At 53.1% G+C, this 54,571-nt stretch carries 45 protein-coding genes, 2 tRNA genes, 1 other RNA gene and 5 pseudogenes; 25 read left to right on the forward strand and 28 right to left on the reverse strand.

Features of this window, described 5'->3' with window-relative positions:
• Positions 1-641: 641 nt before the first annotated feature.
• Together BUA28_RS14125 and BUA28_RS14130 are read right to left on the reverse strand one after the other, a co-directional pair.
• Positions 642-4,529, reverse strand: a complete 3,888-nt coding sequence (locus BUA28_RS14125) for a translocation/assembly module TamB domain-containing protein (RefSeq protein ID WP_072768762.1) — start codon at positions 4,527-4,529, stop codon at positions 642-644.
• 51 nt (positions 4,530-4,580) lie between these two features.
• Positions 4,581-6,320, reverse strand: a complete 1,740-nt coding sequence (locus tag BUA28_RS14130) for an autotransporter assembly complex protein TamA (protein WP_256598340.1) — start codon at positions 6,318-6,320, stop codon at positions 4,581-4,583.
• 518 nt (positions 6,321-6,838) lie between these two features.
• On the opposite strand from BUA28_RS14130, the gene ftsH reads away from it, so the two are divergent.
• Positions 6,839-8,674 carry an ATP-dependent zinc metalloprotease FtsH gene (gene ftsH / locus BUA28_RS14135; RefSeq protein ID WP_218124783.1) on the forward strand — a complete coding sequence of 612 codons (1,836 nt, stop codon included), beginning with the start codon at positions 6,839-6,841 and terminating at the stop codon, positions 8,672-8,674.
• 471 nt (positions 8,675-9,145) lie between these two features.
• The gene (locus BUA28_RS14145; RefSeq protein WP_072768765.1) at positions 9,146-10,510 is read left to right on the forward strand and encodes a DEAD/DEAH box helicase; all 1,365 of its coding nucleotides are present in this window, start codon (positions 9,146-9,148) and stop codon (positions 10,508-10,510) included.
• A 139-nt stretch (positions 10,511-10,649) separates the two neighbouring features.
• Here the strand turns inward: BUA28_RS14145 and BUA28_RS14150 are convergent, their stop codons facing one another.
• The 3 genes from BUA28_RS14150 to radA all read right to left on the reverse strand — a co-directional run bounded on the left by BUA28_RS14150 (position 10,650) and on the right by radA (position 13,309).
• Positions 10,650-11,009, reverse strand: a complete 360-nt coding sequence (locus tag BUA28_RS14150) for a group II truncated hemoglobin (RefSeq protein WP_072768805.1) — start codon at positions 11,007-11,009, stop codon at positions 10,650-10,652.
• Between the two features lie 73 nt (positions 11,010-11,082).
• Positions 11,083-11,913, reverse strand: a complete 831-nt coding sequence (locus BUA28_RS14155) for an alkaline phytoceramidase (protein WP_072768806.1) — start codon at positions 11,911-11,913, stop codon at positions 11,083-11,085.
• 34 nt (positions 11,914-11,947) lie between these two features.
• Positions 11,948-13,309, reverse strand: coding sequence for a DNA repair protein RadA (radA, locus tag BUA28_RS14160; protein WP_072768766.1), 1,362 nt, complete (start codon positions 13,307-13,309; stop codon positions 11,948-11,950).
• 334 nt (positions 13,310-13,643) lie between these two features.
• Here radA and BUA28_RS14165 point away from each other — a divergent pair, with 334 nt between their 5' ends.
• Positions 13,644-15,293, forward strand: a complete 1,650-nt coding sequence (locus tag BUA28_RS14165) for an MFS transporter (RefSeq protein ID WP_072768807.1) — start codon at positions 13,644-13,646, stop codon at positions 15,291-15,293.
• A gap of 289 nt (positions 15,294-15,582) precedes the next feature.
• Positions 15,583-16,281 (forward strand): pirin family protein, encoded by a 699-nt coding sequence (locus BUA28_RS14170; protein ID WP_072768767.1) that lies wholly within the window; start codon positions 15,583-15,585, stop codon positions 16,279-16,281.
• A 150-nt stretch (positions 16,282-16,431) separates the two neighbouring features.
• On the opposite strand, the gene tilS is transcribed toward BUA28_RS14170, so the two are convergent.
• Positions 16,432-17,808 (reverse strand): tRNA lysidine(34) synthetase TilS, encoded by a 1,377-nt coding sequence (gene tilS, locus BUA28_RS14175; protein ID WP_256598341.1) that lies wholly within the window; start codon positions 17,806-17,808, stop codon positions 16,432-16,434.
• 22 nt (positions 17,809-17,830) lie between these two features.
• Positions 17,831-18,799 carry an acetyl-CoA carboxylase carboxyltransferase subunit alpha gene (locus BUA28_RS14180; protein WP_072768769.1) on the reverse strand — a complete coding sequence of 323 codons (969 nt, stop codon included), beginning with the start codon at positions 18,797-18,799 and terminating at the stop codon, positions 17,831-17,833.
• A 327-nt stretch (positions 18,800-19,126) separates the two neighbouring features.
• Here BUA28_RS14180 and BUA28_RS14190 point away from each other — a divergent pair, with 327 nt between their 5' ends.
• The gene (locus BUA28_RS14190; protein WP_072768771.1) at positions 19,127-20,449 is read left to right on the forward strand and encodes a porin; all 1,323 of its coding nucleotides are present in this window, start codon (positions 19,127-19,129) and stop codon (positions 20,447-20,449) included.
• Between the two features lie 111 nt (positions 20,450-20,560).
• On the forward strand, positions 20,561-22,234 hold the full coding sequence (locus tag BUA28_RS14195; protein WP_072768772.1) for an ABC-F family ATPase: 1,674 nt from the start codon (positions 20,561-20,563) through the stop codon (positions 22,232-22,234).
• Here BUA28_RS14195 and ampD read toward each other — a convergent pair.
• On the reverse strand, positions 22,223-22,783 hold the full coding sequence (ampD, locus tag BUA28_RS14200) for a 1,6-anhydro-N-acetylmuramyl-L-alanine amidase AmpD (protein ID WP_072768773.1): 561 nt from the start codon (positions 22,781-22,783) through the stop codon (positions 22,223-22,225). The two genes, BUA28_RS14195 and ampD, sit on opposite strands and share 12 nt — an antisense overlap.
• 71 nt (positions 22,784-22,854) lie before the next feature.
• Complete coding sequence (locus BUA28_RS16335) at positions 22,855-23,094, reverse strand: PP0621 family protein (RefSeq protein ID WP_072768774.1); 240 nt, start codon at positions 23,092-23,094, stop codon at positions 22,855-22,857.
• A 109-nt stretch (positions 23,095-23,203) separates the two neighbouring features.
• On the opposite strand from BUA28_RS16335, the gene BUA28_RS14210 reads away from it, so the two are divergent.
• The gene (locus BUA28_RS14210) at positions 23,204-23,563 is read left to right on the forward strand and encodes a hypothetical protein (RefSeq protein ID WP_072768775.1); all 360 of its coding nucleotides are present in this window, start codon (positions 23,204-23,206) and stop codon (positions 23,561-23,563) included.
• Here the strand turns inward: BUA28_RS14210 and BUA28_RS14215 are convergent.
• Positions 23,552-23,628 (reverse strand) — tRNA-Pro (locus BUA28_RS14215). The two genes, BUA28_RS14210 and BUA28_RS14215, sit on opposite strands and share 12 nt — an antisense overlap.
• Before the next feature lie 168 nt (positions 23,629-23,796).
• The gene (gene ispB / locus BUA28_RS14220; protein ID WP_072768776.1) at positions 23,797-24,765 is read right to left on the reverse strand and encodes an octaprenyl diphosphate synthase; all 969 of its coding nucleotides are present in this window, start codon (positions 24,763-24,765) and stop codon (positions 23,797-23,799) included.
• 190 nt (positions 24,766-24,955) lie between these two features.
• Between ispB and rplU the strand changes: the two genes are divergently transcribed.
• The 5 genes from rplU (at position 24,956) to BUA28_RS14245 (ending at position 28,290) form a co-directional block, all read left to right on the forward strand.
• The gene (gene rplU, locus BUA28_RS14225) at positions 24,956-25,267 is read left to right on the forward strand and encodes a 50S ribosomal protein L21 (RefSeq protein ID WP_072768777.1); all 312 of its coding nucleotides are present in this window, start codon (positions 24,956-24,958) and stop codon (positions 25,265-25,267) included.
• A gap of 11 nt (positions 25,268-25,278) precedes the next feature.
• Positions 25,279-25,536: a 50S ribosomal protein L27 gene (gene rpmA, locus BUA28_RS14230; protein WP_072768778.1), complete on the forward strand. Its 258-nt coding sequence runs from the start codon at positions 25,279-25,281 to the stop codon at positions 25,534-25,536.
• Positions 25,537-25,620: 84 nt separating this feature from the next.
• Positions 25,621-26,685: an Obg family GTPase CgtA gene (cgtA, locus tag BUA28_RS14235; protein WP_072768779.1), complete on the forward strand. Its 1,065-nt coding sequence runs from the start codon at positions 25,621-25,623 to the stop codon at positions 26,683-26,685.
• Between the two features lie 112 nt (positions 26,686-26,797).
• Complete coding sequence (gene proB, locus BUA28_RS14240; protein ID WP_072768780.1) at positions 26,798-27,916, forward strand: glutamate 5-kinase; 1,119 nt, start codon at positions 26,798-26,800, stop codon at positions 27,914-27,916.
• Between the two features lie 44 nt (positions 27,917-27,960).
• Entirely contained in the window at positions 27,961-28,290 is a 330-nt protein-coding gene (locus BUA28_RS14245; RefSeq protein WP_072768781.1) for a protein tyrosine phosphatase family protein, read from the forward strand.
• A gap of 65 nt (positions 28,291-28,355) precedes the next feature.
• Here the strand turns inward: BUA28_RS14245 and BUA28_RS14250 are convergent, their stop codons facing one another.
• From BUA28_RS14250 to BUA28_RS14275, 6 genes are all read right to left on the reverse strand, one after another.
• Entirely contained in the window at positions 28,356-28,874 is a 519-nt protein-coding gene (locus BUA28_RS14250) for a CNP1-like family protein (RefSeq protein ID WP_072768782.1), read from the reverse strand.
• On the reverse strand, positions 28,874-29,461 hold the full coding sequence (locus tag BUA28_RS14255; protein ID WP_072768783.1) for a DUF3501 family protein: 588 nt from the start codon (positions 29,459-29,461) through the stop codon (positions 28,874-28,876). The genes BUA28_RS14250 and BUA28_RS14255 overlap by 1 nt, the downstream gene beginning before the upstream one ends.
• Positions 29,462-29,631: 170 nt before the next feature.
• A complete protein-coding gene (locus BUA28_RS14260) occupies positions 29,632-30,963 on the reverse strand; it encodes a (Fe-S)-binding protein (RefSeq protein ID WP_072768784.1) in 1,332 nt (443 codons plus the stop codon).
• Positions 30,964-31,083: 120 nt separating this feature from the next.
• A complete protein-coding gene (locus BUA28_RS14265) occupies positions 31,084-31,503 on the reverse strand; it encodes a rubrerythrin family protein (protein ID WP_072768785.1) in 420 nt (139 codons plus the stop codon).
• Positions 31,504-31,865: 362 nt separating this feature from the next.
• Positions 31,866-32,816, reverse strand: a complete 951-nt coding sequence (locus BUA28_RS14270) for a D-2-hydroxyacid dehydrogenase (protein WP_072768786.1) — start codon at positions 32,814-32,816, stop codon at positions 31,866-31,868.
• Between the two features lie 227 nt (positions 32,817-33,043).
• Positions 33,044-33,928 (reverse strand): DMT family transporter, encoded by an 885-nt coding sequence (locus BUA28_RS14275; protein WP_072768787.1) that lies wholly within the window; start codon positions 33,926-33,928, stop codon positions 33,044-33,046.
• Between the two features lie 109 nt (positions 33,929-34,037).
• Here BUA28_RS14275 and dapC point away from each other — a divergent pair, with 109 nt between their 5' ends.
• The 4 genes from dapC to prmB all read left to right on the forward strand — a co-directional run bounded on the left by dapC (position 34,038) and on the right by prmB (position 38,525).
• Positions 34,038-35,252 carry a succinyldiaminopimelate transaminase gene (gene dapC, locus BUA28_RS14280; RefSeq protein ID WP_072768788.1) on the forward strand — a complete coding sequence of 405 codons (1,215 nt, stop codon included), beginning with the start codon at positions 34,038-34,040 and terminating at the stop codon, positions 35,250-35,252.
• 35 nt (positions 35,253-35,287) lie between these two features.
• Positions 35,288-36,109: a 2,3,4,5-tetrahydropyridine-2,6-dicarboxylate N-succinyltransferase gene (gene dapD / locus BUA28_RS14285; RefSeq protein WP_072768789.1), complete on the forward strand. Its 822-nt coding sequence runs from the start codon at positions 35,288-35,290 to the stop codon at positions 36,107-36,109.
• A 261-nt stretch (positions 36,110-36,370) separates the two neighbouring features.
• On the forward strand, positions 36,371-37,504 hold the full coding sequence (gene dapE / locus BUA28_RS14290; protein WP_072768808.1) for a succinyl-diaminopimelate desuccinylase: 1,134 nt from the start codon (positions 36,371-36,373) through the stop codon (positions 37,502-37,504).
• Between the two features lie 124 nt (positions 37,505-37,628).
• Complete coding sequence (prmB, locus tag BUA28_RS14295; RefSeq protein ID WP_072768790.1) at positions 37,629-38,525, forward strand: 50S ribosomal protein L3 N(5)-glutamine methyltransferase; 897 nt, start codon at positions 37,629-37,631, stop codon at positions 38,523-38,525.
• 150 nt (positions 38,526-38,675) lie between these two features.
• On the opposite strand, the gene rluB is transcribed toward prmB, so the two are convergent.
• From rluB to BUA28_RS14335, 8 genes and pseudogenes are all read right to left on the reverse strand, one after another.
• On the reverse strand, positions 38,676-39,551 hold the full coding sequence (gene rluB, locus BUA28_RS14300) for a 23S rRNA pseudouridine(2605) synthase RluB (RefSeq protein ID WP_072768791.1): 876 nt from the start codon (positions 39,549-39,551) through the stop codon (positions 38,676-38,678).
• A gap of 243 nt (positions 39,552-39,794) precedes the next feature.
• Positions 39,795-40,391, reverse strand: coding sequence for a recombination mediator RecR (recR, locus tag BUA28_RS14305; protein ID WP_072768792.1), 597 nt, complete (start codon positions 40,389-40,391; stop codon positions 39,795-39,797).
• 108 nt (positions 40,392-40,499) lie between these two features.
• Positions 40,500-40,823 carry a YbaB/EbfC family nucleoid-associated protein gene (locus tag BUA28_RS14310; RefSeq protein ID WP_176767844.1) on the reverse strand — a complete coding sequence of 108 codons (324 nt, stop codon included), beginning with the start codon at positions 40,821-40,823 and terminating at the stop codon, positions 40,500-40,502.
• A gap of 14 nt (positions 40,824-40,837) precedes the next feature.
• Positions 40,838-42,463, reverse strand: coding sequence for a DNA polymerase III subunit gamma/tau (gene dnaX / locus BUA28_RS14315; protein ID WP_072768794.1), 1,626 nt, complete (start codon positions 42,461-42,463; stop codon positions 40,838-40,840).
• 126 nt (positions 42,464-42,589) lie between these two features.
• An RNA gene (gene ffs / locus BUA28_RS14320) (signal recognition particle sRNA small type) lies at positions 42,590-42,688 on the reverse strand.
• Between the two features lie 343 nt (positions 42,689-43,031).
• Positions 43,032-43,850: a methane monooxygenase/ammonia monooxygenase subunit C gene (locus tag BUA28_RS14325; RefSeq protein ID WP_072768795.1), complete on the reverse strand. Its 819-nt coding sequence runs from the start codon at positions 43,848-43,850 to the stop codon at positions 43,032-43,034.
• Between the two features lie 634 nt (positions 43,851-44,484).
• Positions 44,485-44,664, reverse strand: coding sequence for a PEP-CTERM sorting domain-containing protein (locus BUA28_RS16340; protein ID WP_072768796.1), 180 nt, complete (start codon positions 44,662-44,664; stop codon positions 44,485-44,487).
• Positions 44,665-44,858: 194 nt separating this feature from the next.
• Positions 44,859-45,356, reverse strand: a pseudogene (locus BUA28_RS14335) (transposase); the annotation flags it as partial.
• A 1,594-nt stretch (positions 45,357-46,950) separates the two neighbouring features.
• Here BUA28_RS14335 and BUA28_RS16345 point away from each other — a divergent pair.
• Positions 46,951-47,115 carry a hypothetical protein gene (locus BUA28_RS16345; protein ID WP_256325366.1) on the forward strand — a complete coding sequence of 55 codons (165 nt, stop codon included), beginning with the start codon at positions 46,951-46,953 and terminating at the stop codon, positions 47,113-47,115.
• A 33-nt stretch (positions 47,116-47,148) separates the two neighbouring features.
• Here the strand turns inward: BUA28_RS16345 and BUA28_RS16475 are convergent.
• Positions 47,149-47,496: pseudogene (locus tag BUA28_RS16475) on the reverse strand (helix-turn-helix domain-containing protein); the annotation flags it as partial.
• A gap of 278 nt (positions 47,497-47,774) precedes the next feature.
• Between BUA28_RS16475 and BUA28_RS14345 the strand changes: the two are divergent.
• From BUA28_RS14345 to BUA28_RS16480, 4 genes and pseudogenes are all read left to right on the forward strand, one after another.
• The gene (locus tag BUA28_RS14345) at positions 47,775-47,990 is read left to right on the forward strand and encodes a hypothetical protein (protein ID WP_072768798.1); all 216 of its coding nucleotides are present in this window, start codon (positions 47,775-47,777) and stop codon (positions 47,988-47,990) included.
• Between the two features lie 47 nt (positions 47,991-48,037).
• Positions 48,038-48,892, forward strand: coding sequence for an ice-binding family protein (locus BUA28_RS14350; protein WP_072768799.1), 855 nt, complete (start codon positions 48,038-48,040; stop codon positions 48,890-48,892).
• 391 nt (positions 48,893-49,283) lie between these two features.
• Positions 49,284-49,774, forward strand: a pseudogene (locus tag BUA28_RS15660) (transposase); the annotation flags it as partial.
• Positions 49,775-49,823: 49 nt separating this feature from the next.
• On the forward strand, positions 49,824-49,934 hold the full coding sequence (locus tag BUA28_RS16480; RefSeq protein WP_371915226.1) for an integrase core domain-containing protein: 111 nt from the start codon (positions 49,824-49,826) through the stop codon (positions 49,932-49,934).
• A 392-nt stretch (positions 49,935-50,326) separates the two neighbouring features.
• Here BUA28_RS16480 and BUA28_RS14370 read toward each other — a convergent pair.
• Positions 50,327-50,403: transfer RNA gene (locus BUA28_RS14370), tRNA-Met, on the reverse strand.
• Positions 50,404-50,846: 443 nt separating this feature from the next.
• Here BUA28_RS14370 and BUA28_RS14375 point away from each other — a divergent pair.
• From BUA28_RS14375 to BUA28_RS14390, 4 genes and pseudogenes are all read left to right on the forward strand, one after another.
• Positions 50,847-51,785, forward strand: coding sequence for a GGDEF domain-containing response regulator (locus tag BUA28_RS14375; RefSeq protein WP_072768810.1), 939 nt, complete (start codon positions 50,847-50,849; stop codon positions 51,783-51,785).
• A gap of 305 nt (positions 51,786-52,090) precedes the next feature.
• Positions 52,091-52,930 carry a response regulator gene (locus tag BUA28_RS14380; protein WP_072768801.1) on the forward strand — a complete coding sequence of 280 codons (840 nt, stop codon included), beginning with the start codon at positions 52,091-52,093 and terminating at the stop codon, positions 52,928-52,930.
• Between the two features lie 115 nt (positions 52,931-53,045).
• Positions 53,046-53,444, forward strand: a pseudogene (locus BUA28_RS16350) (helix-turn-helix domain-containing protein); the annotation flags it as partial.
• 46 nt (positions 53,445-53,490) lie between these two features.
• Positions 53,491-54,006, forward strand: coding sequence for an IS630 family transposase (locus tag BUA28_RS14390; RefSeq protein WP_083570042.1), 516 nt, complete (start codon positions 53,491-53,493; stop codon positions 54,004-54,006).
• Between the two features lie 169 nt (positions 54,007-54,175).
• Here BUA28_RS14390 and BUA28_RS15990 read toward each other — a convergent pair.
• Positions 54,176-54,571 (reverse strand): annotated as a pseudogene (locus tag BUA28_RS15990) (IS5/IS1182 family transposase); the annotation flags it as partial.

The following is a 54,571-nucleotide window of genomic DNA, read 5'->3' on the forward strand; positions in this document are numbered from 1 at the left end:
TCCGCCGCTGCCGCCATTCCCAGTCCGGAATACAATGCGGTCGCCACAATCCCAACTATGGTTGCTGCTGCTTTGCTACTCATATCTCCCCCCACCTGGTCGCTGATTGCCAATGACGAAAATCCTTATCCAAAGCGGATATAGAAACCTTGATAATTACCGGCTTTATCAGCTTCTTCCGCGGAGAAATCCAAGGTCGCTCCGGTTGGGCATTAAAGATAATCGGACTCTCTTATCCGGTATCAAATCGTATTGCGCAACGCACCGCGAAACCTTGATAAATGTCAACTTTCATGAAGGTTTTCGGAAAAAACAGACTTGGGATCATCGCTTGACTAATCTCGCGCTATAACGCTATTGGCGCCGAGCAAGGGGTGCGCACGAGCAGCTTGATTGCCGCTCAAGAGACAGTTCTTGCCGGATGACGAAGGCAAAGCATTAGCGACGCGTAACTTCAGGGATGAATGCTGAGGCAGGTGACTTTACGGATGAGTCTCGAGTCCTGGATGGTGAAGCGGGAAACTCCTTTCAGCTTTTGTGTATTATTCGACTAAGGATATTTCCGTTAGCCCTTTCCAAGGCGCCCACGCTTATGTTCGAGCCACCAAAAACCAGGCGGGGCTGTCCCGGCATGCAAATATTCAGTCGAACCGTAACGTATAAAGCACATCTATCGCATTATCAATACCCGCCCTCGTGACGAGATTGATTCTGGGGGTAAGGGTATAGGTAAGTTTGGTTACGCCGACCACAGCCGTCAGTCCTTGTTCATAGCTGATATAGGCTCGCGTCGAAAGCCGTTTGCCGACAACGCCGACCTGCCCCATCAAGGCATCGCTTCCCGCCTGCTTTATGGTTAGCTCATCCACGCCGATCGCCTGGCTGATCTTGTCCGTGATGCCCCCCGATTGCCCGCCCAGAATAGACGCGGCCGCAGCGAGCAACAATGATGCATCCGCCTTTCCTCCAGGGGCGCGGCCCAGCGCGATCCATGAAAGTTTCTCGAGATCGGGCACAAGCGGGGTAGATACCAGTCGTACTTTAGGTTGTCGCACGCTTCCGGCCACTTCGACGCCGGCCTCTACCGGCAGCCCCTTGCGCACAGCAAGCACATTTAGCGCGGGATCGTTAATTGGTCCCTTGAAATCGACGATACCCCGCTCTACCGCCAGACGTTGGCCATAAGCTTCGAAGCTGGTATCGCGCGCAGCGATAGTGCCAATGGCTTGCAATCGATGCCCCGGCTCGCCGCGCAGGCTCAACTGGCCGGCCAGTCTTCCCTCGAGACCTGACGCATGGATATAGAATTGATCGCCCAGATCCAGGTTGGCCTCCATATCGACCCGCAGGCCCTTCCGGTCGGGCTGATGGTCAGTGGACGCTCCTCCGGTAACGATGACATCATCCGGCAAGTGCGGGCTACCGGCTGCTGGCTGGGCAATTAACCCCACGTTTGCGGCAAGGCTGCCCTTCAAGGTGAGCATGTTGTTGGCCAGGCTGGCACGGCCATTTCCCGAAGCAATGATCCAGCGATCCGGTCGCTGTGCCAGCGGCACGAGATCGGCGATAATTTCCAGATTACCGCGTTGCCCCTTTAAATCCATCATGCCCGATGCGCTCAGGCTACCCGGTCCCTTGGCGAGCTTCAGGTTTTTGAGCAGTCGGTCATTGGGCGGGGGTACATGGGGGGCGGTAAAATTCAGAACCTCCATATACAAGGATTCCTGGTCGAAGCTCGCCGCCAGCTTTCCCTGCTCAAGCCGCACGCCCTGCTCCAGCAGCGCCAACGCCAGATCGTCGCCGTGTATCTGCCCTTCCAGACGCGGACTGCCGAAAGTTCCGACGACATCCGCTCGTAAGGCAAGCCGCCCCCCCGTCCTTATATTGTCATCGAATGCCGGTCCAGCCCAGGAAATATCATCCATATCGACGAGTAGATTTCCGGTGAGGGCTGCATCGGGTAGTACAGTCCAGTTCATGGCAGACTCGGCAGATCTTGTGACAGGCATGGAGATTGAGGCACTCGCCTCACCCAGGCGCTTTCCTCTTGCTTTGAATTCTCCCGCTAATCTCCCGTCTACGGCCTGGGCTGCGAGCTGGAGCGTCTGCAAACCCAGTGGCAGCGGCGAGTCGCCCGGCAATATCCAATCGCCGCTTTCACGTGCAATGTTAAGGCTGCCCACCAGCCGCGTCCCCGATGCGATATCCCATTTGCCGCCCAGCCGAAGCACCTCATTATCTTTCGACCCGATCTTGACTGCATCGGCGCCAGGGCGCAGTCCAATCCCGGTAAAATAACCCTTACTACTCCATTTTTGAGGCGTCCACTCAATTCCGTTGATCTGCGCGATTCCGCCGGCAACGATAAACTTTGCTGCGCCAAACGATACGTGCCTGGCGCTAATACCCAGCGGCGCCATACCTGCCAGCTGAAGGGAAAATCGGCCGGTTCCCGACAGTTCGGACACTTCTCCCAGCCATTGCGCATCTTCCCACTGCTGAACCGGCTTGTTCAATTCCCCCGCTGCTCGCAGCGCCAGACTCTGTTGGTCATTCAGGCGAGCCGCTATCCGCACTTCGTGCCGCGATCTTTTACCTTCCACTTCCAGCCTCAGATTTTGCAACATCGTTTTGGTCTTTGTTGCATAATCCGCCGCCGTTATCGTTAATGCGACGATGTCGCCATGCAGGCTGCCACTGGCCCCAATGGCGCCAAAATGGTGCTCGCCTGGAAGTGCGAGATTATTTCCTTTTGCATTAAACGTCATATCCGGCCATTGAAATCCACGTTCTGAAAAATCGGCAGAACCGCTCTCCAGCACCACTTTGGCAGTAAGGGAGCCGCTGAATCCGTGCCCGATCTGTACAAGAGCCGGTGCGGCAAGCTCAACCTGCAGCTGGTCGCCCTTGCGGCCGAAGCCTCCGCGCGCGGTGACATGATTGCTGCCGAGCCGCACCTCGACCTCACCCTTGGCTCTACTGAAACCTGCAATTTCGACCCGACCATGGCCACTCACGGGCTGTTTCGCCACGTGACTGTTCCCCATCTTGAAATTTATTGTGCCTGCGGGGCCAGTCACTGTCCCGCCTGCCGCTTCGGGTTCCAGTTCGCCCGCCAGCTCCACCGCCGCGTTGAGGCTGGTTTGCGGCGCCTGTGCAAATGCGGAAACATCGAAATTCTGGAGGCTGCCTTTGAAATTAAATGCCTGTGGCCCACTTAGCCCAAGTTTGCCTAGACCTGCAAGCCGGGACCGGCCATGGCTGAGGTGCAGCTTATCCAGCGTCAAGGCGTCACCTGCCCGTACCACATGGGCGTCCAGAGACAGCGTCCTGTCGTGAAGCGACAGAATAGCGTTTTGATTCTGCATGTCGCCGCTGAGCTTTACCTTACCATTCAGGCGCGCCGGGCGCAGGCGCGTATCAAGCCTGGCGGGATCGATGCGACTGATTATCAGATCCGCTGATCCTGTCGCGTCCTTAAGCTGCCAGGCAAGGCTTCCTGAAACGGTTCCCCCACCTGTCGTCATCAACGTCAAATCGTTGAACTGGAGCAATTCGGCAGATAGTATCGGTTGCGCACGCGCCTGAACCACAGGTAAGCCGCCCTGGTTAAGCGGCTTTGGCGCATTGTTCTCTGCGAAAATGCTGCCCGCAAGCTGCCCGGCAGCGACCTCGTGCAAATTTGCCTGCACCGTAAGACTCGCTGCTGGCGCATCGGCAGAAAAAACATGCGGATCAAGCCCGCTCACAGACAAGCCTAGGCCGGCGATAAAAACAGGACCATAGGGCTGTAGTTGTGCTTCGCCCTGCCCTGTCAATCCCCCGCCGCTCCCTTTCGCCGTAATATGGAGCCGCTCCAGGTTGCCTTTGATGATCGCGGAAATACGCGAACCGCTGGTTTCAATCGTCGGGAAATCGAAATTCATAAACTCGGCCAATTCTGCCTCGGCATGCAGATCGAACGGCTTGGTACCGTCCAACTGCCCCGACGCGATCAGCCTGCCGAATTCGAGGTTGATGCGCAACCCGGATAACTGATGCCTCCGGCCGTTGCTTTCCAACCCTGCCGTGAACTCTGTCGCCACAAATGCGGGCCTGCCGCCCTCTTCATTCATTACGCGTAACGTACCAATATGGAGTTTGTGCAAAGACAGCGAAAAAGGTAATTCCAGGCTTGCGGGCAAAGATTTTGGTTGCGAAGAGGGTGGCGAAACTATCTCCACTTCTTTCGCGGATAGCGCTGTAATCTTCAAATGGCCCGAACGCAACTCACCGGGTTGCCAGTTCAGTTGTACATCTCTTGCAATGACAACCAGATCATCATTCGCAAAGCGAATGGTCCTTGCGGTAATTGATTCGGAAAGCGCTCCATCCAGTCCTTCAAGCGAGAGCTTGCCGCCGCTGATATGGGATACTGCTGATGCGAGGGATTTCAGTCCCGAAGTGCTTGTTGATAGCCAGAGACCGATGCCCGCGGTCAGGATAATGAGGGCAGCAAACACTAGCGCCGTCCATTGCCATTTTTTCATAACTGATTTTTCAGTTTGGCCTTCGTCTGGAAAGTTCGGCATAGCGTTTTTTTAGAACGCCACGGCGATCGAAAAATGCAGGCGTAATTTGCCGTCACGTTGCCCGCGCGCGAGATCGAGCGCCAGCGGCCCAACGGGGCTACGCCAGCGGACACCCCCTCCATATCCAACCGCAAGGTCAAGCTGACGTACACTATCGGCAGCGTCACCGATATCGGTAAAGACGGCAGCGCCCCACTCACGCGTGAACCAGTGGTTGTATTCAATCGTACCAGTGGCCAGGGCTCGGCCGCCCACTATGGCTTCACCCTCGCGTACACCCAAACGCTGAAATGCATAACCTCGCACCGACTGGATGCCACCCGCGCGGAACAGGTATTCCTGAGGGATGCCGAAGCGCGATGGTGAAAACGTATACCCCAGTTCTCCGCGCAGCAACAGCACGTCGCGTTTCCCGATGGGGTACCAGAATTGGTGTCTTATATAGGTGCGCAGAAAATCTTGATCAGATAGCGCCTGTTTGCTTCCACCGCCGATACGCAGTTCCGTTACATTGCCATCCCGCGGAAATAAAGGGTCGTCCACCGAACGATAGCGTAACTGCCCGTCCAGTACCAAAGTCTGGTTTATCTGGTGCAGGCCTCCTGTTGGCGCCCGGTCTTCCCGTTGCCAGTTAAGCGCGAAGCGGGTTTCCGTTTTGTCATGCAACTGATTACGGCTTATGCCCACCTTTTCGCGTACGGTTTCCAGTTCCTGAATAAAAGTTCTTTCGGCGCCTGCTCCCAGGGAAAACCAGCGGCCGGCCTGGTCCCGCATGCTTTCGACGGTGGTAGATAGAGTTTGACGCTTTTGTTCCAGCCGCAATCCGCCATTCAGCAGTAACGCACGGTCCAGAAAATTATTGTTGGTGTAATTGATCTCGCCTCGCCCGCCGGTATTGGAACTGTAGCCCGCCCCAACCGAGACGCGCTGCGATTGAGCCTCCGATAAAACGACCTCCACCGGTGCTGCCTGATGCGTCACTGCATCAGGTTTAATGTTGACGGCTGCTGAGTTGAACTGCGGCAGGTTTTGCAGTTTCGTCTGGAATGAGAGCAACTGGTCTCGTCGATAAGAATCGCCAGTTCTGAACGGAGCCAGTCCAGTTATCAGCGTGCGATCGTAGCGGCTGAGCCCTTTTATCTCCAGATCCCCAAAGCGGAAAGCAGGACCGGAGTCCACTACAACCAATAGCCGCGCCTCATGAGTATCGGAATCCACCTCCGCCTTGCTTTCCTCTATCTCCGCGGCGGCATAATCCTCCGTCGCCACGCTGGATAAGAGTATTGCTTTGGCTTCTTCCCACGCTGGCGAGCGAAATGGCTGACCCGCGCCCAGGGACCAGGCAGCTCGCAGCTCTTCGATACGAGCGCGCCGCCCGGGCTCATCAGCTGCCAGATCTCCCCTGAATTCGATATCGACCTCAGTAACGAGGGTGCGGGGTCCCGGCATGACTTCCAGCACCGGGATTGTCGTGGGGGTGGTATGGGGCGTCGCCGAATGCAAGGTTATGGTCGGTGTGAAGTAGCCTTCGGTCGCGAGCAACTCGCTTATCTGCTTCCGGGCCCGGCGCATGAAAGTCGCGCGGTCGGTTTCATCGACCAGTTGCGTAATCGGCAGCTGAAAATGTGTTTTCAGCAAATCACGCAACGGCTCCGGGGCCGAAACAGTGACCATCGGCGGCGTGTTTTTGGCGACGGACTGCTGTGCACTGACGGCGCCGCTATTTCCCAGCGTGAAAAGGATGAGCACCAGAAGCCGTGGTGATATCCGTATTCGCGCCGGGTGGAAATAAGAAAAGGATTTCGCAACAGACATGGACGAGGGCGGGCTGTTTGAATACGCTACCAGAGCCCGCGAAAAATAAGTGAATCTGGACGGTGAATTGAGAGACTGGCGTATGCCCCTACAGCTGTTTATCGAGCTGGGAGCCAGCAATACCATTGATTTCTATGCAATTTCGCCTATGCTTCTATTTGGCGGTCCAGGCGGACTAACAAAGTAGAACTCATTTAGTGTTTCGCCGTCAAGCCGAGGGGTCGCAGGGCCGCTCATTGAGTGCGCCGTTCTGGCTAACGAAATAAAATGCAGTTTTAATCCTGTATGCCCTGTGCTGAAGCGACTTTTTTGTGCATATCATGCATACGCCATGCGCAAACCTTCGCGCGGCCCGCGCCATGCTGAACAAACCCTTTGCCGAATTGTCTCTAGGCACAAGCACTTTGCAATGAGGAAATGGTATGGATAAGATAAAACAGATGGGAAATCCCATAGACAAGAAAACACAAATCAATTTCTGGTACGTCATTATTGCGATACTCGGCATTCTGGTTGTACAGAATATGTACACGAAATACACAAAGGTTGAGCCAATCCCTTACAGCCGCTTTCATGAATTGCTCGATCAGGACAAGATCGCGGAGATCGCGATCACCGAAAATCATATTTACGGCACGCTCAAGAACGAAGGCGCAGATGGCATAAAGGATTTCGTTACCACGCGCGTAGAGTCCGAACTGGCTGATAAGCTGGATAAGCACAACGTTACTTATACCGGAGTGGTTCAGAGCACGTGGGTTCGGGACTTGCTGTCCTGGCTCCTACCGATGGCTATTTTTGTCGGAATCTGGCTATTTATCATTCGACGCATGAATCCGGGGGGAATGAGCGGCGGCCTGATGTCGATCGGCAAAAGCCGTGCCAAAGTATTCGTGGAGACAGAAACCAAAGTCACCTTCACGGATGTCGCCGGCGTCGATGAAGCAAAAGAAGAATTGGTGGAAATCATCAATTTCCTGAAGGACCCCAAAGAGTATGGCCGCCTGGGCGGACGCGTGCCCAAAGGTATCCTGCTGGTGGGACCGCCCGGTACCGGCAAGACGCTCTTGGCCCGCGCGGTCGCAGGCGAGGCGGGTGTCCCGTTTTTTTCCATTTCCGGCTCCGAGTTCGTCGAGATGTTCGTCGGCGTCGGCGCTGCCCGAGTGCGCGATTTATTTGAGCAGGCACGACAAATGGCGCCCGCCATTATTTTTATCGATGAGCTGGATTCACTGGGGCGAGCTCGTGGCGCATATGGGATGGGCGGGCACGACGAAAAAGAACAAACACTGAACCAGTTATTGGCTGAGCTTGATGGTTTCGATCCAAAAAGCGGCGTGGTGCTTCTGGCCGCAACCAACCGGCCCGAGATCCTCGATCCCGCATTGTTGCGGGCTGGGCGGTTCGACCGCCAGGTGCTGGTGGATCGGCCGGACAAATTGGGCCGTGAACAGATTCTCGCCGTTCACCTGAAAAAAGTGTCGCTCGATACCAATGTCAAGCCTGAGCAGATCGCGGCGTTGACCCCGGGCTTCACTGGAGCAGATCTGGCGAATCTGGTCAATGAAGCGGCCCTGCTTGCAACCCGGCGATCCGGTACGTCAGTAACAATGGATGATTTTAATAACGCGATAGAGCGCGTCGTTGCCGGCCTTGAGAAACGCAACCGTCTGCTTAACCCCGAAGAGCGGCGCGTCGTCGCATTCCATGAGCTAGGCCATGCTCTGGTAGCACTGGCCTTGCCAGGCACTGACGAGGTGCACAAAATTTCCATCATTCCCCGCGGCATCGGCGCACTGGGCTACACGATCCAGCGTCCCACGGAAGACCGGTTTCTAATGAGGCAGGCCGAGCTGGAAAACAAAATGGCCGTACTGCTGGGCGGCCGCGCGGCGGAGCAAGTGGTATTCAGTGAGATATCGACCGGCGCATCCGATGATCTTATCCGCGCAACGGACCTCGCGCGCGCGATGGTGCTGCGCTACGGCATGAGCGACGCCTTGGGCCACGTCGCCTATGATCGCGAACGATCGACTTACCTTCAGCCCGGCATACCGATGCCTCAAAGCCGGGACTATAGCGAGGAAACCGCAAATGCGGTCGATAGCGCCGTGCGCACGCTTGTCGATCATGCCCTGGAACGCGCAATTGGCGTTCTAACGGTTAACCGTGCGCTGCTTGATCGGGCCGCTGACGAACTGCTCAAGACCGAGACCCTGAACGAGCCTCAGATAGAAGTGTTAAAGCGCGAGATAGTCGCGCAAATCGCGCCTCCGGCGATAGCCTGATGTCGAAGAAGAGCCGATAAGCGGGACGGGTTTCGTCTAGCTTGCCAACCCTCATCATTTTTTTAAAAAATATAAAAAATATTTTATACGCGAACGCTGATTCATGTATACTCGCCGCTTCGATGAAAAGCCCCTACTGTCTTTCCGGGTTTTTATCGGTTCATCGTTCCTGACCTCTCTTCGATTTTCAAGCCTCCAACGGAAATTGTGCGGTACCGTGGTTAGCGGCGATGTCTTATATGTACGCTTGCGCCAACGGTATTTTGCCCATCAATTTCGGCAACCTTTTCTGTTTGCGCGCGTTAAAGCGCTTCTATGAGTCCGGGTTTCTGGCCGAGACAAGCGCAAAAGAAATTGCTCCCTGCATGTCAATAACTGCAAGCAGCAAAACTTTTGATCATGCTCCGTTTGGCCTCGAACCTCGAATTTTTATGAGGTGCATATTTTTTCACTTAATAGGAAAAAAACAACGTGTCTTTTGAAAATCTGAATCTACACCCGCTTATCCTCAAAGCTATTATCGACTCCGGCTACACCACACCCACCGCCATTCAGGAACAAGCCATTCCCGAATTACTGGCTGGTCACGACATCATGGCTTCCGCCCAGACGGGTACAGGCAAAACTGCTGCATTCATGTTGCCGGCGCTGCACCGCCTTGCCACGCCATCCAGTGTACACAGCCGTGGACCACGCGTGCTGGTCCTGACGCCGACGCGCGAGCTCGCACTTCAGGTATCCGAATCCGCTGCCAAATACGGCAAGCATCTGCCCCGCGTCAGGGTCGTGAGCATTCTTGGCGGCATGCCATACCCGCTGCAAAATAAACTGCTTTCGCAACCGGTAGATATTCTGGTAGCGACGCCTGGACGGTTGATCGACCATATCCAGCGGGGCCGTATCGATTTTTCGCGCCTGGAAATGCTGGTGCTGGACGAAGCCGACCGCATGCTCGACATGGGCTTTATCGATGATGTGGAAAGAATCGCTTCCGCTACGCCGGCAACTCGCCAAACCCTGCTGTTTTCAGCCACCCTGGATAGCGCGATAGACAATGTCGCGGCGCGGCTGCTGAAAGCCCCGAAACGCATTCAGGTTGCGGCACAGCAGGCGCGACTCGATAATATCGAGCAACGGCTGCATTATGTCGACGACCTTTCTCACAAAAATCGACTGCTGGATCATCTTTTACGTGATCTGGCCTTGAAACAGGCCATCGTCTTTACCGCCACCAAGCGCGATGCAGATACGCTTGCAGATAACCTTTCCGCCCAGGGCCATGAAGCCGCGGCATTACACGGCGACATGAATCAGCGTGATCGTACGCGTACGCTAACCAAGCTGCGCGGCGGCGCACTGCGGGTGCTCGTGGCAACCGACGTAGCGGCACGTGGAATCGACGTGGTAGGCATCACCCACGTCATCAATTTCGATCTGCCAAAATTTGCTGAAGACTATGTGCATCGTATTGGTCGCACCGGCCGTGCCGGCGCATCAGGGATCGCAGTATCATTTGCTTCGGGCAAAGACGGCATTACCTTGAAAAAGATCGAACGCTTCACCGGGCAGCGAATCGAATCGCACGTGGTGCCTGGTCTTGAGCCCCGATTCAAGCCGCGCACCGGAACGGGTGGCGCGCCCAGCGTCGCCCATAAGCGCAATCGCACATGGGCGAACGACGGCGGACGCTCCAGCACTCCCAATAGTGCCAACGGAAACTGGGATAATAGCCGCAGCCGTTCGTTTGGTGATAATCGTACGGGTACGCGGAGTACTGCAGCGGGAAATACATTCAGAAATAGCAGCGCTCCCGGATCTCACTTCAGAACCAAATAACAGATCACGTTTAATGTGAATGGCCCGGATTCAGCGGTTTCAACGCTGAATCCGGGCCGTTTTCATTAAATGGTACAGTTCCCCGATATGCCATACCAGTTGCCAGGGTATGGCAGCATGGCACGAATAAATCGTTCTCTTATTCTGGCTGGTTACGCATGAAATCGGCAGTCTGATAGAAAGCCTTGGCGAGATTTTTGCACAATTCCTCGTCCAGCCCAACGTCCGCCATGGCACGATTCATGCAACCCAACCACTGGTCACGCTCCGGAGCGGCTATGGGGAAAGGCTTATGGCGGGTTCGCAGGCGCGGTTCGCCATGTTTTTCGGTATACAAAGATGGACCGCCTGTCCAACCGGATAGAAACATGAACAACTTGTCTCTCGAACTGGCCAAATCTTGCGGATGAAGTTTACGTATGCCGTAATAGTCCGGGTCCTCATCCATCAGGTCGTAAAAGCGGTCTACCAGGCGACGAACAGCTGTTTCACCACCCATCAGTTCATAAGCTTCTACAAGATGCACTTCACTCTCCTATCTTATTCTTCAACCATCAGTCGCTATACAAGCGCTACGACAAGCGTGCAACGCGCGGCCCCGGCCGTTCCTGTTTTCCCGGCAGTGGCTCGCGTTTTCCAAGCATGTGCAGGATACAGTAAACGCCGGCGGCAGCAAGCAGATGCTTTGCCGTATGACCGCTTATCAAATGACCGAGATCATAAATTTCCTGATCCTCGAGTTCCGCAAGCTTGGCAAAGCCATAGAACGTAAGCACCACGTAAATATCAGCGCCGCGGGTATATCTCGACCGGAAAAAAATGGCAAGCAGAAGAACCGCCAGCAATGAATAGAACTGTACGAAGACGTAAAAGTTCAGATTGCCGACGCCATGCTGTTCACTCCAGTGCCAATGCACCACCGTTCCTGCTCCAATCGTGATCAACACAGGCAGCAACCGCGAGCCCAGCTTTGGATTGACGCGCTCGTTGAGCGCTGCGGCGAGCAGTGCGGTTATACCGATGGCAATCGGTAGCCGGTCCCACATCAGGCGGTCGTTATCGGGCATCAGGTGATAATAACCTGAGCCAAAGCAAGTCATTGCCACGCTCAGGAAAAGAATCAGGTAAGGCCAGCGTTCGCGCGACTCGATGAAAACTTCAGCTACCTGCGACCGGCCAGCGCGCAGTATAAGCAAAAACTTCAAGCCGGCTATTCCAACAAACAGAAAGGCAATATTTGAAAATACATTTAAAAAATTGGGAATGCCGAAATAGGCGCGCGCATCGGCAAACTGATGATATTTTAGGGGCTGGGGAATAGGCGGCACAATCGCTGCAATCAGGAACATCCCGCCCGAAAGAATACCCAGCCACCACAACCGGGAACGCATCCGATCCTCCATGCCCTTTCTCCCGAGATATATCCACTGCAGCGCTTCACCGCCGCATTTGCGCAACCGCTTCCTCCACCCGTTCCACTGCAATAACCTCGATGCCGGAAATTGCCTGCTTCGGCTTGTTGGCCTTGGGAACGATAGCCTGAACAAAACCCAGCTTCGCGGCTTCTTTCAGCCGTTCCTGGCCGCGCTGGACCGGACGTATTTCTCCCGCCAGCCCGACTTCACCGAACACCACCGTTTTTTCTGGCAGCGGCTTGTTCTTGAGTGAAGAAACAATAGCCAGCAATACCGCCAGATCTGCACCCGGCTCTGTGATTTTCACACCGCCCACCGCATTGACGAACACATCCTGATCAAAGCATGCAATGCCCGCATGGCGGTGCAATACCGCCAGCAACATCGCCAGGCGATTCTGTTCCAGCCCCACGCTGAGCCTTCTGGCATTAGGCGCATGTGCCTCATCCACCAGTGCCTGGATTTCCACCAGCAGCGGCCGGGTGCCTTCCTGTGTCACCATGATGCACGAGCCCGGCACCTGTCCCCCGTGGTGGGAAAGAAACAGAGCCGAAGGATTGCTCACCTCGCGCAAACCTTTTTCGTTCATGGCGAACACGCCAAGTTCGTTCACCGCGCCAAAGCGGTTTTTGAAAGCTCGAATCAGGCGAAAACTGGAATGGGTGTCGCCCTCGAAGTAGAGCACCGTGTCCACCATATGCTCCAGCACGCGCGGACCGGCCAACGCCCCTTCCTTGGTGACATGGCCCACCAGAATGATGCACGTGCCGCTTGCCTTGGCGAGCCGCGTCAGTTGAGCGGCGCACTCGCGCACCTGGGCGACCGAACCCGGCGCCGACTGCAGCGCGTCGGAATAAATCGTCTGTATGGAATCGATTACCGCGACATCCGGTTTGCGTTCCGCCAATGCTGACTGGATTTTTTCCAGCCGTATTTCGGCCAAAAAATGTATCGCCTTTGCATCCAGGGTCATGCGTTTTGCCCGTAGCGCCACCTGCTGCGCCGACTCTTCGCCGCTTACATACAATACATTGGCCGTGGCGGATATCTGCGACATATGACATAGTGCTTGCAGCAGCAACGTTGATTTTCCTATTCCCGGATCCCCCCCTAGCAGCACCACACCGCCATGCACCAGGCCGCCGCCCAATACCCGGTCAAATTCGGCCATGCCGGTGGAGTAACGCGGCTCTTCCCCCGTCTTCACCCCGCTCAAGCTTTGCACCTGTCCTGTTTCGGATACCGGCGTAAAACGGGTCACGGCTTTTTCGGCGATTGCCTCGACCAGTGTGTTCCATGCCTGGCAATGCGGGCACTGCCCCTGCCATTTCAAGGTCTGGCCGCCGCACTCGGTGCAGGAATAGGTGGATTTGGGTTTAGCCATAGAAAATTATTTTGGGCGGAATGGCTCCGCAGTTTGTGGATAATCCTGTCATTTCACAATTCCGGAAAATACGTTTTGAATAAGTAAATTGATTTATTAATGCCATGGTCTATATATAGCAATTGCGCTTATATTACAAAAATTATTCGTATTCGATGAAGGACGCATTACCGTCCTCATCAGCGATCAGGCAAACCCAAGCGTCACGTGCGGATCTGCCGGGCAAAACTACGTGGTCCCGTAAGCGAAACCAACGGTGCGCCGATTGACGCTATATAATCCATTGGTCGTCAATAGCAACAACGCGGTATTTTCTTATAGCCGGGGTTTCCTGATGAGCACGTCCCCCAACGATAGCCCCTCGAACATCTCGATTCCCGGCGCGTACTCGCCGCTCAAGTTACAGACGTTCAGATTTTTCTGGCTCGCATCTCTCGGTTCCAATATCGGTACCTGGATCAATGCGGTAGCCTCCGGCTGGGTGATGACCGACCTTTCCCCCTCCCCAGTAATGGTGTCGCTCGTACAGGCGGCGGCATCATTGCCGATGGTACTGTTCGCGCTGGTCGCCGGCGCGCTCACCGATATCGTCGACCGACGCCGCTATTTGCTTGCAACACAAATATGGATGGCGCTTGCCGCCGCCACACTGGCTTTCCTGTCCGCCATCGATCAGCTCGATGCCTGGTACCTCTTGATCCTGACCTTCGCCATGGGCATCGGGGCATCGATGGCAACACCTGCAATGAACGTCACCGGTCCCGAGCTTGTTCCCAGAAACCTGCTGCCGCAGGCCGTCGCCCTGAGTTCGCTATCGATGAATCTCTCGCGCTCCATCGGCCCGGCCATTGGCGGCCTTTTACTGTCCCAGCTGGGGCCGTGGGCGGCCTATAGCCTTAACGCAATCTCGTTTATCGGCATGATACTGATGTTGTGGCACTGGAAACCTGAACCGGATGAGCGCTCTCTGCCGCCTGAGCGCTTCTTCCAGGCGCTGCGCGCGGGATTGCGCTATGCACGCATGGCCTCACCGTTTCGCGCGGTTCTGATCCGCGCCACAGCTTTCATTGTCTTCACGATTTCCGCATGGGCGCTCCTCCCGCTGATTGCGCGCAATGAGCTCGCGGGCGGTCCGGCAACCTATGGATTCCTCCTGACCTTTGTCGGCATTGGCGCGGTTGGTGCCGTTATTAGTTTACCGAGGCTTCAGGCGCATGTCTCGCGCGACCGCCTGGTACTTGTCGCGAGCATAGTGTATGCGTTGACCGTCGTAGCCTTGGCGACGATCCGGAGCGAAGCAATATTGTACGGAGTCATGCTGGTTTCCGGCGCCACGTGGGTCACTGTCCTGTCTTCGCTGCAGGTCGCGGCGCAGATCTCGGTGCCCACCTGGGTTCGGGGACGTGCGTTATCGCTCTACATCATGGTGATCTCCGCCGGAATGGCGCTCGGCAGTCTGCTATGGGGGTGGTTTGCCTCGGAAGCTGGCATTCCGGCAGCCCTGGTGGTCTCGGCTGCGGGCGCCGTGGCGGCAGCACTGGCTGCGCGCGGATTCAGCCTGGGTGCCCAGGAAGCACCTGACTTGGCGCCATCTGATCATTGGGCGCCGCACCCGCCCGCCGCTGCGGAACTTGACCGGCGCCGGGGCCCGGTCCTGGTGACTATCGAGTACGAGGTTGCGCTAGACCAGCGCGTTGCCTTCCTGGATGCGATACAACCGCTCGGCGCATTACGCCGCCGCGATGGTGCGTTTGCCTGGGGCATCTTTGAGGATATTACCGTGCCCGGCCGCTACATCGAGCTCTTCCAGCATGACTCATGGCTCGACCATTTGCGTCAGCATACGCGTGTCACGCGCGAGGATCAGCGTGTTCAGGAAAATGTCCTCCGCTTTCACACAGGTAGCAAAGCCCCAACTGTTTCTCATTTTGTGGGCGGTGCACCAGCGACGCTCACGGATAGGTCAGTTGCGGCGAGCCCATAAAAGAGCGGACTTGCCTTGCTGCCAGCCTGTCGCGCTTGAAGAATCGCAGCGAAAAAGTGACTGGTGAGGGCAGATGGTGCCGATTTTGAAGGCCAATAGTTATTCTATTGGTCGAAAAAGCGGCAAAATATGAACCGCCCAAATGCTTTTGCGCTTTTGCGCTTTTGCAGCCGATTTCCTTTAAATTCGATAGGCTGCCAGGTTCGTGCTTCGGTCTCGTCGACTGCGGGTGCGTTCGCCGCAGCCGTTTCCCTGCCCTTATTTTCGTTATCCACAAGGAGAACAAACCATGCTAGATATACGTCACGCCCAGGATCGCGGCCATGCCAATCTCGGCTGGCTGAATTCGTGGCACAGTTTTTCTTTTGGGGATTACTACGACCCCAAACATACGCAGTTTCGTGCGTTGCGCGTAATCAACGATGATACCGTCGAACCGGGACGTGGTTTTGGTACGCATGGCCACCGCGATATGGAAATCGTCAGCTATGTGCTGGAAGGCGCGCTTGCGCACGAGGACAGCATGGGCACCGGCTCCATTATTCGTCCAGGCAGCGTGCAGCGCATGAGTGCAGGCACGGGTGTGCAACATAGCGAATTCAATCCCTCCCAGAGTGAAAAAGCCCATTTTCTGCAAATCTGGTTCTTGCCCAACAAGACAGGAATTTCCCCCAGCTATGAAGAAAAATACTTTGACGACACCGAGAAGCGCGGGCGGTTAAGATTGATTGCTTCGCCGGATAGCGCTGATGGATCCGTAAAAATTCACGCCGATGCGAAGCTATTCGCCGCGCTGGTGGATGACGGCGAACGGGTTGAGCAAACTATCGTCCCGGGTGGCTATGTTTATGTTCACGTCGCGCGCGGCGAGGTATCGCTGAACGGTACCCGCTTGCACGCAGGCGATGGCGCAAGTCTTATCGATGAAAGTCACCTGGTTCTCGATCAAGGCCAGAAAGCGGAGGTACTTGTTTTCGAGCTGGCATAGCTGACAGAGCTATAAAGGTAGAGGGCAGAGGGGAAGGGGCTGCAAGTCCAAACGACTTGAGCCAAAATGGCGAATGCTGGGCGGAGGATGAGCCCAAACTGTACCTTACCTCAACCAGCGGAATCCGCTTGAAAACGCGGTGTGCGCCGCTTAAACAAGCTGTGTATCAGGTTGCCACTGGATCACTATACCCGGTTCTCCCGCCGTCGCCTGAAAATCGGAATTCACGCCGATTCCCGGTACGCATACGAGATGTTCCCCACTGAATATCAGCGGCAGCATTTCCCGCTCCCATGATGGGAGCGATGCCTCGCGTAAAAGATTCTTGAGGCTGCGGCGCGGGCGTTTTCGATCCGGCTGCAAACGCTCCCCGCCATGTCGCGGACGAATCGTGACCGGATGCTCTGAGAGTTTTTGTAGATTGATCCCCATGCCTCTATCGTGCGCGAATATAAGCGTACCGCCGAGCTCGGCAATGATCAGTTGCTTTTCTCCATGCCATGGCACCTGCCAATCCACGGCTGGCAATTCATCAGGTCTTGAGATGTCCCGGTTGCGCACGTGAACCATGCCTCTGAAGCAGCGAACTTCGGTATTGCCGAAAATCACCCGCAGTTTTGCATCTGGGCGGGAGGACAGCAATTGCCGCAAGATTTCTTCGAGCTTTGTCGTGCTGGGGAGTATCGCGCCCTGCTGCGCCAAAGTGTAGCGCAACAGGTTTCTGGCCCGAGGAAAACTCAATTTACGCAAGTCTTCAATGTGAAGTCTTCCAGGGACAATGCATTCCCTGCTGTCGGCCTCGGCTAATTCATCCAGCAGGGCGGATGCCTCCGCCATATGCCGGCTTGCGCGCAGGAAAGTTGTGCGATAAGAAGGGAAACGCTTTTCCAGTAGAGGGAAAAGCTCATGGCGCAGGAAATTCCGATCGAAAGATACATCTTCGTTGCTCTCATCGGTGACCCACTGCAATCCATTCTTTCTGGCATAATCTTCGATCTCGCGCCGGGACACGTCAAGTAATGGTCTGAGTATTCGCGGCCTGTCATCCAGCGGCGCCGACTTCCCGTCAACGGCTTCTAATCCTTGTTTACCGTTTGCCTGCGCCAGATTCCTGACGACCGGCATAGCCCCCAAGCCCTTCACACCCGCTCCGCGCAGCAATTGCAGCAACAGGGTTTCAGCCTGGTCGTCCAGATGCTGGGCCAGCACCACATAATTGGCTTCGATTTTTTCGAATATCCGGTAGCGCTCGTCACGAGCCAGCGCTTCCAGGCTGACGCCTGGTTCCCGCCTGATTTTCAGTTTGGCAACTTCAAGCGGAATGCTTCTGGATCGGCATAGATCCCGGCAAAATTCGCTCCACCTGTCTGTGTTGGCGCTAATGCCGTGGTTGACGTGAATGGCCGAGAGCGAAAACTGCATTTCAACCGATACCGGGATCAGCAAATCCAGCAGCACGACCGAGTCCACCCCGCCGCTCAACGCGACGGCCAGACGATCTCCTGGCTGAACTTGTTCATGCAGCACATTCTCAGTCCTGCGCGAAATGCTATTTGATTTTGACTTCCTTGAATTTGCCATATCCCATCAGCCGCTCAAAACGTTTCTCCAGCAATAATTCCGTGGAGTAGCCTTGTAACTGCTTGAGCGATTCCTGCAATGATTTCCTGGCGGACTGCATGGTAGCCAGATAATCGCGATGCGCTCCGCCTGGTGGCTCACTGATGATCTTGTCAATCAACCCCAAGGTTTTGAGGCGATGAGCGGTAATGCCCATGATCTCGGCAGCTTCCGGCGCCTTGTCCGCGCTCTTCCATAAAATGGAGGCACAACCTTCAGGAGAGATGACGGAGTATGTTGCGTATTGCAGCATCTGCACCACATCTCCCACCGCCACTGCCAGCGCCCCGCCAGAACCGCCCTCGCCGATAACCGTGCAGATCACCGGCACTTTCAGTTCCGCCAGTACAAAAAGATTTCGTCCGATAGCCTCTGACTGGCCGCGCTCTTCCGCGCCGATGCCCGGTGACGCGCCCGGCGTATCGATGAATGTGATTAAAGGCACGTTGAATTTTTCCGCCAGGCGCATCAGGCGCAATGCCTTGCGATAGCCTTCAGGCTGGGGCATGCCAAAGTTGCGATGAATTTTTTCCTTGGTGTCGCGTCCTTTTTGCTGTCCGATAACCATTACCGCCTGCCCGTTAAACCGTGCTAATCCGCCAATGATGGCGTAATCATCGGCAAAACTCCTGTCCCCGTGAAGCTCTTCAAAATCGGTGAATAGATGCTGGATGTAATCAAGCGTATAAGGACGCTGTGGATGCCGGGCGACCTGCGAAATCTGCCATGGAGTCAGCTTGGAATATATGCTGTTCGTCAGTGACTGGCTTTTCTTTTGCAGACGCAGGATTTCAGCCGAGATATCCACCGCTGAGTCGTCTTGTGCAAAACGCAGTTCTTCAATTTTTGCTTCAAGCTCAGCGATGGGCTGCTCGAAATCCAGGAAGGTAATTTTCATGCAACACGGGCGTAAATTTAAAAACGTAATGATACAGGATCATGCGGCACCCCAAAAACGCATTCCGGGTAAAGAATGAAAACGAAAGCAATTCGGGCCCTACCTGCACCGGGTTCGAACGAATCTTCAGCATTTTTTCGTTTTATTTTCAAGGCAGGTGTCTCAATAGCAGAGGCCTTCTTTATCGAATATGTCGTGTACGGGATGCAGGAACGGTCACAAGAAATTCATAGGAAATTTACGGAGAATTTCGCACTTGACTTTATTTTTGGCAGATAATTAATTTTATTTGTAATGTTTCTGATCCTTTTAAAAGCGAAATCCTGAATGGACCGCACTTCAGAACAGAGAAACCGCGCGATGTTTACCGTAGTCGGTATCCTGTTATTGGCCATTCTGAACTTGGGTGAGGTGCATGCGAATAACTTGGGAAACCTCTTCAGGGAAAGCGGTATGCAGGTCGGCGGCTGGATTAATGGTGGAGCGACATACAACGCGAATAACCCATCCGATGGGTTCAATGGTGCCGTCACTTTCGCTGACCGGGCCAATCGATTTCAGTTGAATCAATTTAATTTATTTATACAGCGTGCCGTGCCATCGGAAGGCACAGAATGGGATCTCGGTGGCCGTTTCGATTTTCTGTTCGGTACGGATGCTATTTATACCCAGGCTTTCGGCATTTCCGCTTTCGATGAGAATACCGGCGCGCCCTCGGATAGGGGGAATTGGGATCTCAATTTGTGCTGTAAATCGACACGCACTTATGGCATAGCGCTTCCGCAGGCCTATCTGGAGGCATACGTGCCGATCGGTAACGGCCTCAATATCAAGGCTGGGCATTTCTACACGCCACTTGGTTATGAAACCGTTCCCGCTCCCGATAATTTCTTTTATACCCATGCATACATCCTTAACAGTGGCGAGCCGTTTACCCATACGGGCCTGTTGGGCAACTATACAGTCAATGCCAACTGGTCACTTCTGGGTGGCGCAACCACAGGCAGCGCAACGGGCGGTTGGGATGGAGGTTTTGATAAGCAACTGGATAACTGGGGCGGCTTGGCTGGCGTGCTTTGGACGAGTGACGACAAGAGAACCGCTGCGAATGTCGGCGGCACCTATGCGCAGACAGCGACAAATGAACCCTGGATCATGTATAGCGTCGTGCTACAGCACAGGATCACTCCTAAAACTCACCTGGTCGTGCACCATACGCACGGCTGGGCCAGCAAGATTTTCCTGGGGAACGAGATCAAGAATGCTGAATGGTACAGCATCAATACGCACCTGACCTATAACCTTCTCAATGACTTATCTATTGGCATTCGCGCCGAACGCTTTACCGATAGAAACGGTTGGCGTGTCTTCTCACCCTACCGGATACTTTCCGCAACCAACAACAGAGGCATTAGTTATGCGGGCAACATCCCGTTCATCGGTGCCCCCGCCAATTATTACGCAGTTACGCTGGGTATGAACTGGAAACCAGCCAAGAGACTGAAAGTGGACTGGAAGCCGATGCAGAAGCTCAATGTTCGCCCGAACATCCGTTATGACCGAGCGGATGGCATAGACATGGCATTCCGGCCATTTGACGGCAGGAAGGACCAATTTTTGTTCTCGCTGGATGCCACGATCCCATTTTGACGCATGCATGTATTTACCGTTAGGGCGGCTCAGTTGACGGCTGTATCAGTACTCCTCGCAAAATACGTGTAAAATGGAGGGTTTTTCAAATCCTTTTTCAGGCATATTACTTTGATCACCACAGCCAATATTACCATTCAATTCGGGGCCAAGCCCCTGTTCGAGAATGTCTCGGTCAAATTCGGCGACGGAAACCGCTATGGTCTGATCGGCGCCAACGGCAGCGGCAAATCCACTTTCATGAAAATCCTCGGGGGCGACCTTGAGCCGTCTTCCGGCAATGTCAGCGTTGATGCTGGTGAACGCGTGGGAAAATTGCGCCAGGATCAGTTCGCTTTCGAAAACTGCCTGGTAATCGACACCGTGATGATGGGGCACGATGAGTTGTGGCGCGTAAAACAGGAGCGCGACGCGATCTATGCCAACCCGGACGCCAGCGAAGCGGAGTACATGCATGCGGCGGAACTTGAAGCGCGATTTGCCGAGCTGGACGGGTATTCGGCCGAAGCGCGTGCCGGAGAATTATTGATGGGAGTGGGTATCCCGTTGCCCCAGCACACGGGCCTGATGAGCGCGATAGCGCCCGGATTCAAATTACGCATACTGCTGGCGCAGGCGTTGTTTGCCGATCCGGACATCCTGCTGCTGGATGAGCCTACCAACAACCTCGATATCAACACTATCCGCTGGCTTGAAGACGTCATCAACGCCAGCAAGAGTACCATCGTCATCATCTCTCATGACCGCCATTTTTTGAACAGCGTCTGCACCCACATGGCCGATCTGGATTATGGGGAGATCCGCATCTACCCCGGAAACTACGACGATTACATGACCGCGTCTACGCAGGTGCGGGAGCGTATGCTGACCGACAACGCAAAGAAGAAAACGCAGATTGCGGAATTGCAGTCGTTCGTCAGCCGCTTTTCCGCCAATGCTTCCAAAGCACGGCAGGCCACCAGCCGCGCGCGCCAGATCGAGAAGATAAAACTGGAAGATGTAAAACCTTCCAGCCGGCAGTATCCCTACATCCGCATTGACGTGGACGAGCGTGAAAAGCTGCATCGTCTCGCGGTGTCGGTGCAAAGCATCGACAAGCAGTTCCCTGGCATGGAAAAGCCGCTACTTCACAAATTCAGCCTTAACGTCGAGGCCGGCGAGAAAATCGCCATCATCGGCCCCAACGGTATCGGTAAGACCACGCTGCTGCGCTGTCTGGCCGGGGATCTGGCGCCCGATGCAGGACAGGTGAAATGGACGGAGAAGGCTCGCCCTGGTTACTTTGGCCAGGATCATGCCGCTGACTTCGAAACGGACATGTCGCTCACAGACTGGATGACGCAATGGCGGCGCCAAAACGATGATGATCAGGCTGTGCGCAGCGTGCTTGGAAGACTGCTGTTTTCCGGCGATGAAGTAAAAAAGTCAGTGACGGTAATTTCGGGAGGAGAAGAAGGGCGGATGTTGTTTGGTAAACTCATGTTGCAGAAAAACAATGTATTGCTCATGGACGAACCGACCAACCATCTCGACATGGAGTCCATCGAATCCCTCAATGCCGCATTGGAAAAATATACGGGGACATTGATCTTTGTCTCCCATGACCGTGAATTCGTATCCTCGCTGGCAACTCATATTATCGAAATGAAGCCGGATGGAATCAATGATTTCAAGGGTAGCTATGAAGATTATTTGAGGGGAAGTCAAGTCGCCGTACCCGACAACTCCGGCTCCCGGAGCGGTAACCCGGCACCCAAAGAAAAAATCCGCGCTTCATCCCGATGACCTGTTGTCCGCGCCCGGCAGCGCGGCGCGGTAACGCTCCCAGTCGAAGCAGGGACCCGGATCCGTCTTCCGGCCCGGCGCGATATCCGAATGCCCGACAATACCGGTAATGGGATATCTGCTCTGAAGCGTTCGGGTGAGTGCTGCCAGAGCCTGGTATTGGAGATCGGTAAAAGGCGTCGTATCACTGCCCTCAAGCTCTACACCGATGGAAAAATCATTACAGCAGCTCTTGCCCTGCCAACAGGATTCGCCCGCATGCCAAGCACGTTTTTCGCACGAAACAAACTGGATAGTCTCGCCGTTTCGCCGGATAAAAAAATGCGCAGAAACCGTAAGGTTGCGAAGGGCCTGATAGTAAGGATGAGCCTCCGGATCAATCCTGTTGGTGAATAATTGGATCACGCCATCACCGCCAAATTCTTCCGGCGGCAGGCTGATGTTATGGATCACTAGCAGGCTTATCTCACAATCAACGGGACGTTCGTCGCAATTAGGGGAAAGAATAAAACGTGTCCCGTCCAGACAGCCCACCGCATCAATTTTCATCCGATGGCTGCCTTTAGATGCTGCTCTCACGCTTGGACCTTGCTCGCATCGTCGGTTTTGGTCACGTAGCGCTACGACTGCAAATGCAACCGACGATGCTCATCGCTACAAAAAAACTTGCCTTCTGAAGCGATACTTTCACTTCTGGGCAAATGTACACCGCAATGAATGCAGCGCACCATGTCCTCACCTTCAATTGATGACGACTCTTTACGCGCCTCTTCCCGCTGCTTTTTAATCGCGCGTCGATAACTCCGTATTACCCAGATGAAAAATACAACAATAAGGGCAAAGAATAACAGTCTACCCAACGCGTAATCTCCGCTTCAGTATCAAGATTTGTCGTGTATGTTAGTGAAAGGCTTGTCGTCACATTCTACTGCTTGGATGATCCCGCGCAAGCCTCATAATAGAGAGGATATGCCTGATTCCGCTCCATCCGTGGCTTTCATTTCCACGAAAGCAGATACGCAGATTGTCGCGGAGGTGGATTCTATTGATGCCAGATTCCGCTGTCGAGCCCAGGATACATCAAGCGATCTCAATCGCTGCCATCGTCATGTGGCACAGATCGCTCAAGGGCCTTCTCAACTGTCAGGCACGAGCGTGCGAGGAGCGGGATGCCAGGAGCAAACCTGGTCCCACAGCGAATGCGCTACTATCGGCCTCGACCAGAAAACGATTTTGCTGCAGGAACTTACTTTCCATAATCTTGCGAGTTGCCCCGTTCAGGCGAGACAAAATTGGAAAGAAAAAGAACTAAACGAATGGTCGGGGTGAGAGGATTCGAACCTCCGACTCCTGCGTCCCGAACGCAGTACTCTACCAGGCTGAGCTACACCCCGAATCAGTTGTTTTCAAATACTTATTTTTGTTACATGCAACCAGCTTCACCTTCTCAAGCCCGTGGGCAGCAATTGTACGCAGGAAGAGATATCCGGGCAATCGGGAACTGCTCGGAAACGCTCAAAATTGAGTAAAAGCCCGATCGATTATCCCGGCGCGGAGACCGGCTAGTAATTACGCGCCACCGCAAATATGCTCAGTTGTAATAAAGATTCCTTATATTTCGAATCAGGCAGCGATGAAATCGTTTTGGATGCCGTCTCGGATTCGGATTGTGCTCGCTGCTTGGCGTACTCCAGCGCACCGGTTTGCTGTATAACCTCCAGGACGGGCTGGAAACCGCCCTCCCCGCCCTGCTCTATGGCATTGCGTATTATCGCTGCTTGCGCACTTGATCCTGTTTTCATTGCGTAAATAAGCGGCAGCGTAGGCTTGCCTTCAGCCAGGTCATCTCCCAGATTCTTGCCTGTTTCATGATAGTCCCCCGAGTAATCGAGCATGTCATCGGTTAATTGGAATGCAGTGCCGAGATGCATGCCATAGGCGGCCATCGCCTCCTCCTCAGCCGGAGTGGCATTGCCGAGGATCGCGCCGAGCCGGGTCGCCGCTTCAAACAGCTTCGCGGTTTTATAACGGATCACTCGCAAGTAATTTTCCTCGTCGACGTCCGGATCACGACAGTTGAGCAATTGCAATACTTCGCCTTCGGCAATGGTATTGGTCGCGTCCGCCAATACTCGCATGATGCGCATGTTGTCCACTTCCACCATCATCTGGAACGCACGAGAATAGAGAAAATCTCCCACCAATACGCTGGCGGCATTCCCGAACAAGGCATTTGCTGTTGCCTTGCTTCGCCGCAACTCGGAAGCATCCACGACATCGTCGTGCAGCAGCGTTGCGGTATGAATGAACTCCACGACTGCCGCAAGATTGTAGTGATATCGCCCGACATAGCGAAATGCATTGGCGGAAAGAATCACAAGGGCGGGCCGCAAGCGCTTCCCACCGCTGTTGATGATGTATTCGCTTACCTGACGGATGAGCCCCACATCGGAGTAGAGTTTCTCTCGAATAACTGCATCTACCTCGCCCATATCCTGGACGATAAGACTTCTGATACGTTCAATTGACACTGAGGTTCCTGCAAAAAAGATGCCATGGTAGAAACGTCCCTGCCACTGTGTCAAGTTCGATAGCGGACGTACCCCGACATTTTGGCACAAAACTGATTCGCAACAGGCCTTTGACCTTAAGCAGACGACTATGTATAATTCGCGTTCACCTCTTTCAGGTCACTCTCGTACGAGAGCATAGGAACCCAATATGTATGCAATCATTAAAACCGGCGGAAAGCAGTATCGTGTTGAAGCCGGACTAAAACTCAAAATAGAACAGGTACCGGCAGATATTGGGAGTGAACTCCTGATCGACCAGGTCTTGATGGTTGCCGATGGGGACAACATTTCGGTGGGCAAACCTTTGCTCGATGGCGCTTCGGTCAAAGCCACCGTGCTGGAGCAAGGCAGGCACGCCAAGGTGCGTATTTTCAAGCTGCGCCGACGCAAGCACTACCAGAAACATCAAGGGCACCGGCAGAATTACACCGAAATCCAGATTACTGGCATTTCGGTCTAGGAGAGTTTACCATGGCACATAAGAAAGCAGGCGGCAGCTCCAGAAATGGTCGTGATTCGAATTCCAAACGCCTGGGAGTAAAAACTTTTGGCGGCGAATTGATTCCCGCTGGAAGTATCATAATTCGTCAGCGCGGCACGAGAGTTCATGCTGGCGAGAACGTTGGCATGGGCAAGGACCACACGTTATTCGCCAAGATAGATGGCAAGGTCAACTTCGGCGTCAAGGGCTCGCCACAACGTAAGATAGTGAGCGTCATACCGATCTAGTTTTTAACTGATCTCCGCTTAAAGAGCCCTGTCATATCGATAGGGCTTTTTTGTTTGTACCGCCGATAACAGGCAAGATCATCCATGAAATATATAGACGAAGCAATAATCCATGCGATCGCAGGCAAGGGGGGCGACGGCGTAGCAAGTTTCCGCCGCGAAAAATTCATTCCTAAAGGCGGCCCTTCGGGCGGCGACGGTGGGCGCGGCGGCAGTATTTTTGCCATTGCCGACCGCAACATCAATACCCTGGTGGATTACCGTTTCGCTCATACGCATCGCGCCAAGAAAGGGGAAAATGGCCGCGGCTCGGATTGCTACGGGAAAGGGGCCGAAGACATTGTATTACGCATGCCGGTGGGCACCGTTATCACAAACGCCAACACCGGAGAAGTGATTGCCGACCTGGAGCAGAACGAGCAGAAAGTTTTGCTTGCCAAAGGCGGCAAAGGTGGGCTTGGGAACCTGCATTTTAAATCCAGTATAAATCGCACACCCCGCCAATTTACGCTGGGCGAACCCGGAGAGGAATTCGACCTTAAGCTGGAGCTCAAGGTCTTGGCGGATGTGGGGCTTCTGGGCATGCCCAATGCCGGCAAATCCACACTGATCCGCGCAGTGTCGGCGGCTCGCCCGAAAGTAGCGGATTATCCTTTCACTACGTTACATCCCAACCTGGGCCTGGTACGCGTGGACCAGAACCGCAGCTTCGTGATGGCGGATATTCCCGGCCTGATAGAGGGTGCAGCGGAAGGTGCGGGATTGGGTCACCGCTTCCTTAAACATCTCACTCGTACCCGTCTGTTGCTGCATATCGTGGACGTAGCGCCGCTGGATGAAAATGTCGATCCCGTGCGCGAAGCCAAAGCCATCGTGAACGAGCTCAGTCAATATGATGAATCTCTGTATCAAAAGCCGCGTTGGCTGGTACTCAACAAGGTCGACCTGCTGCCCGAAGACGAGCGGGAGAAAGCCTGCAAAAAATTCATACGCAGCCTCGGCTGGAAAGGGAAGAGCTTTATTGTTTCGGCACTGGCCGGTGAAGGCTGCAAGGAACTGACCTACGCCATCATGAATTATCTGGAGCAAGAAGCAGGAATTGCAAATCCGGAGCCTGTGCCAACTGACGAGCATCATCCGGAATCGTAGGTCGCCAGCTTTTCTTTATGAGGGAAATGACAAGTCTACATGCCATCTATCTCATCCTTTGGCCCAGCCTGGTGCATGCAAGTAATCCGCCGACCACAACGTATAATCAGATATGGAATCCATTTTAAAACAGTCGCGGCGTATCGTTATCAAGGTTGGCAGCAGCCTCGTCACCAACCAGGGACAGGGACTGGATCATACCGCGCTCGCACGTTGGGCGGAGCAAATTGCCAACCTCAAGGAAATGGGCAAGGAGGTCGTGCTGGTCTCTTCCGGCGCGATAGCGGAAGGTATGCGGCGCCTGAAATGGAAAAAACGTCCTCGTGCACTGCATGAATTGCAAGCTGCTGCCGCAGTCGGACAAATGGGACTGGTGCAGGCCTATGAACATTGTTTTCGCACCCATGGAATCCAGGCTGCGCAAATACTGCTCACTCACGAAGATTTGTCCGACCGGAAACGCTACCTAAATGCGCGCTCGACGCTGATCACGCTATTAAGCATGAACGTCATCCCGGTTATCAATGAAAATGACACCGTGGCGACCGACGAAATACGCTTTGGCGATAACGATACGCTTGCTGCACTGGTAACCAACCTGATTGAAGCCGATGTGCTTGTGATTCTTACGGATCAGGGCGGATTATTTACGGCCGACCCCCGCAAGGATGCGCACGCAAAGCTCGTGGAAGAAGCCAGGGCTGGGGATCCCGCCATTGAAGCGATGGCCGGCGGAGCGGGCAGCGACATAGGCCGAGGGGGCATGCTGACGAAGGTAATAGCGGCGAAGCGAGCGGCACGCAGCGGTGCTCACACCATCATCGCATCCGGTCATGAGGCCGATGTCCTGATTCGTCTCGCAAGGGGAGAAGCCGTCGGCACGCAACTGCTGGCGGAAACGCTGACGCTGGCCGCGCGTAAGCAATGGCTGGCGGATCACCTGCAAATTCGCGGAAATGTCATGCTGGATGAGGGCGCCGTGGAAGCGCTTGCAGTGGGCGGTAAAAGCCTTTTACCGATAGGCGTTACAAATGTCATCGGCACCTTCGAGCGCGGCGAGCTGGTAGGCTGCCTGGATCCCGTTGGACGGGAAATTGCACGGGGACTGGTCAATTACAATGCCGCGGAAACCCGGAGAATTTTGCGGCGCGCAAGTAACGAAATCGAGACTGTTCTGGGTTATTTAGGCGAACCGGAACTCATCCACAGGGATAATATGGTCCTGCTTTAATATCGTAGAATATTGCCTTGTTCAATTTCTCCGAGAAACGTTCAATGAAGCTCACGAAAATAGACAATAATTTTTCCGCCAGCCCACAGATCAGTGTTGAGGATTTGCTTGATATCAAAGCGGCTGGTTTCAGAAGTGTAATCTGCAATCGACCGGACAGCGAGGACGGGGGCGCCCATCCGGATCACAACCTTCTTGAATCAGCGGCAAAAGAAGCAGGCCTCAAATTTGCCTACCTTCCGGTTGTGCCGGGGCAAATAAATGACGCTCAGGTTGCGGGATTCAAGTTGGCGATCGATAAACTGCCCGGCCCCATACTTGGCTACTGCCGTCTGGGGATTCGCTCGAAAGTGCTTTACGAGCGTGCGCGGTGAAAATCACGACCTGATCTGCCAGTCTCGAAGAAATTTTCACGCAGGTAGCAAAAGCACGCTTCCGCCTAATATCTTACTGCTCGCGGGTGGATTCCTGCTTTCAATGCCTGGATAGCCTCATCCGCATCCCTCACCATATCGAACCCCAGCGGACAGAAAAAATACCTGTAGAGCGCGCGCGGGGCGTAGTTCTGGTTAAGCGTTTCGAGGTCGGTCCATTTCGACCTTCCTGCCCGCGTCCAGGTATGGTCATTCCGGCCGTAGGCATAAGTTCTTTTTTCGGCGGTCTGGCAACGTATTCCTTCGTAGCTCACGTTCATCCCGCCTTGCGATGACTTGATCACGAGGGTGTAGCGCACTACGCCATCCTCTCCAACCGTGATGGACAAGGCGTCGACATAGTGAAGGTTCGTGCTGACGGGACCCGCATCGAATTGCAGCAGATTTTCCGTCTCCGGATAGGGAGGCAATTGCGCCTGAAGTTCGACCCAAGGTCTCTCATGATCAAATTCATACTCGAATTTTTGCTGCTGCGCGTAAGCTGCAACCGGCAAAAAGCTTAGCAACAGCAGGAATCTTTTCATCAGGCGGTCAAGTCCTTGATCAAGGATTCGCGTACCGCTGCTGGCACCGGCTCAGCCAAAACCCCGTAGGCATGATGATCGATACCCATGCTCAAGGACGCGCCCTGATGCAGCGCTTTTATCATCTCCCCTGTGAGCTCGAAACGCAGAAAATGCACCGCGGATGTCTTCTCTCCATTTTCACGCTCCATGTCTTCATCGGCGATGGCGTAAACCGGATCAAAGCCATTTATCCCGACCCAAACCTTATCTTCTATACCGATCAGTTTCGCCAGCCTGGCGGCGCGCTCGACCGGGTCAGGATATTCAATCATCATGGTTGCTTTCCAGTTGGCGCCGTCCGGAACCAGAGGACCGTACGCATCCAGTTCAGCAAGTATGCCATCTTCATCAAAAATCTTCTCTGCCCGCAGCATTTCCTGGATTTGATATCGTACCGTCAACTCGTCCTCGAAAATAAGCGTGACATTCTCGCCCAGATGGACCTTGCGTTTTTTTTTATGCGCCATTACGCGAGCACGGAACTCCTGCCTCACTTTGGCATAGGTTTCCAGGGTCATCAGACTACCAGGAGTAATCGAGGGCATGAATTATTATTCCATTGCATTAAAAAAATTACGCCACGTCGGCTTCGTTCCCTGTTCCTCGCGGCACTTCACTTATGAGTGCTGTCTTCGCGGCTTGTCTCTCTCTATTCCCCATTCTCGAACTGGAATAACAGAAACAAAAAAGCAAAGGCGATTACTCAGCCAATCGTTCAGTCAAGCCCATAGGCCATCCGGATCAGCGTCAACGGATGCTGCTTCTGCGCCTTGGTATCACCCATACCCTGCTCGATGTGCCGTGCGGCGATGGCGCAGTCAGAACTGATGTAATCGGGAGCGGAAGCCCCCATTTGCCTGAATACCGGTTTGCCGATTTTCATGGAATCGGCAAAGTGTTCGCTTTTTACTCCCCAAGTCCCATCATGGCCGGAGCATCGCTCCACGACGCTCACTTTCGTATCGGGAACCATCTGCAGCATTTCCCTGGTTTTCTGCCCGATGTTCTGAACGCGCAAATGGCAGGGAATGTGGTACGAAATATTGCCCAGCGGCTGTTTAAAATCGGTTTTCAGCAAACCGTCCCGGTTGCGCAACATCAGATATTCAAATGGATCGAACATTGCTGCTGCTACTGCTTTCACATCCTCATCCTCAGGAAACATGAGCGGCAGTTCCTGCTTGTACATAAGCGTGCAAGAAGGCACAGGTGTAAGTATTGCGTACCCTTCCTTCGCAAGTTTCGCCAATGGGGGAATATTCCTGGTTTTAAGCGCTTTCACCGCATCCAGGTCACCCAGTTCCAGCTTCGGCATCCCACAACAGGCTTCTTTTTCAACCAGACGCGTGGGAATTCGGTTGTGGTCAAGAACTTTCAATAAATCGTGCCCTATGCCGGGCTCATTGTAATTGACATAGCAGGTAGCATAAATCGCAACCTTCCCCGATGTCCTGACACCGTCATGCACTTCGAAAGATTGGTTGAGCCTGGCGTTCGGGCGAAATTTATGACTGTCATAGTCCGGCAGTTTCCGCTCGGCGTGAATACCCAGTACGTTATCCATCAGCTTACGGGCGACCGGCGCCTTGTTAACCGCGTTTACCACCTCAGCCACTACCGGAATGGCGGCCAGTTTACCCATGAGATCGGTACTGGAAAGCAATTTATCACGGAAGCGGACGTCACCTTTTTTGTGCTTGACGGCCTTCGCGCGCAGCATCAGATGAGGAAAATCCACATTCCATGGATGCGGGGGGACATAGGGACATTTGGCCATGAAACACATATCGCAGAGATAACACCGATCGACTACCTCCCAGAATTTCTGCTTCTCCACCCCATCGAGTTCACCGGTGCTTCCCTCGTCTATAAGATCAAACAAGCTCGGAAATGCCGTGCATAGGCTGACGCAACGGCGGCAACCATGACAAATGTCGAAGACACGCTCCATTTCACTGAATAGCTTCGGCTCGTCATAAAAATCCGGATTTTCCCAGTCGAGCGGATGACGCGTGGGACGCTCCAGACTGCCTTCTCGAGTGGTCATGGCGATATGAAAATGTATAGGGATAAAACAGGTGGAACTTCAGAGCAGAACGTCACAGCGGAACAATCGGGCCGGATCGAATGCTGGCACTCGACCCGGTCATTCCTGTCCTGCAACTACTCAATCAGCCAGGTTATCCAGAACCTTCTGGAAACGATTGGCATGGGAGCGCTCAGCCTTGCCCAACGTCTCGAACCAGTCGGCGATTTCGTCGAAACCTTCATCGCGAGCAGACTTGGCCATGCCAGGATACATATCGGTATATTCATGCGTCTCGCCCGCTATCGCGGTTTGCAGGTTGGCGCGAGATGAGCCGAATGGCATACCTGTAGCCGGATCGCCGCAAGTTTCCAGATACTCCAGATGTCCATGGGCATGCCCGGTTTCCCCCTCCGCCGTCGTGCGGAAGATGTTTGCCACATCATCCTGACCTTCAACAGCCGCTTTGCTTGCAAAATAAAGATAACGGCGATTGGCCTGAGATTCTCCGGCAAAGGCAGCTTTCAAGTTTTCTTCTGTTTTTGATCCTTTCAGTTCCATGTTTCCCCTCCTGTTATTTAAGTACCAACAATCAAACCGACATATCCACCGACCATCCGACATGGATGCTCGAATAACATGAATTCAAGTGGCCCAAAGCCAGGCCAAAACTAAACCCTGAGAGACTATCGAAGGGCCTTCACCTTGTCAACCGGTCGACTTGCATACGGTTTATGCCTGTGTGCGCCCCGTTGCACCTAACGAGGTTAGTCGTACTGAACAATATCCCAAAAAAATAACCTGCGTTCACAGTGAACCAGGTGGAGATGGCGATAAATAAAAAGTGATAAGCCGAGAAGGCAAAATATTGCCCTATACGTGCAACCTATACGCGCAAAATTCCGCTCGATCGACCTCTTTACTCAGGTAACCAGATTCTGCGGCTTTCCGGCCGCCCAGGCTTCAATATTGTCGATTAGCTGATCGGCGAGAAAGCGCATCGCCTCGGCTGAGGCCCAAGCGATATGTGGCGTAAGAATGAAATTGGGGCGGCGCAGGTCGAGCAATGGATTCCCGTCTTTAGGCGGCTCGACAGTGAGTACGTCAAAGCCAGCGCCTGCAATAATGCCTTCTTGCAGGGCCTGAACCAGCGCTGCCTCATCGACAAGTCCACCCCGCGCGGTATTGATCAGCAACGCGCTGCGCTTCATCTTGCGCAATTCATCAATGCCGATCATGTTGCGCGTAACTGGCGACAATGGGCAATGCAACGAGAGTATATCCGACTCGGCGAGTACCTGATCGAAAGGAGTGAGCAGCACATCTTTTTTCTTGGTGGACGGATGGTACGCAAATAAAACGCGCATGCCGAACCCGCGCGCAATTTCAGCGGTGCCGCGCCCGATAGCGCCTTCGCCGATTATGCCCATGGTCGCGCCGAACAATTCGCTTATATTATGCGTAAACAAACAGAACTGTTCCGATTTCTGCCACGCCCCCCGCTCAATCTCCTGCCGGTACGCCAGCAAGTTGCGGCGTAACGCGAGCACCATCGCAAACACGTGCTCCGGTACGGTATGGATCGCATAATTGCGGATATTCGACACCGCGATACCACGCTTGCGGCAGGATGCAATATCGATGGCGTCATATCCGGTTGCGGCAATCGCTATCATTTTCAGCTTGGGCAATTCCGCGAGAATCTCGTCGCTCAATCCCAACTTATTGATGATGGCTACAGTCGCACGCTGCAGGTGCGGCACGATCTGATCAGAAGTCGTTTGCGCGTATTCCTCGTACGTATGCTCAAAATTCGGTCGACGTACCTTCACCTTTAGTGAATCCCGCTCCGGAAAAACGACGTGATGGCTCATGTGTATTTTTTTCCCTTATTCAACCTGGAGAATCCAGATAATTCTGGCATAAAAGCCCCGACGATAACTAAGCGATAACTGAGCCGGCAACTCTGATTGAATACAGGGCACAGGACGAAAACCATGCCCCGTCCGCGGCAGTATAGTGATCCAGAAGACCCGCTTTGCCGAACCAGACGGGACGGCGGCAACCACAGGCGCCGGTGCCGGCCGGCCGATTGATCATGTTACTCTCGATTCATCGTGGCAGAAAACAGGCTTGCTGAGATAATCATCAGCCCGCCGATCCATTCCCTGGGCGTCATCGCCTCATCAGTCAGGAAATAGGCTGCAATCGCCGCTACCACCAACTCGAAAAGCATGATTACGATGGCCTGATTCGCGGGCGTGTGCGCCAAGCCGTATTGCACAACCAAACTCAGGGCGAACACGATCAATCCGACGCCCAACAGGAGCAGATACGTTTCTGTAGAAATGTCGCTCATTACGGGCGGGTCAACCAGAAACAGGCTGTAACCGAATGCCACCAGCGCGACACCGGTCCATACCGCCACCGATTTTACCTGAACACTATGGTATTGGTCTTTGCGGCTCAGCACATTCGAGAGTGCAAACATGAAGCCAGCTGATAATCCCATCCAGTCACCATAAGAGGAAGGCAATGAAAAACCGTTTTCCGGCTGCCACAGCATGACTATCGCACCTGCCAAAGAAAAAACGATAACCAGATAACCGTGTAAACTCAATATTTCATTCAGCAGAAGACGAGAGAACACGATTGTCCATAGCGGTGCGAGATAAAATAAAAGCAGGACACGCATGACCTCGCCGTGAATGACGCCGAGTACGTAGGCGAGATTGGTCCAGCCTGCAAACAGGCCAATCCAGAACAATAGATGTGGCTCGCCGCCGAGCACCTGCGATCTGTGCAAATATTTCCGGAATATAAGCAGCCCCAGCAGTAAGGCAATTGCGTAAGTGACCGAGGTCGCGATGGCGCCGCTTATCCTGGCTTGTTCCAGCAATCGATAGGGATACCACAGCAGGCCCCAGATACTTGCTCCTATGAGCAGCGCCGCCACGGGAAAATCATTTTGTTTCGTTTTGTTCATTTTGGTTGGTCGCAAGACGCCTGCCCTTTATAATCCTGCTTCGATCAATAGACTAAAGCCACGGAGGTAGCAGATTGCTGTACAAAGCAGCCTGCCCCAGCCTACCAAATTGAATCCCAATCTCGACCGCCTGCAACCTTATCCCTTCCAGAAGCTCAATAAGCTGTATGAAGGAATCGAGCTAAATACGGCTCTTCCTCCCATCAGCCTGCACATAGGCGAGCCCAAACATACCACACCGGATTTTATTCGCCAGGCTTTGACGGAGAATCTCGGCGGGATGGCCTTCTACCCCACCACCCTTGGCGCCCGATCACTGCGAGCGCGCATAGCCGCTTGGCTGATAAAGCGCTATCACGTGCCCGCCGTCGATCCTGACACACAGGTTATTCCGGTTAACGGGAGCCGCGAAGCGCTGTTCTCTTTTGCCCAGGCAGTAATTAACCCATCGCCTCCAGACGCCATTGTGGTTTGTCCGAACCCCTTTTATCAAATATACGAAGGTGCGGCTTTGCTGGCGGGCGCCACTCCATATTTCCTGAATACGCGAGCGGAAAATAATTTTGCCCTCGACTATGCACAACTGTCGGGCGATATCTGGTCGCGCACGCAACTGGTGTATGTCTGCTCCCCTGGTAACCCTACGGGCAGGGTAATGTCGATGGATGAGTGGAAGCACCTATTCGAGCTTTCCGATCGCTATGGCTTCGTTATTGCGTCTGATGAGTGTTATTCCGAGATCTATTTCGATGAGGCTTCTCCACCGCTTGGCGCACTTGAGGCTGCCCAACGTCTTGGTCGCACCGGCTTCCCCAGGTTGGTTATATTCAGCAGTCTGTCGAAAAGGTCTAATGTGCCAGGTATGCGCTCGGGTTTCGTAGCGGGAGATGCGGCGTTACTGGCAAAATTTTTGCTCTATCGTACCTACCATGGCAGTGCAATGAACCCGGCAGTGCAGGCGGCGAGCGAGGCAGCCTGGAGTGACGAGTTTCATGTTATCGAGAACCGCAGTCTGTACCGGGAAAAATTCGATGCGGTTACTGAATCGTTGCAGGAAACTCTGCAGGTGTCCATGCCGGATGCCGCATTTTATTTATGGATGAAAACACCGTGCAGTGACGTCGAGTTCGCCCGGCAGCTTTATCGCGATTATAATGTAACGGTTTTACCCGGCAGCTATCTGGGACGATATGCGCACGGGATCAATCCTGGCGGAAATTTCATTCGTATCGCCCTCGTTGCTCCGCTGGAAGAATGCATTGAAGCAACTGGACGCATAAAAATGCTGGTAGCGGACTTGCAGCGCGAACGACGGAAAATTTGAATCGATATAATATCTAAAGCAGATTAAGGAAAATCATGGATCAGCTCCAAAGTACCATTGAAGAAGCATTCGAACGCCGCGCCGAGATTACACCGCGTAATGTCGAGGCCAAACTCAAGGAATCCGTTGCCCAGGTACTTGAAATGCTCGATGGCGGTAAACTGCGGGTGGCAGAGAAAATAAATGGCGAATGGAATACGCATCAATGGATAAAAAAAGCGGTGCTGCTTTCTTTTCGCATAGAAGACAATAGCTTCATCAAGGGCGGTTTCTCCAACTATTTCGATAAAGTGCCCTCCAAGTTTGCGGATTACAGTTCAAAGGATTTTCGTAATGGAGGCTTCCGCGTGGTGCCCCCCGCGACAGTAAGAAAAGGCTCGTTTATTGCCGGTAACGTGGTATTAATGCCTTCGTATGTCAATATCGGCGCGTACGTCGATGAAGGCGCAATGGTCGATACCTGGGCCACCGTGGGTTCCTGTGCCCAGATAGGCAAGAATGTACATCTGTCCGGCGGCGTGGGGATAGGGGGCGTACTCGAACCGGTGCAGGCCAATCCCACTATCATCGAGGATAATTGCTTTATTGGTGCACGTTCGGAAATCGTCGAAGGGGTAATTGTTGGGGAAAATTCCGTAATTTCCATGGGTGTATATATAGGCCAGAGCACCAAGATCTATAATCGGGAAAGCGGCGAGATAAGCTATGGCCGTATTCCGCCGGGATCTGTGGTTGTTTCGGGTAATTTACCCTCTGCGGATGGGAAATACAGCCTTTATTGCGCGGTCATCGTTAAACAGGTCGATGCGAAAACCCGCGCAAAAACTGGTATCAATGAGCTTCTGCGCGGGATATAGGCCGCAAATCATCCTTCGTCATATCAACCGCCGGCGCCCACGTTATTCGTCCGGCAAAAAAATATGGCTTTCGTCATTTTGGCTTGAATCGATATTGGGTCTAAATCAGCAGTAGCGTGCTTTGCACGCTACTGGAAACCGGTTTCCCCCGGCATGACATTCATATCGCTTGCCCTGATCAACAGTACAACAGTAAAAAATCAGCAGGTAATATTCAAACTCCCGCGCATCCGCAAGCCGGTTTTTTTCAGGAAATATCCCATGCACAATGACACAATCGCGCTCGCAAAGGCGCTAATCGCCCGTCGTTCCCTAACGCCACTCGATAATGGTTGCCAGGAAATTCTGATCAGCCGCCTGGAACCGATCGGCTTCAATATTGAAAAAATACGCTGCGGCGAAGTGGATAATTTATGGGCCCGGCGTGGAACCGGTTCTCCACTATTGTGTTTCGCCGGACACACTGATGTGGTGCCGACTGGCCCGCTCGACAAATGGGAAAGCGACCCCTTCAAACCTGAAATCCGGGATGGCAAGCTTTATGGTAGAGGCGCAGCCGACATGAAAGGATCACTTGCGGCTTTCATTACCGCAATTGAGGTTTTTGTTGCCGAACACCCGAATCATGGCGGTTCTATTGCGTTGCTTGTCACCTCGGACGAAGAAGGGGTGGCAACAGACGGTACCGTCAGAGTGGTGGAGGCTCTCAAAGCCCGTAATGAGCTGATCGACTACTGCATCGTCGGCGAACCCACCTGCGTGGACAAGCTTGGCGATACCATCAAAAATGGCAGACGCGGTTCACTATCCGGGACATTGACAGTGAGAGGTATACAGGGCCATATTGCTTATCCTCATCTGGCAAAAAATCCGATACACCTTGCCGCCCCAGCGATTGCGGAACTGGCACAGACCCAATGGGATGAAGGCAACGAATATTTTCCGCCCACTACCTGGCAGATTTCCAACATAAATGGCGGTGCCGGCGCTACCAACGTCATTCCCGGCGAAGTCACCCTGTTGTTCAATTTCCGTTTCTCGACCGCAAGTACGGTCGAATCGCTAAAAGCCAGGGTGCATGAAATCCTGAACCGGCAAAACCTCGATTATCACTTGCTGTGGGAGCTCTCCGGCAAGCCCTATCTCACGCCCAGGGGCAACCTCGTGGAAGCAGTGAGCCACGCTATCAGAACCCTGACGCGAATCGAGCCGCAGCTATCCACTTCCGGTGGTACCTCCGACGGGCGTTTCATCGCGGACATCTGCCCGGAGGTAGTGGAGATGGGGCCGCGCAACGCCACCATTCACAAACTCAACGAATATGTGGAAGTAGAGGACCTGGAACAGTTACCGCAAATTTATCGGCTGACGCTTGAGAATTTGTTGCTTAAATAATCCCACTCTACCTGAACCGCAAGCTTCCAGCAGGATGGAGGGAGCGCCGCCCAGCCCGCCAAGAATGGATAAGATAGGTACAGCCTATAGCAGCCTATGACGTTCATCATATCGAATAAAATCTATGTACCGTGAAGCAAAAACGCAACTTCAAACCGTCCGCGACCTGCTGCGCTTCGCGGTAAGCCGCTTTAACGACGCGGGTCTTTTCTTCGGCCATGGCTCAACCTCGGCATATGATGAGGCGGTGTATCTGGTTTTGCACACTCTGCACTTGCCGCTCGATCAACTGGAACCATTTCTGGATGCTCGCCTCACCTCGGTCGAGCTGGATCAGGTATTGGGCATACTCAGGCGTCGCGCAACCGAAAAAATCCCGGCTGCTTATCTCACTAACGAAGCCTGGCTGGGCGATTTCAGTTTTTATGTGGATGAACGTGCGATCGTGCCGCGCTCCTTCATTGCCGAATTGCTGCAAGAGCAACTCGCGCCGTGGATTGAAGAGCCGGGCAACATCCATTCCGCGCTTGATCTTTGTACCGGATCGGGATGCCTTGCCGTGCTGCTTGCCCACGCTTTCGAAAACGCTGCGATAGATGCTGCGGACATTTCACATGAGGCGCTGCAAGTTGCCCAAAAGAACGTATCGGATTACGACCTGGAACATAGAATCAGTCTTGTTCGGTCTGATTTATTTGCTGCATTGGCAGGACGTCGTTACGATCTCATCATCAGCAATCCGCCTTATGTCAGCGCGAAATCAATGGCAACTCTTCCCGAAGAATATTGCCATGAACCGCGCAGCGCACTGGCGAGCGGCGAAGATGGTCTGGAAGCAACCCGGGCAATATTGCTCCAGGCGTCCGATTATCTGACAGATCGGGGAATTCTGATTGTCGAGATCGGGCATAATCGTCAAGCGCTGGAACAGGCCTTTCCTCTGACGCCTTTCACCTGGCTTGAAACCAGCGCCGGGGATGAGTTTGTTTTTCTTCTGAGGCGCAACCAGCTTCCTGAATAGTTACCCTGAAGTTGCGTTGAACGGTGGTTTACATACACCGCAAGTGTGGTTGGGGTGATCACCAACGCCCATGTTTCCTATATTCCATATTACGACATTTTGTAGCGGACTCCGGATGGGCCGTAAATGATGAGGTGAGGTGCTGTTTCCTTATTGGCTCATAGCCACCAGCTCCAGCAGACGCTTTATCTCCACCTCATCCAGCTCGATCCATTTTCCTCGTTTCAGGCGCGGCGGCAGATTAATTGGGCCAAAACGCACGCGCATCAGGCGGCTCACTGTCATTCCCACTTTCTCGAACATGCGGCGCACTTCGCGATTCCTGCCTTCTTTCAATATCACGCGATACCAGTGGTTGGAACCCTCTCCGCCTTGATCGGATAAATGTTCGAATTTTGCCAGACCATCTTCCAGCTCCACGCCGGTGGTCAACAGTTCCGTTACTTCAGGCGTCAGGCGCCCCATGATCCGCACCGCATACTCGCGCTCGACTTCAAAGCGCGGATGCATCAAACGATTAGCCAATTCGCCATCTGTCGTAAAGATCAGCAGCCCGCTGGTGTTGTAATCCAGCCTGCCAATGGCTATCCATTTGGAAGACCGCATTTGCGGCAGTTTTTCGAAGACTGATGGACGGCCTTGTGGATCGTCGCGACTGACTATCTCCCCTTCCGGCTTGTGATAAAGCATGACTCGGGGCAACCGTTCACGGGACTTGAGATGAATCACGCGCTTGCCCACACGAACAATATCCTCAGGTCCCGCGCGGTCGCCGATAGTTGCGACCTTTCCATTGATGGTGGTGTGCCCGGCAGCGATCAACTCCTCCATTTCACGCCTTGATCCCAACCCTGCCTGCGCCAGCAACTTATGCAGTTTTTGCGTGATGGGCGGTGCCGAGGCAGAAATCGGTTCAACTCCCGCTACCGTCGCAGCTATTTTTTTCTTTGCCGGCCTGAGCGGACTGTGCGCCAGCGATCTCGACAGCCTGGACGATTTTGGCGGCTTCGGCAACCTGGCTGTCATCTTGGTCTCAACTTTCTGTTTGTGGTTTATCACGACTTACACTTCGGCACTTGGATGCCATCTGGGGTAGAGAACGTCATTCCATTACTTCACTTTACTTTATAGCCTTACGATTATGCTGACAGCAGCGGAACAGATCGGTGAAACGGCATTTCGGCACAAACCATTAACTGATAATGCGCCCTTACCTGCTCGGACCAGGTCAAACCTGAAATAACGATCCTGGATGTTTTCTTGCCGGAACTAGATCTCTCTACGCTCAATCACCGCTTGCGCCAGCGTACCGCTATCCACGTGTTCCAGTTCGCCGCCAACCGGCAACCCGCGTGCAATACGCGTGACCTTCAGATCTTTGTTATGCAGCAGTTCGCTAATGTAATGAGCGGTCGCCTCCCCTTCCACAGTGAAATTGGTGGCGAGCATTACTTCCCGCACTACGCCATCCTGAGTCCGCCTCAGCAGACGATCAAGATGAATTTCCTTGGGGCCGATGCCATCCAATGGCGAAAGTCTTCCCATCAGTACGAAATACAGGCCTTTGTAGCAGTGCGCCTGCTCCATCATCAGCAGATCGGCTGGCATTTCGACCACGCATAGCAATGCGGCGTCGCGCCGTTGAGAAAGGCATAATTCGCATATCACTTCTTCTGTGAAGTTATTGCATTTCTCACAATGCCTGATATGTTGCAGCGCATAATCGAGCGAACTGGCGAGGCGCCGTGCGCCCTCATGATCGCGTTGCAACAAGTGATACGCCATTCGCTGTGCTGACCGGGGGCCTACCCCAGGAAGACAGCGCAAGGCGTCGATCAGATCCTCGAGGCTGGTTGGCGTTTTCACTTAAAAAACGTGATAAAAAAGCACTGAAACGAACATAGAATCTACTGAAGTAAGTCGACATGACGAATATCAATCCATTAGTCACAGTCACATATTTTTCATGTACAGCTAAAATGGCAGCTTCATTCCCGGCGGCAGCGGCAGCCCGGAGGTGAAGCCGGCCATTTTTTCCTGAGTGGTAGCTTCCACTCGTCGCACAGCGTCGTTTACCGCAGCAGCAATCAGGTCTTCTAGCATATCCTTATCGTCACCGATGAGGCTGCTGTCGATACTGACGCGCTTTACATCATAACGACAGGTCATTACCACCTTGACCATGCCCGCTCCGGATTGGCCTTCGACTTCTATCGAAGCCAATTTTTCCTGCATATTTTTCATGTTCTCCTGCATCTGCTGAGCCTGTTTCATCAGATTGCCCAAGCCGCCTTTCATCATTTTTACCTCCGCTATTGAATAGGTTTGATCGAAGAAACGATCAGTTTTGCATCGAAATGCTCCACCAGTTCTCGTACAAACAGGTCGGATTCGATAGCTGCAACGGCCTGCGAGTGCTTCTCCTGCTTTTCACGACTACCAAGTTCCGCAGGTGTTAAACCAGTGATAATTCCAATGGAAAACTTCAGCCGAACCGGCTTTCCCAAATGCTCCCTCAAAGCAGTTTGCATCCTTTCCTGGTAAGCCTTATCAAGCAGGTGCTTATGCGTCTCGGGCACGCAGAATTCGATTTCGTTCGGCAAGACATTCTTCACTTCGCAGTGCTGAGCCAGCATTTTGGCCAAGCCGCTCAGCTTTAACTGATTTACCATCACTCTCCAGCCGTCGCTGAACGAGCTTAAGTTTATGTCAAAATCCGGCTTAACCGTTGTTTCGATTGTAACTGACAACGATGGGCGTTTAATTTCCAAATTAGTGCGGCTGCTTGGGCCTCTTGCCGCAGCCTCGGCTGCAGTTTTGTCCTGGCCTCCCGTTGAAGCCGCCGTCATATCGTCGGGTATGAAAGCCAGCATTCGCATCAGCGTCATAGTGAAGCCGGCATACTCATCCGGCGCCCGGCTCAGGTCGTCGCGACCATTTATGGCAATCTGATAAAACAATTGAATATCTTCCGGCAAAAAGACTTTGGCCAGTGCGAAAATCTGTTCTCGCTCCGGCGCATCCTCGCCGATAGCCGACGGCACGACTTGCGCCAGCGCAACACGGTGCAGCAGCGTTGCCATATCCTGCAGCGCAGCGTCAAGCGACAGGCTGCGGTTTTCCATCGCATCGGCTATCGCCAGCATCTTCGCCCCGTCTTTTTGCGACAAGGCATCCAGCAAGTCGTAAAGATAGCTCTGGTCAATCGCGCCAAGCATGTCGCGCATTCCGGCTTCTTCGATCTTCCCCTCGCCAAAAGCAATCGCCTGATCCAGTATGCTCAAGGCATCGCGCATGCTGCCCTGCGCCGAGCGTGCAAGCAATTGTAACGACGTTTCATCGCAGCTTATATGCTCCTGCTCAAGCACATGCTTGAGATGCGCAGCAATTAGCTGCACCGGAATTTGCTTCAGGTTGAATTGCAGGCAACGAGACAGAACCGTTACAGGAATCTTCTGGGGGTCGGTAGTGGCAAGTATGAACTTGACGTGCTCCGGCGGCTCTTCCAGCGTCTTTAGCATGGCATTGAAAGCCGATTTGGAGAGCATGTGTACTTCGTCAATAATGTAAACCTTGTAGCGAGCCACCGTAGGGGCGTAAAGTGCGTTCTCCAGCAGTTCGCGCATCTTTTCGACTTGCGTATTGGAGGCCGCGTCCATTTCAATCAAATCGATGAAGCGCCCGCCATCAATCTCGGTGCAAGCGGAACACACGCCGCAAGGCGTCGAGGAGACACCTGTCTGGCAGTTGAGAGCCTTGGCTAAAATACGCGCGATAGTGGTCTTGCCGATACCACGGGTTCCTGTAAATAGATAGGCATGATGCAACCGTTTTTGCTCAAGCGCGTTGGTAAGCGCCCTAACTACGTGATCCTGCCCGGTCAGCTCGGAAAAGCTCTTCGGTCGCCATTTACGGGCAAGAACCTGGGTCTGGGACATGATATCGAGAGATGACTATTTTAGGCTGGATTATAGATCGGAAAGAATCTGGGATTTGTTCTGTTTACAGCAGGGTGGAGGGAACCGGCAATGACGTGGTTCCCTCCACCTGTGCAAACAAAAAAGGGTGGCGAGCCTAACCCCCGGCACTTGCAGAAAATAGCTGTGGCTGCTTCCTTCCGGACCTGACCAGATTCACTACTATGCAATGCGGGGAGGCCCGCCATATAAAGCTGAAATTCAAATAATGAGGATAACGACGCTGCACATCCATCAATTGTACTATTGTGCACTGAGTTACGTCTTGCGTCTACCGGCACAGTGACCGGCTAAGCCTACGTTCCGATGGGAATTAATATTCAGACAGACAATTCTACGTCGGTAATGAGTCGGACAGAACTGATCGGAAAAACTTTTCCCACCATTGCATTGTAGGAATATGCGGTCAGGACTCGGCCTAGCATGAATTTGATGAGACTGACAGCACCGCATCTGCGGGCTATACCGCGCAACGAGCTCCGCCCTCAACGAAACGCAGAGGGCGGAGCGGTAAAGTTACAGTACAGATTTAGACAACGTTATCCAGAATGGATCTACTTTGATTATTCCATTGTACATCCAGAAGGTTGGAGAAGCGTGCGATGATTTGCACGGCAAGGCCACCTGCAAACAGCGCTGCCCATGCCAAGACTACGAAACCCCAATGCAACGGCGCGCTGAAAAGTTCTTCCATGAACCAGAAGGCATGGCCCCACTCGTTAAGACCCACGTTCGGCAGACTCATCACCGGTCCGCTGATGGCCATTACCAAAGGAAACGAAGTTCCCTTGTTGTAGAGAGGCAACCGCGTTTTTGCGTACAGGTAAGTCGCTATCCCCATGATGATGTACATCGGAAATGAGCCATAAAAAAGCGGGATATGGCTGGGTGTGAAGCTCGTATCGCGAATGATCACCTGATGCCATGATGCGTCTTGCTCGGTGAAGAAACTTGACCCGAAATAAACAGCGAACAGATATACGCCGAGCCACATGAGGAAATAAAAATAGCGCTTGATTTCCTGTTTCACCGTTAGGCTGGCCAATTGCGCCTCGCTATCACGCGTCTTCCATATCCAACCCCAGACAACAAGCGCTACGACCGGCCACAGCATCATTTGAAAACGCCATAGTCCCATCCAGATTTGCTCGAACTCCGGTTCCATCGAGTCCATCCCATGCGAGTAGGCATAAGTGCGTTGGAACCAGACCCAGAAAATGGCAATCCCCAGTATAGGCAAAAGGCCCATTTTGTAATACTTGGAGTCGTACCACTCAGACATATCGTAGCGAGCACTGCTCACCTTTGTTTGATGTGTAGCTAATTTTTCTGGCGTAGTTGTAGACATTACCAACTCCTATTTTGTAAGTTAATTAAGAATTTCCAGACCAGAAACGTGGGGAGCCCAAATTAAAAACAAAAACTACCAGTTTTGCTTGGACTGAATAAATTTCAATATGGTTCCAAGGTATTTTCCGCAGCGACCAAGGTTTCGCTTGATGCCATCGTCACCATTGCAAGTTCCTTTAAAAAAAATGTTTAAACTACCAGTCCAAATTAGACAAATTTAGTTCTCGATAGTTCGCAGCGTGCTGCTTATAACGATCGAATAATCCGCTTTCTTCGATAAAGCAACGATTTCAAACGATAATGTAAGCATTCGCAAACTCCTGTTTCAAACAATCAAGAACTTCCTGTTTCCCAAAGGATCTACTAGTCCTTGTTCGACTCAGCCTCTACAGTTTAGTTCCCCCTAATCACGTCGAGGGTATTTACTCCAGCCTTGCGCTTATTACGATAATTGCACTGATGGGGATAAACGAACAATCGGCTTGGGTCCCGGCGAGTCTTGTTGAGCTGGAACTATAAGAAAGCATTCCTGCCCATATAGCTCATATTTTCCGAAAAACCGGCACCAAAAACAAACCCCGCCGATCAGGCGGGGCGGGGTTTGTCCATGCGACTTACCTGATATCAATCAGCTAGCCTTGCAGCTTATTATTGTTTCTACGCTTTACCATACCACCCATCAACAACAGCCCTGCTACCAGCATGGCATAAGTCTCCGGTTCCGGAACGCTCGGCACTTGTGTCAAAGTAAAGGTGGAGGTGTTACCGGCGCCGGGATCGAACGGGCTCAGGTTAAAGGTCGCGTCGGCCACACCGCCAGCCGCTAAATTTCCGGTAAAGTTAAGGTTACGGGGACCACTTGAGCCATCGAGCGTAAAGTCACCAAACGTTGACTGATTATGGGCAGTAAATACAACGCCATTACCCTGGTTAACGTGAAAGAAACCACCCGCAAGACGAGCGCATGCCTGACCACTGAAGGCCGTCGATTTTTTGTGCAGGCGAATCAGGCGACGGTGGAGATAAAGCCGAATTTCGTCAGTGCCTTGATCCAGCGAGGGGCATTACGTTGTACTGAAAGCGCTTCATAGTCAGTGGCCGAATCCCGGTAGTGTTGGTTCCGCTTGAGCATGAAGAAGATGGTGCGCAATATTTTGTGTGCCAAGGCGACGATCGAGCGTTTGTGGCCACGTCGCACGATCAGCGCCTGGAACTTTGACTTGAAGACAGACGTGGTGCGGCTGGCGGCATGCGCGAATTCGCAAAGAAGCCGTCGGACATAGAGATTGCCTTTGCGGACACGACCTGATTTACACTTCCCCGCCGACTCGTTGTTGCCCGGACAGATGCCGACCCAGGACGCGAGTCGATCAGCGCTCCCGAAGGCATCCATATCGCTGCCGATTTCAACCAGTAGCATGGCCGCGCCGATCAGATCGACGCCAGGCAGGGTTTGCAGCAAGGCCAGGGCGTTGCGTTGGCCAGCCAGCCCTTCCAGCAGGCTGCCGCTGAGTACCGCGATGCTTTATCTTGCCATAGGGTTTGGCTTGGGTCCAGGAGAGCATGCAAAACGGGGGGGGAGGCTAGGCTGCCTTTTTAAGGTTTTCCGTGCCGGCCGATCGAAAGGCGGAATACCAAACTTCGCGCGCAGCCAGGAAGGCGAGGCATCACGCAATAGCTGCACGGTTGTGATGCCGACAGCATGCAGCTGCAGGCCGATACGTCGTCCCACGCCCCAGACTTCGCCTACAGGGGTTGTACGCCCGAACCCTCGGAATTTTTCTAATGCCGGTAGAAACAGGGAAAATTAGGACGAATCTTTCTTGCATGTAAATTTAATCAATTGATATTTATGCTATTAAATTTTCAGAATAACTTTAACCTAATCGATCTTGGATCAATTTTAGCTAATATAGAATTTCAATAACATATTGATTTAATATAACATTGAAAATTCCGCAGGTTTGGGCTTACCCCCATCTAGGCCCATTGGGAGCGAAGCTACAATCTGACGACATATAGGAACCCGCGACCGGAAGGTGATGACATGATTAGCGTAGCACCTCACAGAGATCGTTCATTCCGTCCCCATCGGAAAGATCCATTAATCTCAACAAAGGCATATCGGGTGCCATATGGGACAGCAGCATAAAGTCGTCGGCGACTCCTGCCCGCATTAGCTCGTTAACCTTGCTATCCAGCAATTCGGCAAGCGCTCGCCTTTGAGAAACACGATAGGTGTCATCACTGGCAGGTGCGGATCCGCCGCGAGGCGAGGCTGGCGTCAGATTGTAGCTTCGATCCCAATGGGCCTATTAAACTAAGCACCAACCTTGAGGACCATTTTCCCGAGCTTAAGAGCAGAGAAATGTCAGGAATTTTTACACTCTGCACGCCGCAAACCCAAGAGTCGACGAAACGGACGCTCACCTCGTTAGCCAGCGTCAAATCCATTGTCGCATGGCTGATCTGTCCTCCGGTATATTGGACGCCCGAACCCTCGGAATTTTTCTGATGCCGGTAGAAACAGGGAAAATTAGGACGAATCTTTCTTGCATGTAAATTTAATCAATTGATATTTATGCTATTAAAATTTTCAGAATAACTTTAACCTAATCGATCTTGAATCAATTTTAGCTAAATTAGAATTTCAATAACATATTGATTTAATATAACATTGAAAATTCCGCAGGTTCGGGCTTACCCCCATCTAGGCCCATTGGGAGCGAAGCTACAATCTGACGACATATAGGAACTTGCGACCGGAAGGTGATGACATGATTAGCGTAGCACCTCACAGAGATCGTTCATTCCGTCCCCATCGGAAAGATCCATTAATCTCAACAAAGGCATATCGGGGGCCATATGGGACAGCAGCATAAGGTCGTCGGCGACTCCTGCCCGCATTAGCTCGTTAACCTTGCTATCCAGCAATTCGGCAAGCGCTCGCCTTTGAGAAACACGATAGGTGTCACCACTGGCAGGTGCGGATCCGCCGCGAGGCGAGGCTGGCGTCAGATTGTAGCTTCGCTCCCAATGGGCCTATTAAACTAAGCACCAACCTTGAGGACCATTTTCCCGAGCTTAAGAGCAGAGAAATGTCAGGAATTTTTACACTCTGCACGCCGCAAACCCAAGAGTCGACGAAACGGACGCTCACCTCGTTAGCCAGCGTCAAATCCATTGTCGCATGGCTGATCTGTCCTCCGGTATATTGGACATGGCAACCCGTGGATGATCCGCTGGCACTGGCGCACGCTTAATCTTATTCCATAGTAGCTTTCCAGGTGTTGTGTCAGAAGCTTTCCACTCCATTCTCGTTCCGGATATCCGAGCAAGCATGGTGGCCTTTGCAAGTCGAGCACAAGGCCTTGCATCTGCTCGTCGGCCAGCCTAGTGCGGCGTCCACCCGAATGGTGATCACGTAATCCCTCCATGCCATAGTTAGAGAAGGCATGCACCCAGCGTTGGATCGTGCGCGGATTCTCGCCAAACCACTGTGCAACCTCGTAGCAACTGCGATTCTCAGCGACCAGCAATACGCAGTGCAAACGGTGTAGAAAATGCGGCTCACAGGAAGTTTTAACTGAGGCACGAATCAGCTCCCGAATCCAGTTTGCGTTGGGGAGACTGAGTTTTTGCAAGGCGTCAACCTACGTCGATGATTAGCTGCGGAGTTCGGTGCATGCGGCGATGATTATGTCGCAAGAAACATTGCAGCAATTGGGGCATGGTGATTGCTTGAAATATATCAGGATCTAAAAATTATTAATAAACTGCTAGCCGCGCCCCGTAGTTTTATCAGGCTTCGGGTTCCCAGGCCCCAGTTTTGGACCCCTAAGTCTCAGTTTCAGACTTCTAAGTGGACTTCGCTCGATTCCTCTCAGGAGCTATTAACCTTATCGGGCTGGAGGAAAGAAATATGTCTGCTATCACACACAAGACCTTCTATTGCACATTGGCCATGCTAGTTTTCACGGCGGCCACACCAGCGGCGAAGGCGGCAACACCCCTTACCCAGGCTCAATTGCTGACGGAACTTATGATAGAGAGCCAAGGAGATAACGCCGGCTATCTAGGGCTGATGTTCGGCCCTGATGCAAACAAACACACGTCACTTGTTGGGGTGTCGGTCTAATTGTGTACAACCTTTTATATAACGAATAACAATTTAGGAGGTATGTGATGAAAATACCAAAATACTTGTCGAGACTGTCATTGACTATGATCGTAGCGCTTTACGGCGCCTCCCCAGCATTGGCGACGCCATTTTTGGGTTCGGCGCAAAGTTTCGCGGTACTGGGCGCCTCGACGGTGACCAATACCGGTCCGACCACCATCTGGGGAGATCTGGGTGTCTACCCAGGCACTTCAATCACGGGCCTGGGGAGCATCACCCTCACAGGAACGGTACACCAAACTGATGCGGTCGCGCAGCAAGCTCAGGCTGATGCCCTCAGTGCGTACAATACTCTTGCAGCTCAGGCGGTCACTAGCGACCTAACGGGTCAGGATCTGGGTGGACTCACGCTCACTCCCGGCGTCTATTTCTTTTCGTCGTCGGCTCAATTGACGGGAACGCTCAATCTAGACGCCCAAAACGATCCCAATGCACTCTTCGTTTTTGAGATAGGAAGCGCGCTCACGACCGCAAGCAACTCGGTTGTCAACGTGCTCAATGGCGGTGCAAATAACGGCGTATTTTGGCAAGTCGGCAGCTCCGCGACTCTGGGTACCAGCACGCTCTTCGCAGGAAACATTCTCGCGGATCAGAGCATCACCCTGAATACCACCGCAAAGATTCTGTGCGGTAGGGCCATCGCGCTACATGCTGCGGTGACAATGGACACCAACACCATCTCCAACGACTGCACGGGCGGCGGCGACATAGGCAGCGGGCGCAATGACTTCGGCAGTGTCGGCTTCAGCGATTCCGGCGGCAGCGGCGGTGGTGGTCAGACCGTTCCCGAGCCAGCCACACTGGCATTGCTGGGCCTCGGACTTGTAGGACTCAGATTTAGTCGACGTTGGCACGGTTGAGATAAACAGTCCAATGACCGTAAGCGTCGACCAAACACCGTCCTTGACGAGCCGTTCAATGCATCGAATAAATGGAGGAAATGACTGAACGGCAGAACTGAAGATATCGGACGATCAGCGATATGTGTAAGGACGTGGCGCAGCCACGTCCTCGCGATCGACGCCGTTTAATTTTTCCGTACCAATGAGGGGGTAATCGTCCTTTTAGTGCGGTTGCATAGCCAAGGGAGCGTGCCACCATAAGGATAAAATTTAATCATGGCGCAATTTTCGCGCGCGAAAGTCCATCCCTTATCTACCAGAAGTGGCCCCAAGAATTTGAACAAACCCATAAGTGGAAAATCTGCTACCTTTTGATGGTCCCTGCGGGACTTTGATATGGAGCAGAGAAATGGCAAAAAGAGCAAGACGGACGCACTCAGCGGCGTTCAAAGCCAAAGTGGCACTGGCAGCGCTGGCTGGTGACAAGACGCTGGCCGAACTGGCGCAGCGGTTTGAAGTTCACCCCAACCAGATTACCGAGTGGAAACGGCAACTGGGCGAACGGGCCGTCGACGTGTTTGGCGGAGGAAGCACTGCGGCGGAGCCACCGGTTGATTTGAAGGTGTTGCACGCCAAGATTGGGCAACTGACATTGGAGAATGATTTTTTAGAAGGTGCGCTCACCAAGGTGGGATTGCTGAGCGCAAGGCGATGATTGACGTCCACCACGCACTTCCGATCAGCCGTCAGGTCCAGTTGGCCGGCATCAACCGGGGCAGCGTGTATTATCTGCCCAAACCAGTCAGCGCCACGGATCTGGCGCTCATGCGCCGCATTGACGAATTGCACCTGGAACATCCGTTCATGGGCGCGCGCATGCTGCGCGACCAACTACGAGCGGGTGTACTTGCATGCCTATGACTCGATCGCTGAAGCCAGAGTATCCATTATGCAATACATGGACTGGTACAACCGATCCAGGCCACATTCGAGCCTGGGCAAGAAAACGCCTGATGAGGCTTATGCCGCGATGCTGCCGACGGTTGAACTGGCAGCGTGAGAACCAGCAGAGATTCCACTTAAAATGTTCAGGTTGTTGTTCAAACAATTGAGACCACTTCTCAAAATACCTGCTTAAGCCGCACGGGAATTAGCGAACTGGGTAAGGACAGATTTTTGAGAAACGCCAATACAATAATTTTCTATCGACCGAAAAAGCGGCGAAATATGAACCGGCCAGATACTTTTGCAGCCGATTTCCTTAGGGGATGCCGTGAAAAGGGTTGTTTAACCGAAACTTAGGAGAAGGCGCGACGCCCCGCCATACGCGGGGTTTGTCTTTTCTGGCGATTGCTCAATGAGTGATTGAGCAGAGAAGTCTGCATCGCTCCACACATAGGAGCCATACAGCACAAAGCCCCAGCTTGGGGTTGGGGCTAAACGCTTTGATTTTGGTTGCGGGGGCAGGATTTGAACCTACGACCTTCGGGTTATGAGCCCGACGAGCTGCCAGACTGCTCCACCCCGCGTCAGAGGAATACGATTATATCAACCTACCCATGGCAAGGTCAAATCTTATTGCTCCGTAAACTTGGACTGGGAACTGCCATAGATAGTCTGGTTTTACGAAAAAGTTTTCTTTTCTTGACTTAAGCTACTAAAGCTTGGCCTATATGTCGTTAAGGGTAAAAAAATGTCCAAATATGGCCGTTCGAATTACAGCAACCCTCAAGCCCAACACGGAGCACCGCGTCAGTATTATATTGCGCGCTATTTCTCCCTGAATTCCCGCTGCAAGCCGATATTTTCCGAAATGAACCATTTCATGTTTCTTATGAGAGTTAGCGCACAGATATCGACGCAAAGTAGCAGCAAAATTTGCGGTTTAAGGCCTGAGAATTTGCCATTGCTCAAACTCGCCATCAATCAGCTAGGTTACAAGGATAGTCGGCCAATTGAATATTCAAGCAATATGATCACTGAAACCGACATTCATAACGCAAAAATCCTGATCGTTGACGACCAGGAATCAAATGTCCATCTCCTGGAAAGCGTGTTAAACACTGCAAACTACACTTCCATCAGTTCGACGATGGATCCCTATAAGGTTTATGAATTGCATCGGCAGAATCATTATGATCTGATTTTGCTTGATCTCAAAATGCCTGGCATGGACGGATTTCAGGTGCTGGAAGCCTTGAAGGAGATCGAAGCGGACGGATACCTCTCCGTACTGGTCATTACCGCTAATCCTGACTGTAAGCTCCGCGCCCTCCAATCCGGGGCAAAAGATTTCGTCAGTAAACCGTTTGATATGGCCGAGGTGCTTGCCCGGGTTCACAATCTGCTGGAAGTGCGTTTGTTGCATCAGCGGTCGCGCAGTTATGCTAAAACCCAGGAATTCATGGCACTGCATGACCCTTTGACTGGGCTTTCCAACAGGCGGCTTCTGGTGGAAAGAGTCTCCCAGGCAATTATCCACGCAAAAAGATACGACAGCATCATGGCGGTTATATATCTGGATCTGGATGGCTTCAGGCAGATCAATAACACCCTGGGTCACGACGTCGGCGATTTGCTTCTAAAATTGGTCGCAGCACGCCTGGTGGCGGCTGTGCGCCAGGAAGATACCGTAGCGCGACTTGGCGGTGATGAATTTGTGATCGCAATGCCGCATGTCAGTAACGTCAATGGTGTAACACTTGCGGCGGAAAAAATTATCAAAGTGCTGTCACAACCTTATAATATTCAGGGGAATAATGTTTGGGTCACAGCGAGTGCGGGTATCGGTCTTTATCCGTTCAATGGCAAAGATGTCAATACGCTTTTGAAAAATGCGGACGCAGCTCTGCTGGATGCCAAGCAAGCAAACAAGAATACCTATCGAATTTCGGAGCGAGCATATATGTGATGGCCAATTCTGTTTCGCGTAAACTCGCGAGCTCGATTCGAGTTTGGCAAAGTATTTCCGTGTCAACAATATAAATTTGTCAGGAAAGAATATTGCGGAATATGGGTATCGAGTTCGCGGTGCCCGTTTCGCTCCGATGTTTATCCCGGACAGACGTGCTAGTAGGTCCGACATTTCTGGTCGGAGATGGCAAAAGTCAGTTACGGAGAAATAGTCGCTTTTACCATTACCATCTACAGAACGATGGAGTATCTTAGGCAAATTCGAAAAAAATCGATTAATTGCCAGTGAATAGGGAACAGAAAATGATTAGTACTCCCGACATTCTTAACGCTAAAATCCTGATTGTCGATGATCAGGAAGCTAATGTCCGGCTGCTTGAGCAAATGCTGAGCGACGCACGTTATACCTGTATTGCCTCGACAATGAATCCACGCGAGGTGTCCGGGCTCTATCGCCAGAACCGTTATGATCTGGTTCTTCTCGATCTGCAAATGCCGGGCATGGATGGCTTTCAGGTGTTGGAAGCCCTGAAGCAAATTGAACCGAAAGGCTATTTGCCAGTACTCGTAATCACTGCCCAGCCAGGTCATAAGCTGCGAGCGCTTCAGGCCGGTGCGAAAGATTTTGTCAGCAAGCCATTCGATCTGGTCGAAGTCCAGACACGTATCCACAACATGCTGGAAGTACGCCTGTTATATAAGCAACTCGAGAATTATAATAAAAAGCTGGAACAAACCGTGGCGGAGCGAACTGCGGAACTACGCGAGAGCGAAGCGCGCTTTCGCCGGTTGACCGAACTGGCGTCTGACTGGTACTGGGAACAAGACGAGAAAGGTCGTTTTACCAAGGTTTATGGACCCGTCCTTGATATGCTCGGGATCGGGGTTGATAAACTGATGGGTGAGCATAGGGAAGATAGTGGAACGCGCTGGAATGAATCCGAGTATGCAGCATTCAAGGCAAATATCACGGCACGACGGCCTTTTATCGATTTTGTCTACAGCCGCACTAAAGCCGATGGCTCCAAACAATATCTGATGGTTAGCGGAGAACCGATGTTCGACTCGTCTGGCCGCTTCACCGGTTATCGCGGAATAGGTAAAGATGTTACCGACAGCATGCGGTCAAAACAAAATTCATAACCTTGTTCCGATCCCTGAATAAATCCCGGGTTTACCAGTAGCTAGTATTACAACACATAACTAACGAAACATTTGCTATGCTGTCGCATACTTATCCTGTGACGAGGAGTTGGCCATGCGACAGACTGAATTGCATCTTACCGACAAGGATCGCGAATTGATTGAGTCGTACCGTGCGAGCGGTTTACACCATGCCCGGGAAGTCAATCGGGCACACGTCCTGTCCGCCCTGGACAGGGGCATACCGGAAGCCCAGATCATGGCGGTTCTCGGCATGGGCCGTACCGCTATCTGGAGAATACGGGCGGCATACTTGGAAGGCGGCGCGGAGCATGCGTTGCATGACCTGCCACGCCCCGGCAAACCTCGACGGTACGATATGGGCATCGAAGCCAGGATTTGCACCCTGGCTTGCTCGCAACCGCCGGCCGGCGCCAAGCGATGGACGCTTGAATTGCTGGAGCAGGCCGCGCAAGCGCAGGCGGGGGTTGGCCCCATCAGCCGCGAGACCGTCCGCCGGTTGCTAAAAAAAAAAATGCATCAAGCCGTGGCGCAAGCTGATGTGGTGTGTCGGCACATTGACGCAGGAGTATCGGCAACGCATGTACGATCTGCTCGACCTCTACGCTCACCCGTTGCGGCCGGGCGAACCCGTCGTCTGTCTGGACGAGAAGAGCAAGCAGTTGCTCAAGGATTCTCGTGCGCCTTTGCCGATGCGTCCCGGAACACCTGTGCGGCTGGATTATGAATACGTGCGTGCCGGTACGTGCAACCTGTTTGTGGCCGTGGAGCCCAAGGGTGGCCAGCGAACCGTCAAAGTCACCGATCGCCGCACCAAAGCCGACTTCGTGACCTTCGTCCAGTACTTGCTCCAGCAGGTCTATGCCAAGGCGAAGCGCGTCCATTTGGTGCTGGACAACCTCAATACCCATTTCCGCAAGGGCTTCGAGGAGATGCTCGGCGTCAAGGAAGCCCGCGCGCTGTTGCGTCGAGCCGTATTCCACTACACGCCGAAACACGCCAGTTGGCTCAACATGGCTGAAATCGAATCGGCATCCTGGATCGCCAGTGTCTGAATCGGCGTCTGCCCGATCGAACCACGCTCCCCACCGAAGTCGATGTTTGGCAGCAGCGCCGCAACGCCGAATGCCGTTGCATCGAATGGTCATTTACCCGGCGGGATGCGGACAAGAAAATGGCGCGGCATTATGTTTCTTAATTAGTCGTCCCTGAAAAACCTCATCTTTAACAAACTTCCATCATTAATCGATGGTTCTCTTCATTTTGTTTTTGTCCGAGGCATTGCAAGCATTCCAGGATTTGGGCGTACAAAAGCGCCAACCGGCGCAGGATTTTGCGCAGGTTGTGCCCAGCGCCACATAACAAGGCGTTCATGGCATCCCCTCGGGCGCCCTTGAGGAAGTTTCTCCCCAGGCGCCCATCTGCTTTCATGTGCCCAATCACCGGCTCCACGGCATTACGGCGCTTGAGCTTCTTCCTGATGGCTGCGGTGACACCCCGTTTGGCACCAGCGATCCACACCTTAAGCCCGTCCAGGGCGATGCCGTGGCCCCGATAGCCCCGGTCCACGTACGCTTCCCGCGGCATCATTCCCGTCAGCCGCTGGGTCTGCACCAATGA

Source organism: Nitrosospira sp. Nsp11 (assembly GCF_900142705.1).
Taxonomy (GTDB): domain Bacteria; phylum Pseudomonadota; class Gammaproteobacteria; order Burkholderiales; family Nitrosomonadaceae; genus Nitrosospira.

Bases quoted from the DNA above. Each gene is read 5' to 3' on its own strand.
- BUA28_RS14125 (WP_072768762.1), bottom strand. From the start codon at position 4,529: ATGAAAAAATGGCAATGGACGGCGCTAGTGTTTGCTGCCCTCATTATC.
- BUA28_RS14150 (WP_072768805.1), bottom strand. From the start codon at position 11,009: ATGGGTGGTGAAACAGCTGTTCGTCGCCTGGTAGACCGCTTTTACGAC.
- BUA28_RS14155 (WP_072768806.1), bottom strand. From the start codon at position 11,913: ATGGAGGATCGGATGCGTTCCCGGTTGTGGTGGCTGGGTATTCTTTCG.
- radA (WP_072768766.1), bottom strand. From the start codon at position 13,309: ATGGCTAAACCCAAATCCACCTATTCCTGCACCGAGTGCGGCGGCCAG.
- BUA28_RS14165 (WP_072768807.1), top strand. From the start codon at position 13,644: ATGAGCACGTCCCCCAACGATAGCCCCTCGAACATCTCGATTCCCGGC.
- BUA28_RS14170 (WP_072768767.1), top strand. From the start codon at position 15,583: ATGCTAGATATACGTCACGCCCAGGATCGCGGCCATGCCAATCTCGGC.
- BUA28_RS14180 (WP_072768769.1), bottom strand. From the start codon at position 18,799: ATGAAAATTACCTTCCTGGATTTCGAGCAGCCCATCGCTGAGCTTGAA.
- BUA28_RS14190 (WP_072768771.1), top strand. From the start codon at position 19,127: ATGGACCGCACTTCAGAACAGAGAAACCGCGCGATGTTTACCGTAGTC.
- ampD (WP_072768773.1), bottom strand. From the start codon at position 22,783: ATGAAAATTGATGCGGTGGGCTGTCTGGACGGGACACGTTTTATTCTT.
- BUA28_RS14210 (WP_072768775.1), top strand. From the start codon at position 23,204: ATGCCTGATTCCGCTCCATCCGTGGCTTTCATTTCCACGAAAGCAGAT.
- rplU (WP_072768777.1), top strand. From the start codon at position 24,956: ATGTATGCAATCATTAAAACCGGCGGAAAGCAGTATCGTGTTGAAGCC.
- rpmA (WP_072768778.1), top strand. From the start codon at position 25,279: ATGGCACATAAGAAAGCAGGCGGCAGCTCCAGAAATGGTCGTGATTCG.
- cgtA (WP_072768779.1), top strand. From the start codon at position 25,621: ATGAAATATATAGACGAAGCAATAATCCATGCGATCGCAGGCAAGGGG.
- proB (WP_072768780.1), top strand. From the start codon at position 26,798: ATGGAATCCATTTTAAAACAGTCGCGGCGTATCGTTATCAAGGTTGGC.
- BUA28_RS14245 (WP_072768781.1), top strand. From the start codon at position 27,961: ATGAAGCTCACGAAAATAGACAATAATTTTTCCGCCAGCCCACAGATC.
- BUA28_RS14250 (WP_072768782.1), bottom strand. From the start codon at position 28,874: ATGAAAAGATTCCTGCTGTTGCTAAGCTTTTTGCCGGTTGCAGCTTAC.
- BUA28_RS14255 (WP_072768783.1), bottom strand. From the start codon at position 29,461: ATGCCCTCGATTACTCCTGGTAGTCTGATGACCCTGGAAACCTATGCC.
- BUA28_RS14260 (WP_072768784.1), bottom strand. From the start codon at position 30,963: ATGACCACTCGAGAAGGCAGTCTGGAGCGTCCCACGCGTCATCCGCTC.
- BUA28_RS14265 (WP_072768785.1), bottom strand. From the start codon at position 31,503: ATGGAACTGAAAGGATCAAAAACAGAAGAAAACTTGAAAGCTGCCTTT.
- BUA28_RS14270 (WP_072768786.1), bottom strand. From the start codon at position 32,816: ATGAGCCATCACGTCGTTTTTCCGGAGCGGGATTCACTAAAGGTGAAG.
- BUA28_RS14275 (WP_072768787.1), bottom strand. From the start codon at position 33,928: ATGAACAAAACGAAACAAAATGATTTTCCCGTGGCGGCGCTGCTCATA.
- dapD (WP_072768789.1), top strand. From the start codon at position 35,288: ATGGATCAGCTCCAAAGTACCATTGAAGAAGCATTCGAACGCCGCGCC.
- dapE (WP_072768808.1), top strand. From the start codon at position 36,371: ATGCACAATGACACAATCGCGCTCGCAAAGGCGCTAATCGCCCGTCGT.
- prmB (WP_072768790.1), top strand. From the start codon at position 37,629: ATGTACCGTGAAGCAAAAACGCAACTTCAAACCGTCCGCGACCTGCTG.
- rluB (WP_072768791.1), bottom strand. From the start codon at position 39,551: ATGACAGCCAGGTTGCCGAAGCCGCCAAAATCGTCCAGGCTGTCGAGA.
- BUA28_RS14310 (WP_176767844.1), bottom strand. From the start codon at position 40,823: ATGAAAGGCGGCTTGGGCAATCTGATGAAACAGGCTCAGCAGATGCAG.
- dnaX (WP_072768794.1), bottom strand. From the start codon at position 42,463: ATGTCCCAGACCCAGGTTCTTGCCCGTAAATGGCGACCGAAGAGCTTT.
- BUA28_RS14325 (WP_072768795.1), bottom strand. From the start codon at position 43,850: ATGTCTACAACTACGCCAGAAAAATTAGCTACACATCAAACAAAGGTG.
- BUA28_RS16345 (WP_256325366.1), top strand. From the start codon at position 46,951: ATGTCAGGAATTTTTACACTCTGCACGCCGCAAACCCAAGAGTCGACG.
- BUA28_RS14345 (WP_072768798.1), top strand. From the start codon at position 47,775: ATGTCTGCTATCACACACAAGACCTTCTATTGCACATTGGCCATGCTA.
- BUA28_RS14350 (WP_072768799.1), top strand. From the start codon at position 48,038: ATGAAAATACCAAAATACTTGTCGAGACTGTCATTGACTATGATCGTA.
- BUA28_RS16480 (WP_371915226.1), top strand. From the start codon at position 49,824: ATGCAATACATGGACTGGTACAACCGATCCAGGCCACATTCGAGCCTG.
- BUA28_RS14375 (WP_072768810.1), top strand. From the start codon at position 50,847: ATGATCACTGAAACCGACATTCATAACGCAAAAATCCTGATCGTTGAC.
- BUA28_RS14380 (WP_072768801.1), top strand. From the start codon at position 52,091: ATGATTAGTACTCCCGACATTCTTAACGCTAAAATCCTGATTGTCGAT.
- BUA28_RS14390 (WP_083570042.1), top strand. From the start codon at position 53,491: ATGTGGTGTGTCGGCACATTGACGCAGGAGTATCGGCAACGCATGTAC.